Origin of the sequence: Arenibacter sp. ARW7G5Y1 (genome assembly GCF_003201775.1) — a bacterium.
Classification (GTDB): Bacteria; Bacteroidota; Bacteroidia; order Flavobacteriales; family Flavobacteriaceae; genus Arenibacter.
Genome location: NZ_QJJZ01000027.1, coordinates 1 through 42,601, shown reverse-complemented (window position 1 = coordinate 42,601; position 42,601 = coordinate 1). Strand labels below are relative to the sequence as shown.

Below are 42,601 nucleotides of genomic sequence, written 5' to 3'. Positions count from 1 at the left end.
CTCTAAAATTACCTGATCAACAAGGCAAGTTCAAAATAATATCAGAAAAACCGAAAAATAAAAGGTCGCCTAATTAGTTTTTAGACGACCTCTTTTTTTTTAGTGAGACCCGTATTTCAAAAGCCGCAGGCGTATTGGAATGCGATAGTCGAACTAACCCCGCCATATCGGCGGGGTTTCTTATTTAATTACCCCGATCTTTGGATCGGGACCTTAAAGTGAGGGGCAGGGCTTGGCTTGGGATTTAATACCCTTTATTAGTTTAACTAATCTCGCTGCAATAGCGGAATATATATATAGATCATTCCCAAAAGTAGTGTGTGTGCACTAAATGAAAAGCCAGAACAATCCGTTTTACATTTGGTGTCTTGTTCATTTTTTGCATCGCCCAAAAAACGCTAGACTGATTTTTCTTTTCTTGAAATCTACGAACTTTTCACTGCCGCAGCGTCCAGGCCGCTTTCACTAAGGTAAAATGCTCTATGGACGCCTTCCTTCACCCAATGTGGAAACCCCTTGATTTGCTATGAAAATAAAAATAGGCCGAAAACCAAAACGAGAAGCTTGTCGTTGGTCCTCCTAATCCGCAGAATAGGGTTCAAAAGCTCCGAGATCCAGCTTTTTTGTTTTTGAAAAAAGCGCGGAGTTTTGAAACCGGTTTTTAGACAAGGTCTAAAAGATTCCTCGGAGAAGGTGTCTTTTCTTTTGTTTCGTTTTATTCATCGCTTGCTTATTATGTAATAAGGTATTCATGAACCTCCTGCGTCGGTTTCATTGGACAAGCAAAGAAAATGAAAGAAGATACAATTTATGAACCTCCTTCATCGGTTTCTATAAATATAAGCGGGTTCAACGGTTTTTAAAGGAATTCATGAAATCTGCTTTTAGCCTAATGATAATCCTGAATCTATTTAGTTGCCAAGACTTTAGATGTGCAAAAAAAATGGTTATGGACCAAAGCCTACAATAAACAATAAGTGATAATGGCAATAACTAACATAAACACAACAATTAGTCTTGATCCATTATCACTTCAGCCTAAAGTGGGTCCTACATCTAGCAGCTTGCTTCAATACTAAGTATAACCTTATAATTCATTGCTTGCGCGCTTGGTGGTTTTTAACTTATGGACTTCAAGTATTATTCCAAGGTACCAACCATATCCTCTGGTTTTACCCACTCATCATACTCTGCAGCGGTAACGTAACCCAAATTAATGGCCTCCTCCTTTAATGTGGTACCATTTTTATGCGCCGTATTGGCAATTTCAGCAGCCTTGTAATAACCAATTTTAGTGTTTAGGGCCGTAACCAACATTAAGGAGTTGTTTAAAAGCTGCTTAATAACATCGTGATTGGGCATTATACCTACGGCACAGTTCTCGTCGAAACTAACACAGGCATCCCCAAGCAATTGGGCTGATTGTAATATGTTCGCGGCCATCATAGGTTTAAAAACATTGAGCTCGTAATGCCCTTGGGTTCCACCTACGCCAATAGCAACATCGTTCCCCATCACCTGGGCACATACCATGGTTAAAGCCTCACATTGTGTAGGGTTCACTTTACCAGGCATAATGGAGCTCCCCGGTTCATTTGCGGGAATAATAATTTCACCTATCCCGGATCTTGGCCCTGAGGCCATCATTCTAATATCATTGGCTATCTTATTTAGGCTAACCGCCAATTGTTTTAAGGCACCATGGGTTTCCACTATGGCATCATGCGCGGCCAAGGCCTCAAACTTGTTTTCTGCAGTTCTAAATGGCAATCCAGTAAATTTGGCAATATATTGTGAAACCAAAATATCATACCCTTTGGGAGTATTTAAACCTGTTCCCACGGCAGTGCCACCAAGGGCCAATTCACTCAAATGATCCAAGGTATTGTTCAATGCTTTTAATCCGTGGTCCAATTGGGAAACATACCCAGAGATTTCCTGGCCCAGGGTCAGGGGAGTGGCATCCATTAAATGCGTTCGTCCTATTTTTACCACCTTGGCAAATTCTTTGGATTTTTTGTCCAATGTATTCCTTAGTTGCGTAATACCCGGTATGGTGACTTCAACAATCTTTTTATAGGCTGCAATGTGCATTCCGGTAGGAAAAGTATCGTTGGAAGACTGGGATTTATTTACATCGTCATTGGGTTGTATGGTTTTTTCTCCTTCCCCTATTGTTTTTCCGGCCAATTCATGGGCCCTATTGGCAATAACCTCGTTAACGTTCATGTTACTTTGGGTTCCCGAGCCAGTTTGCCATATCACCAATGGAAATTGATCATCGTGCCTACCCTCTAAAATTTCATCACATACTTGGGCAATACGATCTCTCTTTTCTTCGGAAAGTACACCTAGTTCAAAATTGGCATAGGCCGCTGCCTTTTTTAGATAGGCAAATCCATAAACTATATCCAAAGGCATTGATGCTGCTGGACCAATTTTAAAATTATTTCTCGAGCGTTCGGTTTGGGCTCCCCAATATTTGTTGGACGGCACTTTAACCTCGCCCATGGTGTCCTTTTCTATACGGTATTCCATAATCTAAAATGAGTTTATTGATAATTACAAATTTACATTTATCTCGTTAGTAATAAAATTTACGAATAGGGGTGGAAGGTACTTTCCTTCTCATAAAAATTTTTCCTTAAGTTCGGGACTTGGAATCATACAGGCCTCCTTTTTACCGTACCATTTATAGCGGTTTTTAGCAATGAAGTCGTACACCCAATTCCTGATTTTTTCGGGTATCCATTCGAATACGCTGGCCAACTGCCACACACCTCCAAAAGATTGGGCAATCTTAAGGGCCGCGGTAGACTTGGTATAATAGGCCACTCCTGGTTCTATAAGGATTATGGAATCTACTAGGGAAGCATCTATTCCCCGCTCTGCGACCAACTTCTTTCCAATTTCACTTTGTAGTGCTGCAAACCTATAGGCATCGCCCTTATCGTGTTCTATAACATATTGCACAGAATTATTACAGAGGTTGCATACCCCGTCAAAGAGAATTATTTTCTTGTTCTGATTCATTTCCATAATGGTCCAACCACTTTTTACATTTTTCTTTCTACCAATTCCAATTGGTCAACCGCAACATTAGTGGTAAAAATACCATAGTTTACAATGGCCTTGTTCTTTTCCAAACTGTCTATGCTCCCCACCGCCTTTCCATCTATTAAACGCACACGGTCGCCTACTTTAAATACCGGTCGTGGCTTATTTTTTTCCTTTACTTCTGCTTTCTTTTTCTCAACTTTTTTCTTTTCACGAATAACCTCTACCTTTTTTATCACCTCCTGTTCTACCTTGGCCTTCCTTTCTTTTATTGCCTTTACTTCCTTTACCGTTTGTTTTTTGCGTTTACTATTCTCGGTTTCCACTATACGAATTAATTCTGAAACCAAATTGCGCTTCTTTTTATCCTGAAAATATTTTTCCGCGGCCGTATTTACCTTATTCCCCAAATAGATCATCCTTTGGTTATGATCGTACAATTCCTGATAGTTCTCCAATTTGGATTTGATCTTGGAGTTAAGATCTTCCAATTTTTGGGCTTCCGTTCTGGCCTTGGATTCTTCTTCTTGAAGTCTGGAGCCCGTTTTCTCCATTTTACTACGCTCTTTTTGAAGTTTTGCAATGGTTGCATCAAATCGGACCTTACCGCGCTCTATTTTCTTTTTGGCCTTGTTTATTAGGCTATAGGGAATGCCATTCTTTTGTGCTACTTCAAACGTAAAGGAGCTACCGGCCTGTCCCAATACCAATTGATAAGTGGGTTCCAACGATTTTCCATCAAAAAGCATATTGGCATTGGTAACATGGGGCAATTCATTGGCCAGTAATTTCAGATTGGCATAATGGGTAGTGATAACACCATAGGCACCTCTGTCATAAAATACTTCCAAGAAGGTCTCGGCCAGTGCACCTCCCAGTTCGGGGTCACTTCCGGTTCCAAATTCATCAATTAGAAATAGGGTTTTATCATTGCATTTGCGCAAGAAGTAATTCATGTTCTTCAGGCGATAGCTATAGGTGCTAAGATGGTTCTCAATGGACTGGTTGTCCCCTATATCGGTCAGTACATTGTCGAATAAACAAACTTTGGATCGCTCATGTACAGGAATCAATAAACCGCTCTGCAGCATTATCTGTAAAAGACCAATAGTCTTTAGCGTAATACTTTTACCTCCGGCATTTGGCCCAGAAATGACTATAATTCTGTTTTCGGGATGTAGGGCAATGGTTTGAGGGTATGTTTTTTCCTTTTTGTACTTATTGCTCAAAAACAACAAGGGATGGTAGGCATCCCTTAGATAAAGCTCCCTGCTCTCACTAATTTCCGGCAATAGGGCATCCATTTCCAAAGCGTACTTTGCCTTGGACGCCGTAATGTCCAAATGAACCAGAAAATCCTGATAAGCATATAATTCAGGGGCAAAGGGACGTATGCGGTTGGTTAGGTCGTTCAAAATTTTTTGTATCTCTTCCCGTTCTTCGAATTCTAGATTACCGAGTTCCCTACTGTACCTAAGGGTAGCCTCCGGTTCAATGTAGACAATACTTCCGGTTTTGGAGGTCCCCATAACGGCTCCCCTAACTTTTTTTCGATACATGCTCTTAACGGCAAGTACCCGTCTATTATCTACAACAGATTCCCTTATTTCGTCCAAAAGTTCAGAGGCCTGATAGGTATTGAGCGCCGAAGCAAAGCTTTGATTTATTTTGCCCTTTACCACAACCATTTGGGACCGGATATTTTGAAGGTCGTTGGAAGCATTGTCCTTTATTTCCCCAAATTTATCAATGACAGCTTCAATATTGCGAGGAATTTCTGTGTTTAGTGTTATACCATCCGACACCACATAAAGAAGAGGATAGTACTCCTTAAATTTTATAAAGAACTTAATATGGGTAGCTACTGTTGTGCAAATGGAACCAATTTTCTTGAACCCGCCTACTTCCAAGGTAGTATTCTCAATTTTCAGGAGTTTCAATTCCGGGTCAATGGCATCAAAATTATGACCGGGAATCCTATTGTCATTGGAATAGGAGGCCAAGTACTCGGAGGTTTGGCCCAAAACGTTCAAAAGATCGGTTTTGTCTGATAATGGCTGTAAACCAACTACCTGTTCCTTGCCAAGTTCTGTGGTGCATCGAGCAGCCAATTGTAGTAGGACGGTATTAAATTCGAGGTCTTGAAGCGTCTTTGGACTTATTTTATTCATTTATTCAATTTTCCTTTCCATAAGGATTTATAGCCTTCAAAGGTAAGGAATAGGTGCAATATGGAAAGACAGTAAGTGCATGTATTTCATACCCTGTCCCACCTTTTTTTTAGTCCAACGCTCCCTGATAACTCTTAAAAAGAGGAAGAAAGTGGGTTCACAGAACAATATTTTTGGCATAGTATATGTTTTATTGCTAGGCTATTACAACAGTATTATTTAATAACCAATTAAAACCACCACATGAAAAACCATAGATTAATACTCGGATATATAGGTATGGTCATTTTATTAATGTCCTGTAGTGCCACCAATAATTTAACCATGGGTGCCACGGAACCGGCCATAGTACACCTACCCAAAGAGATACAAAGAATAGGTATCATTAATAGAAGTTTGCCTTCCGAAGGCAATAAGCAAATTGACAAAATAGACCAAATATTGTCGGCAGAAGGACTAAATCTCGATAGAAAAGGGGCCGAAGTTGCCATTACCTCCTTATCGGATGCATTGGCCCGTACAGGAAGGTTTGAAGAAATAGTAATTTTGGATGGCGTAACGGAAATTAGAAAAGGACTGGATGTGTTTCCGGCCAGCTTATCCTGGGATAAAATAGAAAATATTTGTGAGGCCAATGGTGTGGACGCTATTTTTTCCTTGGCATTTTACGACACGGACACACAGGTTTCCTATAAACCATCCATGATGGAGCTTCCGAACAGTTTGGGGGTCAAAGTGTCCGTACCGGCACATGAAGTAACTCTTAATACGCTTATAAAAAATGGATGGCGCATCTACAACCCCCGAACCAAACAAATTGTGGACGAATTCGGCTATACAGATCACTTGGTGTCCTCTGGGAAGGGTATTAACCCGGTCAAGGCAATCGAAGCCGTGGCCCGCAGGAACGAGGCTGTTGAAGAGTTAAGTAGAAATATTGGCTATGCCTATGGAACTAGGCTATCTCCTTACAAACATAGGATCAGCAGGGACTACTATGTACGTGGAACGGACAATTTCGTGGTAGCCAAAAGAAGGGCGCAAACCGGGGATTGGCAAGGTGCTGCCCAACTTTGGGAAAAGGAATTGGACAATTCCAAATCGAAAATTGCCGGAAGGGCCTGTTACAATATGGCAATCATAAATGAGATCAACGGGGATTTGAATGCCGCCATGGATTGGGCTTCAAAATCGTATTCGGATTATGATAATAAGGATGCCTTGAGATATTTGAATATTCTTAAATATCGTTTATCACAAAATGAAGTCTTGGAACAGCAAGCATCCCGCTAAACTTTCATGCCTTTAACAAGGATTATTTCAATGGAGTACAGCAACAAAAAAGTCCGTTATCCCTAATATGGGAAACGGACTTTTCTGAATGTTAGGCGTAACCAAAGTTTCCGCTAAATCCTTATTAATGATTAAAAGGCAGTCTTAAAATGGCATTTTTTATGCGTCAATGGCAATCTAACCCAAATACCCATCGGATTTTGGGTTAAAAGGACAATATTTCCACTATAAAATGAGTTTTATAAAGGTTATGATTTTACGATTAATTTCTATTTGCCTACTATTAAATTCACGAAGCATGAACAAGTTCTGTACACAGTTATTCTTGTTGGGCCTAATCGTTTTAATTGTGGGCTGTGGCTCCACTAAGGAAATTGTAATTCATACTATGGAACCTTCACCTGTTCATATTTCGCAAAAAATTAGAAGGATAGGTATAGTCAACAGGAGTGAACTGCAAAAGGCAGAAGAGGATAAAACGGGTCTTAACAGAATGGTGGCCGCCGAAGAGCAATGGCTTTTGGAGCAGGGTAGGAATGCCGCCCTAACGGGATTGTTCAATGAGTTGTTAAAGGACAACCGTTTTGAGACTATAAAAATCCTGGATTCGGTACCCCAAGAAAATTTACGTTTTGAGATGGGAAACGATTCCATTTCTTGGACCTCTATTGAAAATATTTGTAATACCTACGATGTGGATGCTATTTTTTCAATGGCCTTTTTTGATACGGAAACCACAGTATCCTTAAAGAAAACATCGATGATGCAACCCAACCTCATGCGGGTGAAGGTAAAAGTACCGGCCCAAGAACTCACCTTGGAAACCCTTATTGCAAATGGATGGAAAATATACCATCCAAAATCCAAGGAAATAATCGATGAGATCGTTTTTAACGATCAGATCATATCCAAAGGCAAAGGCACCAATCCTATGGAAGCCTATAAAGCAATGGAGGGAAGAAAGGACACCCTTATGGAACAGAGCAAGATTACAGGTAGCAACTATGGTCAACGACTGCTACCGTTTAAAAACAGTGTTGAGAGATCATACTATGTACGCGGTACCATCAATTTTGAACAGGCTTCCGAATTGGTGGAAAGTGGAGACTGGAAGGGAGCAACACAACTTTGGGAAAAGGAATTAAATAATTCCAATTCAAAAATTGCCGGCCGTGCCTGTTACAATTTGGCGGTTATGAACGAAATTAAGGGCGACTTGACTTCGGCTATGGACTGGGCAACAAAATCCTTTAAAGACCACAACAACAAGGAGGCTATGGAATATTTGGATACACTTAATTATAGGTCTTTCCAAAATCAAATTTTGGAGCAACAGGTCTCAACAAGATAGTGGCACTGATCCATGAGTGCCACACCACAATCCTCTAGTGTAATTCCTTATTGTACAAAGCCATAAAAAGGCTTAGAAAGACTGCATGGTAACCAACTTTTTATAGACCCCGTCCTTTTCCATTAGTTGTGTGTGGGAACCTTGTTCCACAATCTCACCCTTTTGTAAAACCACTATGGTATTGGCATTTTGTATCGTGGAAAGTCTATGCGCTATCACGATGGAGGTTCTATTCTGCATCATTTTTTCCAGGGCATCCTGAACCAATCTTTCGCTTTCGGTATCCAGGGCAGAGGTAGCCTCGTCCAGAATCATAATGGGCGGATTTTTAAGAACGGCCCTGGCAATGGATAGCCTTTGCTTTTGTCCACCACTTAATTTATTTCCACTATCCCCAATATTGGTATCATACCCATGGGGAAGTTCACTAATAAAATCGTGGGCATTGGCTATTTTGGCAGCCTCGATTATTTCATCATCCGTGGCATTTTCTTTACCAAGTCCGATATTGTTTTTAACGGTGTCGTTGAACAAAATGGAATCTTGGGTAACGAGTCCCATTAAATTGCGAAGTGATTTTTTGCTAAAATCCCGAATATCGATACCGTCAATTTTTATCTCCCCATCATTCACATCATAAAAGCGGGTCATTAGGTTGGCAATAGTACTTTTTCCGCTTCCGGATTGGCCTACCAATGCCACGGTCTGACCTTTGGGAACCTTTAGGTTAAAATTCTTCAACACATACTCATCCTCGTACTTAAAGGAAACATCTTTAATATCTATTCCCTTATCGAATGTAGGTTTTACCACAGCCTCCTGCCTTTCAACAATTGGATTTTCCGTTTCCAAAATTTCCAATACCCGTTCCGCAGCAGCATTTCCTTTTTTTACACCGTAGGAAGCTTTACTAATAGCTTTTGCAGGGGTAAGAATTTGATATGCTAATCCCATATAAGTGATAAAAACACTTGCTTCCAATGATTTTTCAACCAATACCATACGTCCGCCATACCATAACAAAATCCCAATTACAGTTATGCCCAAAAATTCACTTGATGGTGAGGCTAAATTTTGTCTATTTAAAAGACTGTTGGAAAATCTATAAAATCTTGAAGTAGATTTCTGAAAAACAGAATTAAATCGCCCTTCAGCGTTAAACGCTTTTATAACTCTTAAACCACCTAGAGTTTCTTCAAGAATGGATAAAAAATAACCTTGCTCTTTTTGTACCTTATCGGACTTTCGTTTTAACGATTTCCCAATTAAAGAAATAAGAAATCCCGATAGAGGAAGAAAAATAAATACAAATAAAGTCAATTTGGGACTAAGGGCTACCATAGCGAGTATGGTAAAAATAATGGTAAGAGGCTCTCTTACAATTAGTTCTAAAACAGAAAGAAATGAATGCTGAATCTCTAATACATCGGAGGTAATTCTAGCAATAGTATCCCCTTTTCTTTTTTCAGAATAGAAACCAATTGGCAAGTCAATTGTTTTTGCGTAAAGAGCATTTCGCAAATCTTTTAAAACACCATTTCTAAGAAAAGTGATAAAATACATGGCTAGATAACCAAAAAAGTTTTTTAAGAAAAACATACCAATGACTAGACCGACCATTATCATAAGTAACTGCCCTTGGTCATCACCAAGCTTCTGCGTAACGTAATAGTTAAGATATGACTCCAAGTATTTCTGAGTATCCACAATACTAGTCCAATTGGGCTTTACCGTAACCGCCTTTGTTTGTTTAAACAGTACGGTTAACATTGGAAACAAGGAGAGCATTGCTAGAGTACTAAATAACGCATATAAAATGTTGGCAATTATATTTGAAAAAGCAAATTTTTTATAGGGTTTCGCAAAGCGAAGAATCTTTTTAAAATATTCCATTAACCTAAATTCAGTTCTTTAAGGATTCTTTCAATTTTAGCATCCAACTCGGCATCTACTTTCTTAAAATCGGCTGCATTCTTCAAAGCTGTATTGATGCTAAAATAAAACTTGATCTTAGGCTCGGTCCCGCTAGGTCTGGCCGCCATTTTTGTACCGTCTTCGGTAATATAGATCAATACGTTCGATTTTGGAATATCTATGGGGGTTACCTTGCCAGTCAGTACATTTTTAGAGGTGGCCGTATTGTAATCCTCCACGGTCACCACTTTGGAACCATCGATGGCTTCAACGGGATTATCCTTAAAATCGATCATCATCCGGTTTATTTCTTCCGCTCCCGACATGCCTTTTTTGGTCAAGGAAATCAATTTTTCCTTAAAGAACCCATAGTCCACATAGCAATCTATTAAATCCTTATAGAAGGAACTTCCATTGGCTTTGGCGTTCGCTCCAATTTCACATGCCAATAGGGTAGAGGTAACGGCATCCTTATCGCGTACAAAATCTCCTACCATAAAACCAAAACTTTCCTCACCACCGCCAATGAAAGGCTGGTCCGGGAAATCCTTGATCATTTTGGCTATCCATTTAAAACCTGTAAGGGCGGTCTTGCATTCCACTCCATAGCCCTTGGCAAGGGAATCCATCATAGGTGTAGAAACAATGGTGGACGCAATAAATTCCTTTCCTGTAATTCCTTTTTTCTTTCTTTGGTCCAACAAAAACTTGGTCATCATGATCATTGTCTGGTTGCCGTTCAATATCACCATTTCTCCTTCGAGGTTACGAACTGCCACTCCCAGACGGTCACTATCCGGATCGGTACCAATCACCATATCCGCACTTATTTCCTCCGCCCTTTTAATGGCCATGGACAGGGCCTCTGGTTCCTCGGGGTTGGGCGATACTACCGTGGGGAAATTACCATCCGGTTTTGCCTGTTCCTCAATAACGGTCACGTTCTTATACCCAGCCCTTTCAAGTACCTCGGGAATCACTGTAATGGAGGTGCCATGAAGGGAGGTAAACACTATTTTAAAATTGTCCTTGTCCTTGGCATTGAAGTTGCCATTTTTAACCGAAGCCTCAATAAAGGCTTCATCCACCTTTTTATCTATTAATTCTATTAAACTTTCGTCCGCATTGAATTTGATATCTTCAAAATCAAGGCTATTTATTTCGCTAACTATGGCGCCGTCCTGAGGCGGAACTATTTGTCCCCCATCGGTCCAGTAAACTTTGTATCCATTGTATTCCGGTGGGTTGTGCGAAGCGGTTAAAACAATTCCTGCATGGCAATTAAGGTATTTCACGGCAAACGATAATTCCGGGGTAGTCCTCAATTCCGAAAAAAGGAACACTTTAATTCCATTGGCAGCAAATACTTGGGCAACGGTCCTGGCCAAAGTGTCACTATTATGCCTACAGTCATAGGCTATGACCACTTTTACCTGTTCGTTATTGTATACTTGATTTAAGTAGTTGCTGAGGCCTTGCGTACTTTTCCCCAAGGTATATTTATTGATCCTATTGGTACCGGCACCCATTATTCCGCGCATGCCTCCAGTGCCAAATTCCAAATTCTTGTAAAAGCGGTCTTTTAATTCTTCTGTATTATTATCTATTAAATTTTGAATCTCGTTCTTAGTCTTGTCGTCAAAAAAATCGGTCAACCAATTTTTCGCATTTTTCAATATGGCATCCATAGTCATTTGGTATTATATGTTCTTAAAAATACAAAGAATTATCATTTATTTTTCGGTGAGATTTATTTCTTCGGTGATATTGTAACGGGTTTCATTCTTACGTGATCTCACCATTATTTCCCCTAAAAATCCTGCAAGGAAAAGTTGTGTTCCTATAATCATGGCTACCAGTGCTATATAGAATTGGGGGCGTTCTGTTATAAGCCGTCCCAAGGGGTTTATGAATAACTTATCCATTCCCAAATAAAGGGCAAAACCAAAACCTATGGTAAACATTAATACCCCTAAGGCTCCAAAAAGGTGCATGGGACGTTTCCCAAACTTGGAAACAAACCAGATCGTGATCAGATCCAAAAATCCATTGATAAACCGGTCCATTCCAAATTTGGTCTTCCCGTATTTTCTGGCCTGATGTTGTACTACCTTTTCATCAATTTTGTTAAATCCGGCGCTTTTGGCCAAAACAGGGATATAACGGTGCATCTCCCCAGAGACTTCAATGGTTTTTACAACCTCCTTTCTATACGCCTTAAGGCCACAATTAAAATCGTGCAACCTAACTCCCGAAGTTTTGCGGGCAGCCCAGTTAAATAACTTGGAGGGAAGGTTTTTGCTTATGATGGAGTCGAATCTTTTTTTCTTCCATCCGGAAATAAGATCAAATCCCCCTTCAACGATCATTTGATATAATTCTGGGATTTCCTCCGGGTTATCCTGTAGGTCTGCATCCATAGTGATCACCACATCGCCTTGGGCAGCCTTAAATCCGGCATGAAGGGCCTGCGATTTCCCAAAATTCCTCAGGAAACGTATTCCCTTAACGTTGGGATTGGAACGTCCCAATTGGGTTATGATGTCCCAAGAAGTGTCCGTACTTCCATCATCGATAAAAAGTATTTCATATAAAAAATGATTGGATTGCATTACGCGTACAATCCAATCATGCAGTTCTGTTAACGATTCTTCTTCGTTGAGTAAGGGAATTATAATAGATATATTCATTCGGTACTAATGGAAAATCTTTTCAAAAGTACAAATTACTGAATAGTTTCTTTCTTTTTTAAAATTAATGCTGGAATAAGTGATAATAAAAAACTTACGACGACACTATAAACCAACCCAAATACGATCTGCATTGAAGGTGTACTATATTTTTTAATCGTTTCCATTTGGGCCTCAATTTGATCAGGGGTCATTTTGCTACTTTCCGCAAGTAGCCCTTTTTGATACTCCATGGCCTTGTTCATCATTTCCGGATCAATAAGCCCGGCCAAAATCTGATTGAAGAGAATACCTATGATACCGGCTACCAGACCAATACCTACCCCTATCTTTAATCCTTCCCCAAAGGACATAAATCCGTTGTTGTCCTTTTTAAATTGCATCAATCCAATTACGATCATTGCTATGGTGATCAAGATACTGATACCCATGACCATAGACCCTCCCTGATAGTGCATATCCAACGAATATAACATAAGTATAAATACTACACTTACGGCACCTAGGATGAGTCCGTACGTTAAAGCGTATTTCCCTGTTTTTGGTTTGGTTTTTTCCATGTTGATTAAATTTTTAATGGTTTTTATAGTTAGTATTAAAGAGGGTAAATTTGTTACATTTAAAGATAGGTTATTTTTATTTTTCTTTTTTGAAGTTTTAAGTTGTTCTTTTCAGAAAAATATTTAAATTTGCACCTCGAAATTAAGCAGGAACAAACGTTTTTACAATGAAAAAAGATATACATCCAGGGAATTATAGATTGGTAGCCTTTAAGGACATGTCCAATGAAGAGGTTTTCATCACTAAATCCACAGCCGATACCAAAGAAACTTTAGATGTTGATGGAGTTGAATACCCATTGGTTAAATTGGAAATTTCAAGAACATCCCACCCATTCTATACCGGTAAGGCCAAATTTTTGGATACTGCAGGACGTATCGATAAATTTAAGAGCAAATACGATAAGTTCAAAAAATAATATTTTCTTTACAAAAGAGTTATTAAGTCACGCATATGCGTGACTTTTTTTGTTTTAATTTAGATGTATGAATTATATTCTTTTTGATGGTACGGTACGAAGGGCCCTTTTACCCTTTACTTTTACCAGACCGGTTGCCGATATTAGAATCGGGATTTTGACCATACGGGAAAAATGGGAAAAATATCTTGGCAATACCATCACAACAATAACCGAGGATTATCTTTCAGAAAGATTTCCTATGGTGGAAATGGAGGAGAACGTACTTATCAATGCCTCCTTCCTGCCCAATGCAGACCTAGTAAACCTGGTGATGAACTTAAAGGAAAAGGAAGCCGTGTTTTATGGGGAGGAAGTTATAGCCTTTTATACAACGGAGACTCAGGAAGAGGTAGATTTCTCGACCTATAAACATTTGGAATTTGAAGGTTCCATAATTAGAATTGAAAATACTTGGGATATCTTTTCTAAAAATGGAGAGGCCATGCAGGCAGATTTTGATCTGTTGACCAAAGGCAGAAAAAGTGCCCCTATTTCCAAAACCAATAGTTTGGTAAACCCCGGGAATATTTTTTTGGAGGAAGGCGCCAGTGTTGAATACAGTATATTAAACGCTTCCGAAGGACCTATTTACCTTGGCAAGAATTCCGAAGTATGGGAAGGTAATCTAATTAGGGGTGGTTTCGCTCTTTGCGAAAAGGCCGTAGTAAAAATGGGTGCCAGAATTTACGGCCCAACCACGGTTGGTCCTTATAGCAAGGTATGTGGTGAAATTAGCAATACCGTTATTTTGGGATACTCCAGTAAAGGACACGAAGGCTACCTAGGCAATTCGGTACTTGGGGAATGGTGCAACATAGGTGCCGATTCCAACAATTCCAATTTAAAAAATAATTACGCCAAGGTACGTCTATGGAATTACGATACCGAGAAGTTTCAACAGACCGGATTGCAATTTTGCGGACTAATGATGGGCGATCATAGCAAAACGGCCATAAATACAATGTTCAATACCGGAACGGTGATAGGTGTCAACTGTAATATTTATGTTCCTGGATTCCCCAGGAATTTTGTACCTAGTTTTAGCTGGGGAGGTGCCTCCGGATTTTCTACATACCAACCCCAAAAGGCTTATGAGGCCGCAAAGGTAATGATGGCGCGTAGGGGAGTGGAATTTAATGAAATGGATGCCAAGATTTTAAACCACGTTTTTGAGGAAACCAAGCGGTGGCGCAAGGATTAACTTCTCCAGAATAAAATTACCAAAGCCTTGGCCATATTCTATGGGTTCCCAAATATTGGTATATTTGCAAACGTTTTGGGTTAACATAATAGAATCCGAATTGGATTCCATCAAAGAGAAACAAGGATGAAAAAAAAAGTCGCTTTCTATACTTTGGGCTGCAAGCTCAATTTCTCAGAAACTTCAACCATAGCTAGGGATTTGGTAGAAGAAGGCTTTGAACGTGTCGATTTTTCCGAAAATGCGGATATGTATGTCATCAATACCTGTTCCGTTACGGAAAATGCTGACAAGCGATTTAAATCCATCGTTAAACAAGCACAGAAAAGCAACCCTAATGCCTTTGTTGCCGCCATAGGATGTTATGCACAGCTTAAACCAGAAGAGCTGGCAGCCGTAGACGGTGTTGATCTTGTTTTGGGGGCCACCGAAAAATTTAAAATTGCAGACTATGTCAACGATCTTTCCAAGAACGACTTTGGTGAAGTACATTCCTGTGAAATAGAAGAGGCCGACTTTTATGTAGGCAGTTATGCCATAGGTGATCGTACTAGGGCTTTTTTAAAGGTGCAGGACGGCTGTGATTATAAATGTACTTATTGCACTATTCCATTGGCAAGGGGCATTTCACGGAGTGATACCCTTCAGAATGTGCTAAAAAATGCCGCTGAAATCTCATCAAAGGGCATTAAGGAAATTGTGCTTACCGGAGTTAATATCGGCGATTATGGAAAAGGGGAATTTGGCAACAAAAAACATGAGCATACTTTTTTGGATCTGGTAAAGGCACTGGATAGGGTAGAGGGTATCCATCGCTTACGAATCTCCTCCATTGAACCCAATTTGTTAAAAAATGAAACCATAGATTTTGTGGCGCAAAGCAATTCCTTTGTGCCCCACTTCCATATCCCATTGCAAAGTGGCAGCGATGCCATTCTAAAATTGATGAGCAGAAGGTATTTGACCCATTTGTATGTAGACCGGGTTAAAAGAATAAGGGAAGTTATGCCACACGCCTGTATCGGGGTGGATGTGATAGTAGGTTTTCCTGGGGAAACCGAAGAACATTTTTTGGAAACCTATAATTTTCTCAATGCGCTGGATATTTCCTATTTACACGTTTTTACCTATTCTGAAAGGGATAACACCAAGGCTGTTGAATTACAGGGAATAGTGCCTAAGAAAGTCAGAAATAAAAGGAGTAAAATGTTAAGGGGACTTTCCGTTAAAAAACGAAGGGCCTTCTATGAGGGACAGCTGGGCAGTACCAGAACAGTTTTGTACGAAGCCGATAACAAGGAAGGCTATATACATGGTTTTACCGAAAATTACGTAAAGGTAAAAACACCATGGAACCCCAATCTAGTGAATACCCTACACGAAATAAGACTTACGGAAATTGATGATGATGGTATGGTAAGAGGCGTTGAAGTTGGCAGTATGATATCTGTCTAAGAATTCAAGTAAATGCCTTCTGCATCATAGCACACTATCTTCACAAGAACGAACAAAGCAGTACAAATAAAAAAACCTCCCGATTATGAGAGGTTTTTTGTTTTTCACTATATTCTTATCCCTACGGGTAACATTTCTTTGTATTGCCTGTTCTTTCTCAAGAAGCCGGCAATTTGAGGGCTGGTAGGCACCACTCTTAATTTTTGTTCCTGAATATGGCTCAAGACACTTTTAATGAATTCTTCTTTAAAACCCTCCTTTGTTATTTCTTCAGGAATAACAAGTTTTGTTAAAAAAACTTTGCGCTCTTGGGAAGAATACTCAATTTTGGCCAAGTGGCCGTCAACCCTGGCTTCAAATTGTCTCAAGAAACCATTGTCCTTAATTTCTACTTCATTCATATAGTTTGATTTTAAATAATGACTAATTTTGGATCATAACGTTCTCAAATTACAATCTAGGCTCATGAACTAAATAAACACATAAGTAGGGACGAAAAAGCCAAGAAAACAAAGTTAGTGAAAAAATAGTTATTATCCTATTAATATAGTATGCAGGAAAACCAAACGTTCCAAAATAAAAAACATGTTTATTTCATGCCGGGCATGGCGGCCAATCCATCCATTTTTGACAAAATAGACTTGCCTGGCGAGACTTTCGAAAAACATTTTTTGGATTGGACGGTTCCTGATAAGAATATTAGTCTGGAGGACTATGCCTTAAAAATGTCCCGCCTTGTTAAACATGATGATGCCGTTCTTATTGGCGTCTCATTTGGCGGCATTCTGGTACAGGAGATGGCAAAGCACATTAAAGTGGCAAAGGTCATTATTATTTCAAGTGTAAAAAGTAATTTGGAACTGCCCAAAAGAATGATTTTTGCCAAGTATACCAAAGTGCATAAACTCTTGCCAACCGGCTTGGTAAACAACATGGAATTATTGGCAAAATATGCATTTGGGGAAACCGTCCCAAAACGCTTGGCACTTTATGAGCAGTATTTGTCCGTCCGTGATAAATATTACCTTGACTGGTCTATAGATGCTATAGTTAATTGGAAACAAACCAAACACACGGAAAATATAGTTCATATACATGGTGAAAATGACCCAGTTTTCCCTATAGGTAAAATAAAAAACTGCATTAGGGTCAAAAATGGGACCCATACGATGATAATTCATCGATCAAAATGGTTTAATGAACACTTACCCACAATTATTTTGCAATAAGGCAGTTGTATTTAATATCTTTGAGGTAGAAATAGGTAAACGGCTTGGACCACCAAGGAATTGAACCTATCTACCCAATGTAGCAAGGAGTATTGGAAAGTTTAGAAATTTAAAATTAGAACATATGAAGGTTATAAAGAATATTTTAATGATTTTGGGCGTTTTTTTTGTAGGCAGCACCTTGATATTTGCAGTGCAAAACCAGTACAAGGAAACGGCCATGCTGGTCGAGGAGTCCCAGCCAAAAAAAAATGATGGGGAGGAAACGGGCTATCGGATAACGGCCATTGAGATACCGGATGATTTAAACTTTTCAGGAGAACCGGTCCCTTTTGACGATCCAGAAATAATGGAGCGGGTAGACCGTGAGTTTTTGGTGAATACCTATTGGCAATCCAACGCCCTCTTATTAATGAAAAGGGCCAACAAATTTTTCCCTATCATTGAGCCTATCTTGGCGAAAAATGGAATTCCTGACGATTTTAAATATTTGGCCTTGGCAGAAAGTGGGCTTCAAAACGTGGTTTCACCTGCAGGAGCCACAGGCTTTTGGCAGATAATGAGTGCCACAGGTAGGGAATACGGCCTGGAAATCAACAGCAATGTTGACGAAAGGTACCACATTGAAAAATCTACCGAAGTTGCCTGTAAATACCTTAAAAAGTCCAAGGAAAAATTTGGCAGTTGGACCTTGGCCGCTGCTGCATACAACGCCGGGGCGGGTGGCATCCAAAAATATATGGGGATACAGAAGGCCGACGGCTATTACGATCTCCTTTTGGGTGAAGAAACAGGTCGCTATGTATTTAGGATATTGGCCATTAAAGAAATACTATCCAATCCTGAGAAATACGGATTTCATCTTGAAAAAGAGGATATGTATACCGCTGTTCCAACCTTCAATGTTGAAATTGATGAACCAGTGCGCAATTTTGCCGATTTTGCAAATCAGTACGAGATCAACTACAAAATTTTAAAAAGACACAATCCCTGGTTGCGGGAGCCACATTTAAATAATTCTTCCAAGAAGAAATATACCATAGAAATCCCCATTAAAGGATACTACAAGATTTCCAAGTAATGGTTACTTTCCTAAAGGATAATATTTGGCCAGTACTTTTAGGAATTAATTATTTATTGGTCATTATTTTTTCGGTCTTGATCGTTCTTAAAAACAGGAATCCGGTCAAGACCTTGTCTTATATATTTGTTTTGGCAACATTACCTTTTATTGGGCTGCTGGTCTATTATTTTTTTGGGCAGGACTATAGAAAGGACAAGATTTTTGAAAAAAAATATGTCGAGGACAATGGCCGATTAAAAAAATGGCGCAACAGCTTTAGTCTCAATAATTCGGAACGGGAAGATTTAAAGGATTTTTTAGGTGAAGGTATTTATAAGATATACCGATTAATGAGGAATAACGAAAGGGCCGTTCTTACCTTTGACAATGAGGTTGATATCCTTATAAATGGAGAGGAAAAGTTTAAATATCTGAGACAAGATCTAGAAAAGGCAAAACACCACATCCATCTGGAATACTTTGTGCTATTCGACAAAGGTTTGGGAAGTGAAATTATTGAAATACTGTGTAAGAAGGCACAAGAAGGAATCATCGTAAGACTTATTTATGATGATGTTGGAAGTAGTATTTCGAAAGTATACAAAAAACAGCTTACGGATAGTGGCGTGAAGCATTTTCCATTTATGCCTGTTCTGTTCTCCAACTCTACCAGTAAACTCAATTATAGGGACCATAGAAAAATAGTGGTCATAGATGGTAATATTGGATATGTTGGAGGCATTAATTTGGATCAGAAATACGACAACACCTTTGATAATGAACGGTATTGGAGGGATACGCATTTACGCATTAGGGGAGGAGCCGTTGGTTCCCTACAGTCCTCATTTGTCCTTAGTTGGAATTTTGCGGCCAAGGATACTATGGAAATAGAGAAAATACTACTCCCTAAACAAAAATCCGAACCCCAAAAACCCGTAGCAATACAAATTGCGGCAAGTGGCCCTGACAGCGATTGGGCCAATATAATGGAAGCCATGTTTTGCGCCATCAACACTGCTCATGAAAGTATATTGATCACCACGCCTTATTTTATGCCCAATTCAGCTATTTTAACAGCATTGACCACAGCGGCGAGAAGTGGGGTGGAAGTAAAAATTATAGTGCCTTACGAATCGGATTCAGCGGTGGCCCAATATGCCACGGACTCCTATATTGAGGAATGTCTGCTTTCCGGCATCTCCATATATCGCTATAAGAAAGGGTTTATACATGCCAAGACCTTGGTTATAGATGATATGTTTTCCAGTGTAGGAACGGCCAATATGGATTACCGAAGCTTCTCCATGAATTTTGAAATAAACGCCCTATTATATAATACGGAGATTAATCAACAAATGCGAAAACAATTCCACTTAGACCTTCAGGACTGTGAAGAAGTTACCTTGGATCGCTGGGAAAACAGAAACATAATTAGAAGGTTAAAGGAATCCTTTAGCCGACTTTTTGCCCCACTACTGTAGAGGTCACTAACAGGGATAGAATGCCAAACCGGGTAACCGGAACCTAAGTTAGATTTTCTTCAATTGTTGCTGCATCATCTTGATCTGTTCCGCGAGCATATTCTGTTTGTCCAGTTTCTTGGCTTCATTCAATAGCATGGTTGCTTCCCTTTTTCTACGTTTTTGCATGGCAATACCAGCAAGGCTCAATTTGGCCATTGCCACATCGTAATCCATGTTTAAGCCAAATTTTAATGCTTTTTTAAAGTATTTTTCGGCCTGGGTAAGATTCGTCTGTGAGAAAATGATACCATTTAAATAATTATAGTAGCCATTTTGCTTTTTGGTAAGGGCAGTATCCGGATTTTTAATTTTATCGAGCCATTTTTTGGTACCCGCCAAATCTTGCTTGCGCATTTTAAGAAACGCCAACAGAATTATCTCATTTCTATAATAAAGGAATATAAAAATGGAGGAAAATAGTAATAGGGAAATTCCATTACCAATGTTACCTTCTACAAATTGATATACGGCATAAGCTATTATTAATGCAGCTATAACTAGTTTTAAATTTTTATTGAACATATTACTTATTAATTAATTCGTACGTAATTTTAGATTTAATAGTGGTCGGAATTTCTTGTCCGCCCATTTGTGTCATTGTGGATGTTCCCGTAGATAGACCTTCCACCAGCATATGAATGATAAAACCGGTATGGGCATCTACCATCACCGCTGTGGTCTGCGTGCCACTGAGTTTCATTATCGTATTGGCATCCGTTACATCCATCAACACCGTAGCCTTACCACTAATCGTAGCTTTATTGTCTACAATACTTTTAAGTGTCCACATATTGGTTGTCTTTAATTTACCATTATAGACATTCTCCCATTTATCGTTCACCTTAACCTTCTTGTCTGGATAAATAAAGGTCATCTGCTTATAACTGTTGGACAAGGCTTCAGACCCGAACTCATTTTCCAGGGATTTTTTCATCATATTGATAGAGAATTCATCTTCCAGGCCAGAAGCCCTTGCCATTTTGGAAACCAGACTATCACCACCTTGAACCTTCAATATATTTCCGGTCTTTGCCAAGACCATTTTCACCGGATTGTTCAATATGGTATTGAACACTTTGGATTGCATGTCCTCATCATTAACCTCTTTAGCCCGTACATTCATTAATTCCCCTTGTATGCTAGAGGTCATTTTTAAGTTCAAATCCTTAAATGTCAAGGCAACATCATAACCATTATCAACCTCTCCCAGCACCTTAAATTCCAATATACCATCAATGTGATTCGTGATTTCATGGGTTGCACCGTCCAATTCCTGGGTAATAATCTGCACGGCATCTTGCCTGACCTTAAAAACATCTCCCTTTTTTAAATGATATTGCAATGTGGTCTGTCCATAAACACCCATATTGCATAGGATGCAAACCATTAAAAAAATAAAGCGCTTCATGTTTAATTGTCATACTGGTTAAGCCGTTGCAAAAGTAGTAAAATCCAGTGGGCCTCATAGTGGGCAATCCTAAAAAAAATATTTTTTTAATTAGATTTGTCAATGCAAAAACTCTTTGTATATTTGCAGCCGGATTTTGCTGTCGATGAAGCAAAATTAAATATTGTCCAAAAGAAATTTAAGCATACTATAAAAAATACGCTACGATGAGCAAAAGAACATTTCAACCATCAAAAAGGAAGAGAAAAAACAAACATGGTTTTAGGGAACGTATGGCTTCTGCCAATGGTAGAAAAGTTCTAGCTAGAAGAAGAGCTAAAGGAAGAAAAAAACTATCTGTATCCTCGGAGCTGAAGCACAAAAAATAATGATAAAATTGTTTTTTTAAAATAACAAGGTGTTACTTTTTCCGAAGTAGCACCTTTTTTTTGTCCAATTCCCTTTTTTCATATATTTAAATAACTAGTATAATGCCCAAAAGAAAAGATTTAAACTCAATTTTAATTATTGGTTCTGGACCCATCGTTATTGGTCAAGCGTGTGAATTTGATTATTCAGGTACACAGGCCTTGAGATCTTTAAGAGAAGATGGCATAGAAACGATCCTCATTAACAGTAACCCGGCAACAATCATGACCGATCCTACTATGGCCGATCATGTTTACTTAAAACCATTGACTACAAAATCAATTAGGGAGATTTTGGAAAAACACCCCAACATTGATGCAGTCTTACCTACTATGGGGGGGCAAACAGCATTAAATCTTTGTATTGAGGCAGATACCAAAGGAATTTGGGAAGATTACGGAGTAAAGATCATAGGTGTGGACATTGACGCCATAAATATAACGGAGGACAGGGAAAAATTTCGCGAATTAATGCTTAAAATTGGTGTTGGTATGGCACCACAAGCAACCGCCACTTCCTTTTTAAAAGGCAAGGAAATTGCTCAAGAATTTGGATTTCCCCTGGTTATCAGGGCATCCTATACCCTTGGTGGTGCCGGAGCTGCCATAGTATACAAACCAGAGGATTTTGACGAACTTCTTAGTCATGGATTGGAAGTTTCGCCAATTCATGAGGTTATGATCGATAAGGCCCTAATGGGATGGAAGGAATATGAACTGGAGCTGCTTAGGGATAAAAATGATAACGTTGTCATTATTTGTACCATTGAAAACATGGACCCCATGGGAATCCATACAGGAGACTCCATTACCGTAGCACCTGCGATGACGCTGTCCGACAGAACCTTCCAGAGAATGAGGGATATGGCCATTAAAATGATGCGCAGTATAGGGGATTTTGCGGGAGGATGCAACGTTCAGTTTGCGGTTAGTCCAGATGAAAAAGAAGACATTATTGCCATAGAGATCAATCCCAGGGTTTCCAGATCATCGGCATTGGCATCAAAGGCCACTGGATATCCCATTGCCAAGATTGCCGCTAAATTGGCCATAGGGTATAATTTAAATGAGTTGAGCAATCAGATTACAAAATCTACCTCTGCCTTATTTGAACCTACTCTGGATTATGTAATTGTAAAAATACCACGTTGGAACTTTGATAAGTTTGAAGGTTCGGATAGAACTTTGGGACTCCAGATGAAATCGGTTGGAGAAGTAATGGGCATTGGACGATCCTTTCAAGAGGCCCTGCACAAAGCCACCCAGTCTTTGGAGATCAAGAGGAACGGACTAGGAGCGGATGGTAAGGGGTACACCAATTACGACGAGATTATCAGCAAACTCACCATCCCAAGTTGGGACCGTGTCTTTGTAATTTATGATGCCATACAATTGGGAATTCCGTTGAGCAGGATCCATGAGATCACTAAAATAGATATGTGGTTCTTAAAGCAGTACGAAGAACTTTATCAGTTGGAAAAGGAAATTTCCAATTTCAACATTGAAACACTTTCCAAAGACCTGCTCTTGGAAGCCAAGCAAAAAGGGTTTGCCGACCGACAGATTGCCCATATGCTGGATTGCTATGAGAGTGAGGTATATAACAAACGGGTTGCCCTCAATATAAACAGGGTTTACAAATTGGTTGATACCTGTGCCGCCGAGTTCAAGGCCATGACCCCTTATTATTACTCTACTTTTGAGGCTGAAATAGAAACCCCGGAAGGGAAGAAATATGTAGAGAACGACAGTATTGTAACGGACAAGAAAAAAATAGTGGTCTTGGGCTCTGGACCCAACCGGATAGGACAGGGTATAGAATTTGACTACTGCTGTGTACATGGAGTATTGGCCGCTTCGGAATGCGGGTATGAGACCATCATGATCAATTGTAATCCCGAAACCGTTTCCACAGATTTCGATATTTCGGACAAGTTGTATTTTGAGCCGGTATTCTGGGAGCACATCTATGATATTATCAGACATGAAAAACCGGAGGGAGTTATTGTACAACTTGGTGGGCAAACAGCCCTTAAGTTGGCAGAAAAACTTGACAAATACGGTATTAAAATAATAGGCACCAGTTTCAAAGCCTTGGATTTGGCTGAGGATAGGGGAAGTTTTTCCAATTTATTGGCCGAAAACAATATTCCCTTCCCCCAGTTTGGTGTAGCCGAAACTGCCGATGAGGCTTTGGCGCTTTCAGATGAATTGGACTTTCCATTATTAGTAAGGCCATCATATGTTTTGGGCGGACAAGGAATGAAAATCGTAATCAACAAGGAAGAATTGGAGGAACATGTTGTAGACCTTCTGAGGAAAATACCTAATAACAAATTGTTGTTGGATCATTATTTGGATGGTGCCATAGAGGCCGAAGCTGATGCCATTTGTGATGGTGAAGATGTTTATATCATCGGGATTATGGAACATATAGAACCATGTGGGATACACTCCGGGGATTCCAACGCCACCCTGCCCCCTTTTAATTTGGGCGAATTTGTAATGCAACAAATAAAGGACCATACCAAAAAAATTGCCTTGGCCCTTAATACGGTAGGACTGATCAATATTCAGTTCGCCATCAAGGATGATATTGTATACATCATAGAGGCTAACCCTAGGGCATCCAGAACGGTTCCATTTATTGCCAAGGCTTACAAAGAGCCTTATGTAAATTATGCCACCAAGGTGATGTTGGGGGAGAAAAAAGTAAAGGACTTTACTTTTAATCCGCAATTGGATGGCTATGCCATAAAGCAACCTGTATTTTCCTTTAATAAATTCCCTAACGTAAATAAGAATTTAGGCCCTGAAATGAAGAGTACGGGGGAAAGCATCTTGTTTATAGACAGTCTAAAAGACGATGAATTCTACAACCTGTATTCCAGGCGTAAGATGTACTTGAGCAAATAGTTGCAAGATTTATGGATACTGGAAGTGAATCCTTTCCAGATAAAAAAAACTCCTTTTTCCCATTGTTTGGAAAAAGGAGTTTTTTTTGTTTAAATAGATAAAGGTTCCCGTTATGCCATTTAGTTAGGCACCTCTAAAGACCAAAGCGGGAAGACGCAATTCGTCCAGATAATTTTTCCTACCTAATCATTTATTCGGTAGCACTTTTAAAGGCGTCTATACCTCCAACAACAGGTAAGGTTAACGCAGTTGCATCAAGATCAACCGATAATTCCGTTCCGGGATCGGGCAAAAGCGTAAATTCCCTGTCACTAGAGAAAATCATAAGTGCAATTTGTTGGCCTTTTGGTATAACCTGATCATCGGGCATCAATTCAAAGGATAGATTGTAGAAGGTTCCAGGGACCAATGGTTCGCTGTGGGTAAGGGAACTATGGTTTTGTGGATCTGCCCAACCACGGGTTATGATGTTATCCGTTATTTTTACATTCTTGCCATCATTCCAAGGTAAGGAAACCAACCAAACCGATAAATTGGCAGCAGCTTTGTTGCTCGCCACAGAAATACTAATTTTAGGGACTCCTGATAAGTGAATATCCTGGGTCAAGGTTGGGGTAATATAAAGCAGGCGGTGATTTGTATTCTCAGCCTTGGCCAAAGTTTCTCCAGAAAAGGAAAAGTTATCCACTAAGGTTTCCACTCCTTGATCGTCCTTTTTTTCTGTTTTTAATCCACCTATCTCCGGTGCACCACCTTCAAGATATAAAGTTACGGGTGCCGCTTCCGGATTTGGATAATCCTCATAGGGCGTAGGATTTAGTTTATCATCATTCTCACGAACAATCCAGGCCTTGGCATCCTCTTCCACGCCATTTTCAACTCCGTGCAAATAATGGGTAAACCACTTATTCATAAGGGTTAGAGGCGGCTCTCCACCATGCCCGTTCTGGTGATAATATATTTGGGTAGGCAAGCCTTTATCCTTGGCGGCCTTGTAAATTCTATAACTATGTTCGGGCATTACATTCCAATCATTAAATCCGTGTGCCATGAATAAAGCAGCCTTCATGGGTTCCATATCGTTTAAATAATCACGCCCCGCCCAAAACTCGTTGTAATCACCTGTAATACGGTCCATACCGTTTTTCATCTCAGTATCCCTAACAACCCTATTATTGTAGGCCCGTTTGGACTCGTCCCCGCTGTGTATAAAATCGTAAAGCACGTCTATATCTTCTCCTAAGAATCCTCCTGGGGAACGTACAAGACCATTGGATCTATAGTAATGGTAATAGGAAGTATTGGGGGCGATGGGAATAATGGCTTCCAACCCCTCAACTCCAGTGGTAGCGGCAGCCAATGGTATGGTCCCATTATAGGAAGTCCCTGTCATACCAACTTTTCCGGTAGACCAATAAGCCTTTACCCTTTCTTTTCCATAAGGCTCCGTATAACCCTTGGCCCTACCACATAACCAATCAATGACCGCTTTAGGGGCCAAGGACTCATTGTCCCCTCCAACAGTGGGAGAACCTTGTGACAACCCTGTACCCGGCGAAGAGGAATGCACTACAATATAACCCCGGGGAACCCAAGTTTTTATATGTGATTTGGAAATATAGGGTCTTTTCCCTGTCCTAACTACATTTGGGTGTAAACGCTCTTTGGGTGTTTCCCCCAATTCATGTCGTACATCCCAAAAAATCTCATTTAAATTGGAAGCCACACCAGCAAAATATGGACTACTGATGTAAATGATAGGCAATTTGAGTCCTTCCGTTTCAGTTTGACCAGGTCGGGTGACCGAGACGTGCATTCTGTCTTTTTTGCCATCCCCATCGGTATCAAATTCAGTTTCAACCCATAGGTCGTGTGTTATCCAAGTTGCTTCATCACTAAATCCGGGAACAACCTGGGCCTCACCGTTCTCGAAAATTGGAATAGATTTTTTTTCCAATAATGTTCCACTCTTCTGGGCGCTAACTATGGTTAGTACACCCATTAAAAATGTGAATAAAAATGCAATTTTGTTTTTTATCATAATCGACTTTAAATTAATATATAGAATTTAGGTTTAAATTATTTGGGAATAGGTTGTTGATGCAAAACCAATCAATGTTCAAGATAATATAGGTTTCGATAAATGATTTTGGGTAGGTAATTTAATGGAAGCTACCAACCCAACACCATAAAACGGACTGGATACAGATGTCCCTATAGTAACCGATAATTTGCTTGGAAAGGAATTTTCAACCCACATGTAGACTTGTACTATATAGCAATTATTTGCAGCGAATATAAACAAAAATTATGGTACAGGGTTTCCAATAAGTTAGCCAATCCATATGATTTAATGACTTTCAATACATTCCGTAATTGGACTTAAAAGCACTTTACAGGCCCTAAGAGGGGGAGCATTAGGCACTATAAGAATTTGCTCTTCATTCCTTATTACACTATTGCGGGCCAGGATGGTCGACACAATTTTATTGTCCACCCAACGTATCGGAAAAAACTGATTATTCCAGGCTTTGTATTTGTCTCTCAACCATTTTCAAAAAGACCTGTAGGATTTAATCCCGATTTTTTATCATATTTAAAGAGAACCCGCCCAGAACCATGATGATAATGGCAATGATGGCCCACAACCATAGCTTATTTTTAAAAATAGGCTCCTGCTCCAAAAATTGTAGATTGCGTAACCTTTGTTCACTACCTACTTTTAAAGGAGCAAGGGTTTCTGGGATATTTTTGGAAAATTGTGCAATGTCGTAGTTCGGAAAGGAACCTTCACTATTTCCATAAGTTAGATAATAAGTTCCTTCCTTGGTAAACCTGGCAACCAATTCATGTAGAAATCCCTTTACTTGAAAATTTTCATAGGTTAGCGGCTGATTATCTCCATTGTAGACCGTTATTTTTATTTTTTGCACAATAGTACTGGGAAAATCAAAGCTACTTTCTTCCAATGAACTCAATGTCCCTTTTAGCAAAGTATTATAATTATACTTCCAACCCTTATCGGTTTTAACACTATCTATTATATGTGATATGGCAATTGGTCTATAAAAATCATATTGTTCCCGTACCCCAAAGGAAATGGAACCAACTGGAATAGGCTTGGCCAGATCCACTATTATTTCTGTAGTATTTTTGGCTCTATTCCCATCAATCATCACTTCATTGATCGGATATTTTTTATACTCCCCATCTGTGGATTCATTATCAAAAATTTGGGCAGATATTAAATTAGGCTTTTTATCACTTTTAATGTGTAACCTAAAAAAACGGTATTTGGAATTGGGAAGGATAACGGTCGTAAATTCATAATCCGTCAGTTCATTTTTTATGGATAGAATACGATAATCATTTACCAGAGTAAACCATTCCTCTTGTTGCCAACTACCTTGCAGATCTATATTCCAATCGAAATTCCTCTCCTTAAAATTCAAATCTATTTGATTTATAGAAACCGCGGCAGGCACTTCAAAAGTATAATAATAGCCCTTGTTGTTATAAGACGTATTCAATGTTTTGAAAGTAATAGCCCTACTGTTGATTTTTTTGGAATTGATACGGAGCAGATAGGGAACTTCAATAGTATCGTTATTGTTCCCCAAGCCATATATTCTAAGATCGGATAAATCCCTTGATACCTTGCCAAAAATTGAATCGGGTAATGGTACCCTGTGCCATTGATCATTTACCCCTGTAATCAATCTCTTGAATTGATAATGGTCCATTTGACCGTAGCACAGGGAACAAGTCAAAAGGAGTATGAGGATGATTTGTCTATTTCTCCACTTCATTGGATATAATATGTTTGTATTTATTGTACAAAAAAGATATAATCAATAATAGCACACCCAAGGAAACGAAGACAACAGTCTTCGCTAGTGTATCCAAATGTGATATGTCATATAGGAAAAGTTTAACCAATGTAACTCCAAATAGGGCAATAGCCATTATCCGCAGATGTTTCTTGTTTTTCCATATACCCAAAACGATTAGAAATAGCGCATAAAGACCCCATAATATACTAAGTCCCAACTTGTATGACTGTGTAAATTCCATAATATCCATCCAATGGATCAATTCACTACAGGAAATCCAAAGTATTGTAATATATAATAAAAGATCATAGCCAATACTAAAACGCAGTTTTAAAAATTCTTGTCGCTTGTACATATATGTGGCGTATAAAGTAAGACCAACAAAAAAATAAGAGACGTATCTAATTATTATATTCCAGGCACCAATATGGTAATATTCATTATTGATCCTATCCAAATAACTTTCCCGAAGTTCGCTGATCCCATAAAGGCCGATAAACAAAAAGAAAGCAATTGCCAAAGTATTTATCCCTATTTGAAATACACCCAATTGATGACTCTTCAGCCTTTTAATGTTAATAAACGAAAGTACCGACATAAACAACAAGGTATAGTTAATGGTCCAAATATTCCTAAAACTTTTAATGTCATAATTCCACAGATAACTGGGATGATCTTGGCCTTCTGGTGTAATAAAAAGGGCAGAATCTAAGTATAATTGGTCCCAATAGGTGGTTATTTCAATCCTGAGGGCAAAATAAGTTATCAATACCAGAATGACCGGAATGGACATGGAAATGATTCTTAAGTAGGTGTTTCTGGATTTATTGCTAGGGGAGTCCCGTTGATTTAGGTCTGTCCAATACATGAACCCGAAAGCACAGATACTCAGCAATGACGTAAGAAAATTTAAATTCAATAAGGGTCTTATCTTTGTTCCACTATCAACAGGATCGTAGACACTATAAACCCACGACCAATCTTCAAAGATGCTCAATACGGCCAATAGCATTAAGGGAAAGGAGAGTTGTTCATATATGGTAACATGTTTGGATCGTCCAAGCCAGAATAATAAGGTGGCCTCCCCAGCCCATAATAGGGTTACCCAATTTCCATCCAATTGAACAGGGACGGCAATAGTTATAAACACCAGGACCAAGCCAATAATAAAATAAAATAAATTAACGTCGGCCAGTTTCTGGCGATAGATTAGAAAGCCTACTACAAAATGGATTAGGGCGTTTATAAGCGTAAATAATCCCAAAAGTTGTTTTCCTGCCTCATGATTATTCAATATACTATAACCCAATCCAAAAAAGATCATGGAATTTAGCAAAAGGAGTATCACATCGGTAATTCCAAATTTTTCTTTTTGCAAGAGTTTATATCCCAGAAAGGCCATGTAAAATATAAGAAAAAACAGGCCCATAAAAATCAAAGCCATTCCAAAATGTTCTTCTGTTTTATACTTTGATAGGTACCAAACAAAAAACATAAACCAGGTCAATCCAAAAGAGGAATAATAAAGTGGTTTCCAATATTTTTTAAATGCGATGATAAGGATACCAATATTAATAATTGCCATGTAACCAAATAGCACCATCACTTCATCCGAACCTTCACTCAACAAAAATGGGATGGCATAGGCACCCACCAATCCAATAAGGGCAATTACTTGCCTATTATAATTAATAGCCGCTACCACTGTAAAAACAGTAAATATGACCATAAGGGTAAAGGCTATTCCCTGTGGATAAAGGTTATAAAAGCTATAAGCGGCAAAGGTGATAAAATAGAAAATGGCCATGGCGCCACTTACCAATACAGCACTATAGTTCTCGAATTTTTGTTTTAATCTTATACCGAATCCCAAGAGTCCCGCACCTGCCAAATAGCCCAATATTATCCTGGTAAGTGGGCTGATCAGATCGTGATCCATAGAGTATTTTGCCCCTATGGCCACACCAATGACCGTAATGATTATTCCTATTTTATTGATTAGATTCTCACCAATAAATTTTTCTATATCCAGCTTTAATTTGGGGTTTTTCGCTGTTCTGGCAGACTCCTTTCCAACAAAAGTATTCCCCTGTCCAGAAACGAATGCCGAATCCTGTACTTCTTCCTCAAAAGGTTCTTTGGTCGGTGCTACCGCTGCAGATAACACCTTGGAAGGACCCGGGTTTTCATGGCTTTTCCTCAGGAGATTGATATCTTTCCGGAGCATTTCTATTTCCCTTGAAAACTCATCCTGTCTGCGGAGCAAAAGTTGGAGCCTCTCTGTTAGTAATTTAATTTGGTCCCGGGGATCTGTCATTATAGGATGGTTAAATTATTGCGGGGAATTTATAATTTCTTGGGATGTACTTATGGCCATGCACCAATTAAATGGATTCATAAATACAAACGCCATTTTTACCAATGTATTTCACCTGTGGTGTTATCAATCTAAAAGGCTGTCAATTTCCCTTCATATATCCATATCCACTATTGTTCCATAATAATATATTGGCTCATTGTTTAATTGCAGTTGCAATTATGGGCCATATATTGTTGGCAATAATCTTTTGACCTTCGGCCGTAGGGTGTATTCCATCAGGTTGATTTAATTCTGGATTTCCTGCCACATCCTCCAACAGGAATGGAATAAGGCCAATATTATTTTTTTTGGCTAGATCTGGAAATATATTCTTGAATTCCGCAGTATAGTCCTGACCCATATTGGGGGGTATTTGCATACCAGCCAAAATAATGGTCGTCATGGGAGTTTTTTGTTGCACCATATGTATAATTTCCTGTAAGTTGCTTCGGGTTTCTTCCAAGGGAATACCCCGCAGACCATCGTTGGCCCCCAATTCCAGGACAAAAACGGCTATTTCAGAATTAAGCACCCAGTCCAATCTATTTTTACCACTGGCCGTAGTTTCCCCACTTAAGCCGGCATTCACCACTTTGTAAGCCAGTTGCAGTGAATCTACCTTCTCTTGGATCAAAGCGGGAAAAGCTTCATTTGGGTCAAGCCCCATACCTGCTGTTAGGCTATTACCAAAGAACAGAATTACTTCGCTCTCGCTCTTCGCCTCCATCTTGCTTTCTATGGAATTTTCCTCTTTTTCCCCGGCATCGGTCTTCTTGGTTGCTATATTTCCACAAGAAGCGAAAAAAATGAAAAATAAATAAGAAAATCTTAACAAGGTTCGCATGGGATATCGGATTAAAATCAAAATCATTTCTGTATTTTGCCTACTTTGGAAAACCACGAAATAGAAATTATATGGCAAAGATATTAAACGTAAGCAATTTAGGGAAAATCTATACCAGTGGCTCTAAAAAATTGACGGTATTACAGGATATTTCTTTTGATGTGGAGGAAGGGGATACTTTTTCCATTGTAGGCCCATCAGGGAGCGGAAAAACAACTTTACTTGGTATATGTGCGGGTCTGGATCGACCCGATTCGGGAATGGTAACCCTATACGGCACCGAATTAGGGAGTTTAAATGAAGATGAGAGGGCCATACTACGCAATGGGAACGTAGGCTTTGTGTTTCAGGATTTCCAATTGCTACCAACACTGACCGCTTTGGAAAATGTAGCCATCCCTCTGGAATTACGGGGGGATAAAAATGCTATGAAGAACGGGATGGAACTTCTGGATAAGGTAGGTCTACAAAATCGATTCCATCATTATCCGTCCCAGCTCTCAGGTGGGGAGCAACAGCGCGTTGCCTTGGCCCGGGCATTTTCCAACAAGCCTTCCATTTTATTCGCCGATGAGCCTACCGGTAATTTGGATGCGGAAACAGGTGAAAAGGTAATACAATTACTTTTTCAACTTAATGCAGATGCAGGCACTACTTTGGTTATAGTTACCCACGATTTGGAATTGGCAGCCAAAACCCAACACATACTAAGGTTAAAAGGAGGTAGGATTATTGCCAACCAAGAAACAACTACACTGTGAACGGACATAATAGTACTTCAAGATCAGGTTTTTTATGGCTACTAAAAATGGCATGGCGCGATGGAAAAGCAAGCAAAAGAAAACTTTTTCTTTTTATGGCCTCCATTATTATGGGGATTGCTGCGGTGGTATCCATACAATCTTTTGGCGAAAATCTTAAAAAAAATATTTCCCTACAGTCCAAATCCTTAATGGGGGCCGATTTTATTGTGGATAGTAGAAATCCACCAAATGAAAGGGTTGAAAGACTTTTGGATTCCCTTGGCGGGGCCGATGCCAAAGAAATAAACTTTCCGTCCATGGCTGCCTTTCCCAAGTCAGGGGCCTCCAAATTGGTACAGGTTAGGGGTATTGAAGGAGAATTTCCTTTTTATGGCACATTGGAGACAGTACCAACGACGGCAGCGGGTAACTACCAACATAAAGGTGCGGCTCTAGTGGATGCTACCGTTATGCTTCAGTATAACCTAAAAGCCGGAGACAGCATTAAAATTGGGGAAGTTACCTTTCCCATTGCCGGGTCAATAAAATCGATACCAGGTAGCTCTGGCCTGTTTAGTTCCGTGGCACCACCGGTAGTGATTCCATACAGGTTTATTAAAGAAACGGGCTTGATACAGCAGGGCAGTAGGTTGGATTATGAATTCTATTTTGTTCAACCTGATACAGATCTTGAGGCACTGGATAAAGAGTTGGACCCTATATTGGACGCCGAAGGTGCCGATTTGGATACCCACACCTCTACGAGTGCCAATTTAGGACGCCGTTATGGAAATTTTGGTAAGTTCCTCAATCTGGTCGCTTTTATAGCCCTCCTCCTTGGTTGTATTGGCATTGCAAGTGCCATCAATATTTATATAAAGGAAAAATTAAGATCGGTGGCCGTTCTAAAGTGCCTAGGTGTTACCAAAAAACAAACCTTCCTGATTTATTTATTGCAGATTGCAGTACTTGGTCTGTTTGGGGGAGCCGTAGGTACAGCATTAGGTATTGTTTTACAGCAAATATTCCCATTACTTCTTGGAGATCTATTGCCGGTGGATGTACATTTAACTTTGGCTCCAAAGGCAGTTGCCATGGGACTACTCTTGGGCCTTTTCATGTCCGTTCTTTTCGCTCTCTACCCACTAATGAATACCCTGTATGTCTCGCCACTACAAGCTTTAAGGGTTCAAGAAGTGGATAAGTCAAGATCTAGACGGGGATTGATTGTGGTTTCTTTGGCCATTTTGGCCTTCTTATTTCTTTTTTCATATTGGTTATTAAAGGATTGGAAATATTCCTTGTTTTTTGTGATAGGCATGGTAGCTACCTTCGCCATCATGGCCGGTTTGTCCGCATTGGCCATGAAGGCAATAAAAAAATATTTTCCTACTTCTTGGGGTTTTACTGCCCGTCATAGTTTATCCAACCTTTTTAGACCGCAGAACCAAACCTTGACCTTGGTCCTTGCCATTGGTATTGGCACCTTTTTAATAAGCACCCTATACTTTACCAAAGACTTCTTACTGGCTAAATCTTCTTTGGAAACAGATGCCAATAGTCCCAATATAATTCTTCTGGATATTCAAACCGAACAGAAAGAAGCCGTAGCCACTACAATACGGAACGACGGTCATGCTGTATTGACGGATATCCCGATAGTTACTATGCGCGTAAATAGCATACAGGGGGAGACTGTAAACGAAATCAGAAAGGATACCACTTCAAGGATTAACTCTTGGATATTGAACCATGAATTTAGGGTAACCTACAGGGATAGCCTTATCGCCTCCGAAAAATTGGAAGCTGGGGAATGGGTTCCAAAAGTAATCTCTAAAGAACAAATACCTATTTCCATAAGTGATAATTTTGCCAGGGATGCCAAGGTGAAAGTGGGGGATAAGCTAAGCTTTAATGTTCAGGGGGTAATTATGAATACCGTTGTATCAAGCATTAGAACAGTGGATTGGGGCCGAATGCAACTTAACTTTTCCATAGTATTTCCCATAGGTGTCCTGGAAAAGGCTCCCCAATTTACAGTACTTACCACCAATGTGCCCGATGAAAATGCATCGGCCAAACTGCAAAAGGAATTGGTTAGATTATTTCCCAATGTATCTATTCTGGACATAAGGCAAATTTTAGTGATCATCGAGGGGCTGTTGAACAAAATTTCATGGATTATAAATTTTATGGCATTTTTTAGCATCCTTACGGGGATAATTGTACTAATGGGTGCAGTAAGAACCAGTAAATATCAGCGTATTCGTGAAAGTGTACTACTAAGGACCCTAGGTGCCAAGAGCAGGCAAATACTTAAAATAGTAGCTCTTGAGTACCTTTATTTGGGTATCCTGGGAGGTCTATCTGGAATTTTGCTGTCTTTGGTAAGTAGCCAGTTACTGGCTTTTTTCGTATTTGAATCAGCTTTTAAACCATCCTTATTTCCTTTTCTGGTACTGTTCCCTGGAATTACTTTATTGGTCTTGTTGATAGGTATAACCAATAGTAGAAGTGTTATAAAAAGTCCTCCGTTGGAAGTGTTGCGAAAGGAGGTTGGATAACCATAATCTGACCTGTCTCTGTTTACCAAACAAAAAAGGATGGTCAAAGGAGTGACTAACAATATCCACGGCATCCCAAAATTGTCATTACTTCAGTTGATAAAGGTATTTTGCCTTACCGATGTCCGTTTTTGGATGCTGACCAATTCCCAAATAATATTCCAACTGCCATTTCTGGGTAGATAGAGCTGTTTTGTTGGTAGGTTGGGACCAGGGAGGATATATCCTAAAGCCACGTTTCCCTTCTTTTTTGGTATGGGATACTATGCCTTTTTCCATCAGAACGTCCTTGGGAAATACAAATTGTCCACTATGTGGTCCTTCTTGGATATTTATTACGAATAAATCTACCTTATCGGTCTCTTCATAGGGAGTTGTTTCGCCATTCGCATCTCTTTTCCATAAGGTAACGAATTGCCCAATTTTCTTTGGAGTGATCTTAGCCTTTCTTGATATAACCCGTAACGCATCCAATTGAAATGAGGAGGCTTCATATTCTTTACCTTCCTTGTCCTGCACATGGTTGGACACTTTTAGTCCGCAAGGCGTATAGACCTCTTCCAAAAGGGTAGTAAAATCGATATTTGCTCTAACCTTCATTTTAAAAAAATATCCCAACTTCTAATTTAACTGATAATAATTTTAAAACCCTAAATGTTATTTTCCGCCAATTTAAGCCTTTCGGCTTCCCAACCGTGGTCTATGTACTCCCATGAAAAGTCGTTTCCACTTACCCTAATTCTAACAAAGCCTTCCTTGGTATTGTGCCTTCTTCCTTTCCATCCGTTCCCTGCAATGGAGCCTCCCGTTAAAAAATGAAATCGGTCATTGATAAATCCGTATTCCTTCCAATGAATATGTCCTTGTAAAACCAGTTTTAAATTATGGCCTTCCAATATCTTAAATACATCGGAAGCATTGTTGACAGTTCTACTACCTTCACTACCGTTTAATTGGGAATAGGTGCAAATCATAGGAATATGGGTGGTGATGATTATGGGGGTGTCTTTATCCACCTTTGCAATATCCTCTCTTAACCATGCCAACTGTTTATCATGAAAGGTGCCCTGATATCTTTTATTTTCTGTTACATCCAAGGAATTTAATGTAATAAAATGCCAGCCTTTATGATCAAAAGAGTAGTAAGTGTCCCCAAAATGTCTTTCCCACATTCCGTATTTATAATCGGGATGATCTTCAGACTCTGGACTTTCCTCATAGATGGCAAAAAGGTCATGATTACCAATACAATTATAAACAGGCATATTAAAGCCCTTACACATGTTCTTATAGAGGGTGAACAAAGATTCACTTTGATCAAAATTACCGCGCATCGTGTCATATACCAAATCCCCTCCGGTAAGTACAAAATCCGGTTTCAATTCATTTACCTTGTCTATGGCCATTTGAAATCCTTTTGGCGCATTCATTTCCGGTTTTATATGTATATCCGTTAGAAACGCAAATTCAAAGGAATCCTCATTTTCTTCTATTGCTTTCCTTTCATTTGAATTTTGACAGGAAATCTGTGTAAATGGTATGGCTACAACGGCCAGGCCCGATTGAAGAATAAACTTTCTTCTACTGGCCCAATCTTTCTTTTTGTCCTCCATGACTTACTTTTTATTCATTTCATCTTCCTTTATAATCCAAATTTCGGAAACTTGGGATCCCCGTTCTCCCTCCCCACAGCTCCATTCCAGTTCAAGTATTCCGTCCTGTAAGGTGTTGGCAGGAACTTTAAACTCATATATGGGCTGGTCTCCGGTAATAATGTAATCGTGTATCAATTCGTTCTCTGCCATCAATTTAATTTTTGAACGGAAACGCCCTGTATAACCCACCCTAATTAAATAGGAGCCCTCAGGATCCAAATTAGGGTACACCATTTGTAAGGGTTCGTCATACAAGGCCGTAACTTGGTTCATCCAAGATAATGGAGTTGTATGCCCATCAAAGCCCACGGCCGTTATTTCATGTACCCATTCTTCACCTCGCAGGCCTACGCCAAAACTGACCCGGGGGGATTTCAACCCGCCAGGGTCTTCTTCATAACTAGAATCGGAAACCACCCTGTTCCAACTACCTGGTGTTCCGAAATTGTCATAATATCCACCAGGCCCCGGGTTATTCCGCTCCAACAAATTGGCTATGGCCTCCATTTTATCAACCTCAGTTCCATTCCTTTCAATCATGGAAAGTTGGTCTATTAGCCACATACCATCGTTCAAGGGAACATCAATATTATCTATAAAATTTCCTCGCCCAGCAGCGGCAAAATGTTTGTCTACCGTTAATTGGGCGCCTATGCTTTTAAACAGTCCATCGGCCAAGGAAAAGCATCTATTTTTCCATTCCGGCATTACAGGTTGCAACTTCGCCTTATATAAAATAGCTTTGGCTGCTGCAATGGCTTTGATAGGCCCCATAGTTCTTGCCTCGGATAAAATTTCCCTTGCCCTTTGTTCCAATTCCGTCTCATAAATCAATCTTCTATATTGATAAGCGTCAAAATAGGCCCTTATGAGTCCCATTTGAAAACGAAAATTACCCAATACTTCCTTTGTAGCATTTTTTTCCAGTTCCTGCCACTGCTGCAAGGTTCTAATTACACCATCGTTGGTAAGTAAGGGGCCTTGAAGGTTTTTTTCCAAGGCCATTAATCCTTGGGAAACAGCCTCAATATATTGGGGACCCATAAAATAGCGTGCATAATCCCGTAAGGTTTCCATTACGGGTGTTTCCGGATCCCAATCCTGATCACTCCATACCATCTTGTTAACATCGTCATTGGTACCTTCGGAATAACTTATACTTCCCTGTGCATATTGGTCAAAGGCATTGTGAATAATTTTCTGGTCGATGGGCCTTGGATTAATACACTCCCTGCCAAGGGTAATGGCATAGGCCAAATCCCAATGTGGAATGGGGTATTGACTGCTTAAACTATGGGTTATATCCGGGTATCGTCTTATAGGAATCCCCGGATTTAAGCGCTCCCTGATTTCTTTAATAGGTGTTTTAATCCATGGTCCAAATACAATGCCACCAAACCAAGGGTAGCCTTTGTTTACATGTGCATAAAAAGTTTCAAACCAGGCATTGGTGGGTCTAAAAACCTGAGGGGATACCCAAATTTTGGCATTGGGATGATACTCCTGTAGCACTGCGGCTTCCTTTTCCAGCCAGTTGAACAATTCATCAGGCTCAAGATCCCCTGGATCTCCTCCTGGAACAAATAACGCATCCAATCTAGGCACTGCTTTGAACACCTTACGGCGCTCCTCAATTTCCAACTTTAAGGAGTCGGGACTTGTATAATCCGATCCCATATTGGGATACCACATCCAAACATCCATGCCATATTTATCACAAATTTTGGATTGTTCCACAATCATTTCAATCGCTGGGATCTTCATATGAACACTGGTGAAGTCATCATCGGTACGGGGTGGCATTATTTCAATACTATTGGCACCAAAAACTACCAAATCACGGATATATTCATCAAATTGTTCTACTGAAAATGCGTCATAGGAATTGGTCTTTGGGCGATAGCCCAATTGGTGGCCCCTTATCGGAAAGGCCGGACTGGTAGCCATATTCAGATCGGAAGGCAACAAAATTTGTCTCTGGGACATTTCCAATTTCCTTAAAAGTTTTCCAACTCCATATAGCACACCTCTGGCATCGTTCCCCACCACAAGTACAACTTTAGTTTTGGGAACCACGGTTATCTTGTAACCTTCCGATTTTATTTCTGGCATAGCCATCAAGTGCCGCCAGTATTCCAACGGTAATTTATCAAGATCCTTTTCAAGTCCGACAATTATAGCACTTTGGGTTTGTTTCGGTATTTTATTTCCCTTAGACAGTGCAATACTACTCCTTTTAGCTACTTCCTCCTGTAAAAGGGTGATGGCATTTAGGACCAAGGGATCCCTCTTCCCCAAACTGATTATTTGAGCTTCACTTAAATCGACCTTTTGTCCAAAAAGAGTAGATGGAACAAAAACTATAAACAGAATTAAGTACAGGGAAAGTTTAAAAATTCTGTTCATATAAATTAATTTAATTACCTAGTAACGAGCTGTATTTCCTTTACTATTAAATTGCCAACTCGCCGCCGGCCGACAAATTGTGGTTATCGCCCAAAGCCTGTTTAATACTACTGAGATCCTCAGAAAGTTTTTGACTAAAGAGACGCATATCCGAACTGTGCAAAACAATATTGGCACCTTCCTTGACGTACTTTATCTGATATTCCGGATGGGCGGGAAAATGAATTCCCGCAGCCAGCCCTTTTGCCCTGGCCTTGCGTATTATATTTTTCACGGTCCCCACAAAATCGGGGTGATCATATTGTTCCGGCAATCCCATATTTATCGATAGATCGTGAGGGCCTATAATGATTCCGTCCAAACCAGGAACTTTAATAAGCTCGTCCAATCTCTGTACCGCGATGGTACTCTCTATATTTATAAAACACAAACTGTCCTGATTGAAGTTGTGCAAATACGATTTTAATGCTGCCGATAATTCTTCCTTTCCGCTAAGCACATTTTGCAGTCGCTCCCCCTTCAAGGGTCTATACTTGGTGGCGCCTACCATTTGTTGTACTTGATCTATATTTTCAATGTAAGGGGCAAGTACCCCCACAGCCCCAGCATCTTTGGCCATACATGCCGAATAGGGGTCTGGACTTGGTATACGAACAACTGGGGACATACCATGGGCGCTATACACCTGACATAAAAGGGTTAGTTCCGTTCTGTCCAAGGGAACATGTTCCGTGTCCAGAAAAACAAAATCCAGGCCCATCCCTTTTACAACCTTGGACCAAATGGGAGAAGTAGACAAAATACAGGTCCCATAGATATTTTGGTTGTTACTTAGTTTTAGGTTCAATGCCATTGGTCTGGAATTTATGGTCTCTGGAATAAGGATATGGACTTAATTGTTCACTACATTAATAGGGTTCCCGTTTAAAAAAGCTTCCAAATTTTCAAGGGCGGTATTTAACAATCTACTCCTTGATTCCTTTGGGGCCCAGGCAATATGGGGCGTAATGATACAGTTATTGGCCCTTAGTAATGGATTGTCCCCAGCAATGGGCTCCTTGGAAACTACATCAAGGGCCGCCCCGGCAAGTTTACCATTGTCCAAAGCTTCCTTTAAATCCTGCTCTACGATCAATTGTCCGCGAGAGGTGTTAATAATCATGGCTCCATCTTTCATTTTGGAAATATTGGAAGCATTTATAATTCCTTCCGTTTCAGGGGTAAGAGGACAATGTAGACTTATTACATCCGATTGCATTAGGAGTTCATCCATAGCCACCTGTTTACAACTGCCGCTCTCCAATTCAGGTCTCTTTCTGCTCCCTGAAGTCAAAATATTCATACCAAATGCCTGGGCCAATTTGGCCGTAGCCTGCCCAATTCTACCAAAACCGATAATACCTAAAGTTTTGCCATCCAATTCTATAAGGGGGTAGTTCCAAAAACAGAAATCTTTGCTTTTGGACCATTCCCCTTCCTTCACGGCACGATTATGGTCTCCTACATGATGGCACATTTCCAACAATAGGGCCATGGTCATCTGCGCCACGGCGGTAGTTCCGTAGCTGGGCACATTGGTGACTACCATACCCAATTTTTTGGCGGTGTCCACATCAACAATATTGTAACCCGTGGCCAACACCCCTATATATTTCAAGGAAGGCACTTTGTCCAAAACTTCTTTGGGCAAGGGTGTTTTGTTGGTAAGGACAATCTCTGCATTACCTATGGTTTTAATAATTATATCATTATTATAATCGGTTCTGTCATGAACCGTTAACTCACCAAATTCCTTTAATTTTCCCCAGCTTAAGTCGCCCGGATTTAAGGTATGTCCGTCTAGAACAACAATTTTCATATTCAAAATTATTTTTTTACTTATCAATAGGCTTTTTCAACTAAATACAACTACGTATTGGCCACGCTTCAAGTTAACAACACCTATTATATATAACCTAACATTGCCGCTTAAAATTGACATCAATACTTAAATTTAAAAATTAAGTAAATATCTTTAAATCACTGGTCATCAATTTAAAATCCATAATTGAAACAACTAAAAATTAAACATCAAACTTTATGTGTATCAATAGGCTCGGGGCACACCATTGAGAAAGACCTTCCATACAAATATAACCTATATCATAGACGTTTTATAGCCTAAATTTTATCCAATTCAGATTATATATTGACTTTAGTGCTTAATAAATCATTAAGGTACTTAGAGGGTTTCATGGGGTACCGTATTTAATCCTATTTTATCTTTTAAACAAAAAAGGATAATTTATTTAAACTGTTTTTATGATATTAGGGGAAAATTCATATCCATATAATCATTTTAAATTATAGTTAAGCCATGAAAAAGCTAGTTATTTATATGTTTTTGGCAGTATTGCCCTTAATTGCCAATGGTCAGGCCCTTAGCTATAAGACGATAGAAAATATATTTTACTACGATACCCCAACTACCGATCGGAGCACATATATGCAGGACCAAAACCTTTTGGATATCCAATATCCGGAAGTGGATCATAAAGTCCCAGTGGTTATTTGGTTTCATGGGGGAGGTTTAACTGCTGGTAAAAAAGAAATACCATCTGCCTTAAAAGAAAAAGGATTTTGTGTAGTTGGTGTAGGGTATAGGCTTTCCCCAAAGGTAAAGGCCGAAACCTGTATCGAGGATGCTGCTGCAGCAATTGCTTGGGTATATAAAAATATTGATCGTTATAATGGCGATTCCAGTAGGATATTTGTCTCCGGACATTCAGCAGGGGGTTACTTGGGCTTAATGGCGGTTATGGATAAAAGCCGACTTGAAAAACATAATTTAAGTTCGGATATGATCGCTGGTCTAGTCCCATTTAGCGGCCATACCATTACCCATTTTACCATAAGGCAGGAAAGGGGTATTCCGGGGGAACAGCCTGTTATAGACAAGCTAGCGCCTTTGTACCACGTGAGAAAAAATGCACCGTCCACCTTATTGATTACTGGAGATAGGGAAAAAGAAATGCTGGGACGCTACGAAGAGAACGCCTACTTCTACAGGATGATGAAAGTTGTTGGGCATAAAGACATTACCCTATACGAAATGGACGGTTACGGACACAATATGACAGAGCCGGCCTTCCCGTTATTGGTTGATTTTGTGCGATTAAAATCGAAAATTGATTAGAAGTATTTGCTAATTAACAAGACATATTTAATTTATTACATGTTGATATTTAATAAATTATCGACATCTATTTAAGATTCCAAAGATAACCTTGCCAATTAATACACAATGAAAATCGTAATAGCCCCTGATTCTTTTAAGGAGTGCTTATCGGCCCAAGAAGTGGCTGCCAATATAGCTGTGGGAATCAGAAAGGTAGCTCCGAATGCCGAAATCTTCGAAATCCCGATTTCCGATGGTGGTGAAGGCGTACTTGAAGCTCTTTTGAACGGGGTTGGCGGCCAACGAATTGCGATTTCCGTTTTGGATCCCCTGATGAGGCC

33 protein-coding genes are annotated in these 42,601 nt (G+C 39.7%); 14 read left to right on the top strand and 19 right to left on the bottom strand.

Annotated features, from left to right (window positions below):
• Positions 1–1,140: 1,140 nt before the first annotated feature.
• The 3 genes from fumC to C7972_RS22735 form a co-directional block, all read right to left on the bottom strand.
• Positions 1,141–2,538: a class II fumarate hydratase gene (gene fumC, locus C7972_RS22745; RefSeq protein ID WP_110358469.1), complete on the bottom strand. Its 1,398-nt coding sequence runs from the start codon at positions 2,536–2,538 to the stop codon at positions 1,141–1,143.
• A 90-nt stretch (positions 2,539–2,628) separates the two neighbouring features.
• Positions 2,629–3,039: a thiol-disulfide oxidoreductase DCC family protein gene (locus tag C7972_RS22740; protein ID WP_110358468.1), complete on the bottom strand. Its 411-nt coding sequence runs from the start codon at positions 3,037–3,039 to the stop codon at positions 2,629–2,631.
• A 17-nt stretch (positions 3,040–3,056) separates the two neighbouring features.
• Positions 3,057–5,228, bottom strand: coding sequence for a DNA mismatch repair protein MutS (locus C7972_RS22735; protein WP_110358467.1), 2,172 nt, complete (start codon positions 5,226–5,228; stop codon positions 3,057–3,059).
• A 243-nt stretch (positions 5,229–5,471) separates the two neighbouring features.
• Here C7972_RS22735 and C7972_RS22730 point away from each other — a divergent pair, with 243 nt between their 5' ends.
• Positions 5,472–6,521: a DUF6340 family protein gene (locus tag C7972_RS22730; protein ID WP_110358466.1), complete on the top strand. Its 1,050-nt coding sequence runs from the start codon at positions 5,472–5,474 to the stop codon at positions 6,519–6,521.
• Between the two features lie 298 nt (positions 6,522–6,819).
• Entirely contained in the window at positions 6,820–7,872 is a 1,053-nt protein-coding gene (locus tag C7972_RS22725) for a DUF6340 family protein (protein ID WP_110358465.1), read from the top strand.
• A 72-nt stretch (positions 7,873–7,944) separates the two neighbouring features.
• Here C7972_RS22725 and C7972_RS22720 read toward each other — a convergent pair whose 3' ends face one another.
• From C7972_RS22720 to C7972_RS22705, 4 genes are read right to left on the bottom strand one after another with little or no spacing between them, the layout of a single operon-like run.
• A complete protein-coding gene (locus C7972_RS22720; protein ID WP_110358464.1) occupies positions 7,945–9,765 on the bottom strand; it encodes an ABC transporter ATP-binding protein in 1,821 nt (606 codons plus the stop codon).
• Entirely contained in the window at positions 9,765–11,474 is a 1,710-nt protein-coding gene (locus C7972_RS22715; RefSeq protein ID WP_110358463.1) for a phospho-sugar mutase, read from the bottom strand. Before C7972_RS22715 ends, C7972_RS22720 begins: the two co-directional genes overlap by 1 nt.
• A 45-nt stretch (positions 11,475–11,519) precedes the next feature.
• Positions 11,520–12,476, bottom strand: a complete 957-nt coding sequence (locus C7972_RS22710; RefSeq protein WP_110358462.1) for a glycosyltransferase family 2 protein — start codon at positions 12,474–12,476, stop codon at positions 11,520–11,522.
• A gap of 35 nt (positions 12,477–12,511) precedes the next feature.
• The gene (locus C7972_RS22705) at positions 12,512–13,036 is read right to left on the bottom strand and encodes a DUF4199 domain-containing protein (RefSeq protein ID WP_110358461.1); all 525 of its coding nucleotides are present in this window, start codon (positions 13,034–13,036) and stop codon (positions 12,512–12,514) included.
• Positions 13,037–13,203: 167 nt separating this feature from the next.
• Here C7972_RS22705 and C7972_RS22700 point away from each other — a divergent pair, with 167 nt between their 5' ends.
• From C7972_RS22700 to mtaB, 3 genes are all read left to right on the top strand, one after another.
• Positions 13,204–13,455: a type B 50S ribosomal protein L31 gene (locus C7972_RS22700; RefSeq protein WP_110358460.1), complete on the top strand. Its 252-nt coding sequence runs from the start codon at positions 13,204–13,206 to the stop codon at positions 13,453–13,455.
• Positions 13,456–13,522: 67 nt separating this feature from the next.
• Positions 13,523–14,698: a GlmU family protein gene (locus tag C7972_RS22695; protein ID WP_110358459.1), complete on the top strand. Its 1,176-nt coding sequence runs from the start codon at positions 13,523–13,525 to the stop codon at positions 14,696–14,698.
• Positions 14,699–14,824: 126 nt separating this feature from the next.
• On the top strand, positions 14,825–16,153 hold the full coding sequence (mtaB, locus tag C7972_RS22690) for a tRNA (N(6)-L-threonylcarbamoyladenosine(37)-C(2))-methylthiotransferase MtaB (protein ID WP_110358458.1): 1,329 nt from the start codon (positions 14,825–14,827) through the stop codon (positions 16,151–16,153).
• A gap of 107 nt (positions 16,154–16,260) precedes the next feature.
• Here mtaB and C7972_RS22685 read toward each other — a convergent pair whose 3' ends face one another.
• Entirely contained in the window at positions 16,261–16,554 is a 294-nt protein-coding gene (locus C7972_RS22685; RefSeq protein WP_110358457.1) for a GNAT family N-acetyltransferase, read from the bottom strand.
• Between the two features lie 150 nt (positions 16,555–16,704).
• On the opposite strand from C7972_RS22685, the gene C7972_RS22680 reads away from it, so the two are divergent.
• The 3 genes from C7972_RS22680 to cls all read left to right on the top strand — a co-directional run bounded on the left by C7972_RS22680 (position 16,705) and on the right by cls (position 19,926).
• On the top strand, positions 16,705–17,382 hold the full coding sequence (locus C7972_RS22680) for an alpha/beta fold hydrolase (RefSeq protein WP_110358456.1): 678 nt from the start codon (positions 16,705–16,707) through the stop codon (positions 17,380–17,382).
• A gap of 124 nt (positions 17,383–17,506) precedes the next feature.
• Positions 17,507–18,463 (top strand): lytic transglycosylase domain-containing protein, encoded by a 957-nt coding sequence (locus C7972_RS22675; RefSeq protein ID WP_110358455.1) that lies wholly within the window; start codon positions 17,507–17,509, stop codon positions 18,461–18,463.
• Positions 18,463–19,926, top strand: coding sequence for a cardiolipin synthase (gene cls / locus C7972_RS22670; protein ID WP_110358454.1), 1,464 nt, complete (start codon positions 18,463–18,465; stop codon positions 19,924–19,926). The genes C7972_RS22675 and cls overlap by 1 nt, the downstream gene beginning before the upstream one ends.
• Before the next feature lie 48 nt (positions 19,927–19,974).
• Here cls and C7972_RS22665 read toward each other — a convergent pair whose 3' ends face one another.
• Both C7972_RS22665 and C7972_RS22660 read right to left on the bottom strand, forming a co-directional pair.
• A complete protein-coding gene (locus tag C7972_RS22665) occupies positions 19,975–20,490 on the bottom strand; it encodes a DUF2892 domain-containing protein (protein WP_110358453.1) in 516 nt (171 codons plus the stop codon).
• Position 20,491: 1 nt separating this feature from the next.
• Positions 20,492–21,376, bottom strand: a complete 885-nt coding sequence (locus C7972_RS22660; RefSeq protein WP_146216371.1) for a DUF6263 family protein — start codon at positions 21,374–21,376, stop codon at positions 20,492–20,494.
• 206 nt (positions 21,377–21,582) lie between these two features.
• Here C7972_RS22660 and rpmH point away from each other — a divergent pair, with 206 nt between their 5' ends.
• Together rpmH and carB are read left to right on the top strand one after the other, a co-directional pair.
• Positions 21,583–21,744 (top strand): 50S ribosomal protein L34, encoded by a 162-nt coding sequence (rpmH, locus tag C7972_RS22655; RefSeq protein ID WP_103474923.1) that lies wholly within the window; start codon positions 21,583–21,585, stop codon positions 21,742–21,744.
• A 102-nt stretch (positions 21,745–21,846) separates the two neighbouring features.
• Entirely contained in the window at positions 21,847–24,699 is a 2,853-nt protein-coding gene (gene carB / locus C7972_RS22650) for a carbamoyl-phosphate synthase large subunit (protein WP_110358451.1), read from the top strand.
• Between the two features lie 190 nt (positions 24,700–24,889).
• Here carB and C7972_RS22645 read toward each other — a convergent pair whose 3' ends face one another.
• The 4 genes from C7972_RS22645 to C7972_RS22630 all read right to left on the bottom strand — a co-directional run bounded on the left by C7972_RS22645 (position 24,890) and on the right by C7972_RS22630 (position 31,735).
• Positions 24,890–26,740, bottom strand: coding sequence for a Xaa-Pro dipeptidyl-peptidase (locus C7972_RS22645; protein WP_110358450.1), 1,851 nt, complete (start codon positions 26,738–26,740; stop codon positions 24,890–24,892).
• Between the two features lie 532 nt (positions 26,741–27,272).
• Positions 27,273–28,508 (bottom strand): DUF3999 family protein, encoded by a 1,236-nt coding sequence (locus tag C7972_RS22640; protein WP_110358449.1) that lies wholly within the window; start codon positions 28,506–28,508, stop codon positions 27,273–27,275.
• Positions 28,492–30,849 carry a DUF2339 domain-containing protein gene (locus tag C7972_RS22635; protein ID WP_110358448.1) on the bottom strand — a complete coding sequence of 786 codons (2,358 nt, stop codon included), beginning with the start codon at positions 30,847–30,849 and terminating at the stop codon, positions 28,492–28,494. Before C7972_RS22635 ends, C7972_RS22640 begins: the two co-directional genes overlap by 17 nt.
• A 196-nt stretch (positions 30,850–31,045) precedes the next feature.
• A complete protein-coding gene (locus C7972_RS22630) occupies positions 31,046–31,735 on the bottom strand; it encodes an arylesterase (RefSeq protein ID WP_110358470.1) in 690 nt (229 codons plus the stop codon).
• Positions 31,736–31,806: 71 nt separating this feature from the next.
• Here C7972_RS22630 and C7972_RS22625 point away from each other — a divergent pair, with 71 nt between their 5' ends.
• Both C7972_RS22625 and C7972_RS22620 read left to right on the top strand, forming a co-directional pair.
• A complete protein-coding gene (locus tag C7972_RS22625; RefSeq protein ID WP_110358447.1) occupies positions 31,807–32,496 on the top strand; it encodes an ABC transporter ATP-binding protein in 690 nt (229 codons plus the stop codon).
• Positions 32,497–32,543: 47 nt separating this feature from the next.
• Positions 32,544–35,042: an ABC transporter permease gene (locus C7972_RS22620; protein WP_110358446.1), complete on the top strand. Its 2,499-nt coding sequence runs from the start codon at positions 32,544–32,546 to the stop codon at positions 35,040–35,042.
• 87 nt (positions 35,043–35,129) lie between these two features.
• On the opposite strand, the gene C7972_RS22615 is transcribed toward C7972_RS22620, so the two are convergent.
• Genes C7972_RS22615 through C7972_RS22595 form a run of 5 tightly spaced genes read right to left on the bottom strand, consistent with a single transcriptional unit; the run spans position 35,130 to position 40,961 of the window.
• The gene (locus tag C7972_RS22615) at positions 35,130–35,642 is read right to left on the bottom strand and encodes a MepB family protein (RefSeq protein ID WP_110358445.1); all 513 of its coding nucleotides are present in this window, start codon (positions 35,640–35,642) and stop codon (positions 35,130–35,132) included.
• A gap of 50 nt (positions 35,643–35,692) precedes the next feature.
• Positions 35,693–36,655, bottom strand: a complete 963-nt coding sequence (locus C7972_RS22610; protein ID WP_110358444.1) for a metallophosphoesterase — start codon at positions 36,653–36,655, stop codon at positions 35,693–35,695.
• Between the two features lie 3 nt (positions 36,656–36,658).
• Positions 36,659–39,103 (bottom strand): hypothetical protein, encoded by a 2,445-nt coding sequence (locus C7972_RS22605; protein ID WP_110358443.1) that lies wholly within the window; start codon positions 39,101–39,103, stop codon positions 36,659–36,661.
• A 46-nt stretch (positions 39,104–39,149) separates the two neighbouring features.
• Positions 39,150–39,956 (bottom strand): HpcH/HpaI aldolase/citrate lyase family protein, encoded by an 807-nt coding sequence (locus tag C7972_RS22600; RefSeq protein WP_110358442.1) that lies wholly within the window; start codon positions 39,954–39,956, stop codon positions 39,150–39,152.
• Between the two features lie 39 nt (positions 39,957–39,995).
• On the bottom strand, positions 39,996–40,961 hold the full coding sequence (locus C7972_RS22595) for a D-2-hydroxyacid dehydrogenase (RefSeq protein WP_110358441.1): 966 nt from the start codon (positions 40,959–40,961) through the stop codon (positions 39,996–39,998).
• Positions 40,962–41,459: 498 nt separating this feature from the next.
• On the opposite strand from C7972_RS22595, the gene C7972_RS22590 reads away from it, so the two are divergent.
• Both C7972_RS22590 and C7972_RS22585 read left to right on the top strand, forming a co-directional pair.
• Entirely contained in the window at positions 41,460–42,278 is an 819-nt protein-coding gene (locus C7972_RS22590; RefSeq protein WP_110358440.1) for an alpha/beta hydrolase, read from the top strand.
• A 108-nt stretch (positions 42,279–42,386) separates the two neighbouring features.
• A partial coding sequence (locus C7972_RS22585) for a glycerate kinase (RefSeq protein WP_146216362.1) occupies positions 42,387–42,601 on the top strand: 215 nt, incomplete at its 3' end.

Coding starts and splice junctions, on each gene's coding strand:
- fumC (WP_110358469.1), bottom strand. CDS start 2,538: ATGGAATACCGTATAGAAAAGGACACCATGGGCGAGGTTAAAGTGCCG.
- C7972_RS22740 (WP_110358468.1), bottom strand. CDS start 3,039: ATGGAAATGAATCAGAACAAGAAAATAATTCTCTTTGACGGGGTATGC.
- C7972_RS22735 (WP_110358467.1), bottom strand. CDS start 5,228: ATGAATAAAATAAGTCCAAAGACGCTTCAAGACCTCGAATTTAATACC.
- C7972_RS22730 (WP_110358466.1), top strand. CDS start 5,472: ATGAAAAACCATAGATTAATACTCGGATATATAGGTATGGTCATTTTA.
- C7972_RS22725 (WP_110358465.1), top strand. CDS start 6,820: ATGAACAAGTTCTGTACACAGTTATTCTTGTTGGGCCTAATCGTTTTA.
- C7972_RS22720 (WP_110358464.1), bottom strand. CDS start 9,765: ATGGAATATTTTAAAAAGATTCTTCGCTTTGCGAAACCCTATAAAAAA.
- C7972_RS22715 (WP_110358463.1), bottom strand. CDS start 11,474: ATGGATGCCATATTGAAAAATGCGAAAAATTGGTTGACCGATTTTTTT.
- C7972_RS22710 (WP_110358462.1), bottom strand. CDS start 12,476: ATGAATATATCTATTATAATTCCCTTACTCAACGAAGAAGAATCGTTA.
- C7972_RS22705 (WP_110358461.1), bottom strand. CDS start 13,036: ATGGAAAAAACCAAACCAAAAACAGGGAAATACGCTTTAACGTACGGA.
- C7972_RS22700 (WP_110358460.1), top strand. CDS start 13,204: ATGAAAAAAGATATACATCCAGGGAATTATAGATTGGTAGCCTTTAAG.
- C7972_RS22695 (WP_110358459.1), top strand. CDS start 13,523: ATGAATTATATTCTTTTTGATGGTACGGTACGAAGGGCCCTTTTACCC.
- mtaB (WP_110358458.1), top strand. CDS start 14,825: ATGAAAAAAAAAGTCGCTTTCTATACTTTGGGCTGCAAGCTCAATTTC.
- C7972_RS22685 (WP_110358457.1), bottom strand. CDS start 16,554: ATGAATGAAGTAGAAATTAAGGACAATGGTTTCTTGAGACAATTTGAA.
- C7972_RS22680 (WP_110358456.1), top strand. CDS start 16,705: ATGCAGGAAAACCAAACGTTCCAAAATAAAAAACATGTTTATTTCATG.
- C7972_RS22675 (WP_110358455.1), top strand. CDS start 17,507: ATGAAGGTTATAAAGAATATTTTAATGATTTTGGGCGTTTTTTTTGTA.
- cls (WP_110358454.1), top strand. CDS start 18,463: ATGGTTACTTTCCTAAAGGATAATATTTGGCCAGTACTTTTAGGAATT.
- C7972_RS22665 (WP_110358453.1), bottom strand. CDS start 20,490: ATGTTCAATAAAAATTTAAAACTAGTTATAGCTGCATTAATAATAGCT.
- C7972_RS22660 (WP_146216371.1), bottom strand. CDS start 21,376: ATGAAGCGCTTTATTTTTTTAATGGTTTGCATCCTATGCAATATGGGT.
- rpmH (WP_103474923.1), top strand. CDS start 21,583: ATGAGCAAAAGAACATTTCAACCATCAAAAAGGAAGAGAAAAAACAAA.
- carB (WP_110358451.1), top strand. CDS start 21,847: ATGCCCAAAAGAAAAGATTTAAACTCAATTTTAATTATTGGTTCTGGA.
- C7972_RS22645 (WP_110358450.1), bottom strand. CDS start 26,740: ATGATAAAAAACAAAATTGCATTTTTATTCACATTTTTAATGGGTGTA.
- C7972_RS22640 (WP_110358449.1), bottom strand. CDS start 28,508: ATGAAGTGGAGAAATAGACAAATCATCCTCATACTCCTTTTGACTTGT.
- C7972_RS22635 (WP_110358448.1), bottom strand. CDS start 30,849: ATGACAGATCCCCGGGACCAAATTAAATTACTAACAGAGAGGCTCCAA.
- C7972_RS22630 (WP_110358470.1), bottom strand. CDS start 31,735: ATGCGAACCTTGTTAAGATTTTCTTATTTATTTTTCATTTTTTTCGCT.
- C7972_RS22625 (WP_110358447.1), top strand. CDS start 31,807: ATGGCAAAGATATTAAACGTAAGCAATTTAGGGAAAATCTATACCAGT.
- C7972_RS22620 (WP_110358446.1), top strand. CDS start 32,544: ATGGCATGGCGCGATGGAAAAGCAAGCAAAAGAAAACTTTTTCTTTTT.
- C7972_RS22615 (WP_110358445.1), bottom strand. CDS start 35,642: ATGAAGGTTAGAGCAAATATCGATTTTACTACCCTTTTGGAAGAGGTC.
- C7972_RS22610 (WP_110358444.1), bottom strand. CDS start 36,655: ATGGAGGACAAAAAGAAAGATTGGGCCAGTAGAAGAAAGTTTATTCTT.
- C7972_RS22605 (WP_110358443.1), bottom strand. CDS start 39,103: ATGAACAGAATTTTTAAACTTTCCCTGTACTTAATTCTGTTTATAGTT.
- C7972_RS22600 (WP_110358442.1), bottom strand. CDS start 39,956: ATGGCATTGAACCTAAAACTAAGTAACAACCAAAATATCTATGGGACC.
- C7972_RS22595 (WP_110358441.1), bottom strand. CDS start 40,961: ATGAAAATTGTTGTTCTAGACGGACATACCTTAAATCCGGGCGACTTA.
- C7972_RS22590 (WP_110358440.1), top strand. CDS start 41,460: ATGAAAAAGCTAGTTATTTATATGTTTTTGGCAGTATTGCCCTTAATT.